At 60.0% G+C, this 57671-nt stretch carries 53 protein-coding genes (2 of these 53 only partly in view); 29 read left to right on the top strand and 24 right to left on the bottom strand.

Annotation, left to right across the window (positions count from 1 at the left end):
- Positions 1-827: the end of a monovalent cation:proton antiporter-2 (CPA2) family protein gene (locus tag JZY08_RS01940; RefSeq protein ID WP_137037170.1), read on the top strand. 994 nt of this gene lie to the left of the window's left edge; 827 of the gene's 1821 nt are visible here — the last part of the coding sequence; the start codon falls outside the window, past its left edge; its stop codon occupies positions 825-827.
- A 177-nt stretch (positions 828-1004) separates the two neighbouring features.
- Here the strand turns inward: JZY08_RS01940 and JZY08_RS01935 are convergent, their stop codons facing one another.
- From JZY08_RS01935 to JZY08_RS01925, 3 genes are all read right to left on the bottom strand, one after another.
- Positions 1005-1931: a patatin-like phospholipase family protein gene (locus JZY08_RS01935; RefSeq protein ID WP_216330797.1), complete on the bottom strand. Its 927-nt coding sequence runs from the start codon at positions 1929-1931 to the stop codon at positions 1005-1007.
- 147 nt (positions 1932-2078) lie between these two features.
- Positions 2079-2636, bottom strand: a complete 558-nt coding sequence (gene rsmD, locus JZY08_RS01930) for a 16S rRNA (guanine(966)-N(2))-methyltransferase RsmD (RefSeq protein ID WP_035218695.1) — start codon at positions 2634-2636, stop codon at positions 2079-2081.
- Positions 2617-4596, bottom strand: coding sequence for a pseudouridine synthase (locus JZY08_RS01925; protein ID WP_216330795.1), 1980 nt, complete (start codon positions 4594-4596; stop codon positions 2617-2619). Before JZY08_RS01925 ends, rsmD begins: the two co-directional genes overlap by 20 nt.
- Positions 4597-4667: 71 nt before the next feature.
- Between JZY08_RS01925 and JZY08_RS01920 the strand changes: the two genes are divergently transcribed.
- On the top strand, positions 4668-5126 hold the full coding sequence (locus tag JZY08_RS01920; protein WP_020010537.1) for a nucleoside deaminase: 459 nt from the start codon (positions 4668-4670) through the stop codon (positions 5124-5126).
- Positions 5127-5178: 52 nt separating this feature from the next.
- Here JZY08_RS01920 and JZY08_RS01915 read toward each other — a convergent pair whose 3' ends face one another.
- The 4 genes from JZY08_RS01915 to JZY08_RS01900 all read right to left on the bottom strand — a co-directional run bounded on the left by JZY08_RS01915 (position 5179) and on the right by JZY08_RS01900 (position 11030).
- Positions 5179-5817 (bottom strand): hypothetical protein, encoded by a 639-nt coding sequence (locus tag JZY08_RS01915; protein ID WP_035218698.1) that lies wholly within the window; start codon positions 5815-5817, stop codon positions 5179-5181.
- A gap of 142 nt (positions 5818-5959) precedes the next feature.
- Positions 5960-8863, bottom strand: coding sequence for an isoleucine--tRNA ligase (gene ileS / locus JZY08_RS01910; RefSeq protein WP_216330794.1), 2904 nt, complete (start codon positions 8861-8863; stop codon positions 5960-5962).
- A 280-nt stretch (positions 8864-9143) separates the two neighbouring features.
- Positions 9144-10124, bottom strand: coding sequence for a bifunctional riboflavin kinase/FAD synthetase (locus JZY08_RS01905; protein WP_137037167.1), 981 nt, complete (start codon positions 10122-10124; stop codon positions 9144-9146).
- 57 nt (positions 10125-10181) lie between these two features.
- A complete protein-coding gene (locus tag JZY08_RS01900) occupies positions 10182-11030 on the bottom strand; it encodes a TIGR01459 family HAD-type hydrolase (RefSeq protein ID WP_003494082.1) in 849 nt (282 codons plus the stop codon).
- 370 nt (positions 11031-11400) lie between these two features.
- Between JZY08_RS01900 and groES the strand changes: the two genes are divergently transcribed.
- The 4 genes from groES to JZY08_RS01880 all read left to right on the top strand — a co-directional run bounded on the left by groES (position 11401) and on the right by JZY08_RS01880 (position 15185).
- On the top strand, positions 11401-11697 hold the full coding sequence (gene groES / locus JZY08_RS01895; protein WP_003494080.1) for a co-chaperone GroES: 297 nt from the start codon (positions 11401-11403) through the stop codon (positions 11695-11697).
- Positions 11698-11771: 74 nt separating this feature from the next.
- Entirely contained in the window at positions 11772-13406 is a 1635-nt protein-coding gene (gene groL / locus JZY08_RS01890; protein WP_003494079.1) for a chaperonin GroEL, read from the top strand.
- Positions 13407-14147: 741 nt separating this feature from the next.
- Positions 14148-14582, top strand: coding sequence for a hypothetical protein (locus JZY08_RS01885; RefSeq protein ID WP_035242017.1), 435 nt, complete (start codon positions 14148-14150; stop codon positions 14580-14582).
- 156 nt (positions 14583-14738) lie between these two features.
- The gene (locus tag JZY08_RS01880) at positions 14739-15185 is read left to right on the top strand and encodes a DoxX family protein (protein WP_216330792.1); all 447 of its coding nucleotides are present in this window, start codon (positions 14739-14741) and stop codon (positions 15183-15185) included.
- A 64-nt stretch (positions 15186-15249) separates the two neighbouring features.
- On the opposite strand, the gene hisG is transcribed toward JZY08_RS01880, so the two are convergent.
- From hisG to hisS, 4 genes are read right to left on the bottom strand one after another with little or no spacing between them, the layout of a single operon-like run.
- Positions 15250-15942, bottom strand: coding sequence for an ATP phosphoribosyltransferase (gene hisG / locus JZY08_RS01875; RefSeq protein WP_003494071.1), 693 nt, complete (start codon positions 15940-15942; stop codon positions 15250-15252).
- Positions 15939-17066, bottom strand: a complete 1128-nt coding sequence (locus tag JZY08_RS01870; RefSeq protein WP_137038579.1) for an ATP phosphoribosyltransferase regulatory subunit — start codon at positions 17064-17066, stop codon at positions 15939-15941. Before JZY08_RS01870 ends, hisG begins: the two co-directional genes overlap by 4 nt.
- A 17-nt stretch (positions 17067-17083) precedes the next feature.
- Positions 17084-17452, bottom strand: a complete 369-nt coding sequence (locus JZY08_RS01865; RefSeq protein WP_003494067.1) for a VOC family protein — start codon at positions 17450-17452, stop codon at positions 17084-17086.
- Positions 17453-17456: 4 nt separating this feature from the next.
- Positions 17457-18980: a histidine--tRNA ligase gene (gene hisS, locus JZY08_RS01860; RefSeq protein ID WP_216330790.1), complete on the bottom strand. Its 1524-nt coding sequence runs from the start codon at positions 18978-18980 to the stop codon at positions 17457-17459.
- A gap of 156 nt (positions 18981-19136) precedes the next feature.
- On the opposite strand from hisS, the gene JZY08_RS01855 reads away from it, so the two are divergent.
- Genes JZY08_RS01855 through JZY08_RS01835 form a run of 5 tightly spaced genes read left to right on the top strand, consistent with a single transcriptional unit; the run spans position 19137 to position 21261 of the window.
- Positions 19137-19364 (top strand): DUF6290 family protein, encoded by a 228-nt coding sequence (locus JZY08_RS01855; protein ID WP_003494062.1) that lies wholly within the window; start codon positions 19137-19139, stop codon positions 19362-19364.
- Positions 19348-19617 (top strand): type II toxin-antitoxin system RelE/ParE family toxin, encoded by a 270-nt coding sequence (locus JZY08_RS01850; protein ID WP_035241660.1) that lies wholly within the window; start codon positions 19348-19350, stop codon positions 19615-19617. The genes JZY08_RS01855 and JZY08_RS01850 overlap by 17 nt, the downstream gene beginning before the upstream one ends.
- Positions 19618-19623: 6 nt before the next feature.
- Positions 19624-20388 carry a hypothetical protein gene (locus JZY08_RS01845; protein WP_216330788.1) on the top strand — a complete coding sequence of 255 codons (765 nt, stop codon included), beginning with the start codon at positions 19624-19626 and terminating at the stop codon, positions 20386-20388.
- A 41-nt stretch (positions 20389-20429) separates the two neighbouring features.
- Positions 20430-20828, top strand: coding sequence for a hypothetical protein (locus tag JZY08_RS01840; protein WP_253204039.1), 399 nt, complete (start codon positions 20430-20432; stop codon positions 20826-20828).
- A 58-nt stretch (positions 20829-20886) separates the two neighbouring features.
- Complete coding sequence (locus tag JZY08_RS01835) at positions 20887-21261, top strand: DUF305 domain-containing protein (protein WP_003494050.1); 375 nt, start codon at positions 20887-20889, stop codon at positions 21259-21261.
- 217 nt (positions 21262-21478) lie between these two features.
- On the opposite strand, the gene JZY08_RS01830 is transcribed toward JZY08_RS01835, so the two are convergent.
- Complete coding sequence (locus JZY08_RS01830) at positions 21479-22396, bottom strand: LysR substrate-binding domain-containing protein (RefSeq protein ID WP_003494048.1); 918 nt, start codon at positions 22394-22396, stop codon at positions 21479-21481.
- Positions 22397-22477: 81 nt separating this feature from the next.
- Between JZY08_RS01830 and JZY08_RS01825 the strand changes: the two genes are divergently transcribed.
- Positions 22478-23521, top strand: coding sequence for a YeiH family protein (locus JZY08_RS01825; protein ID WP_216330786.1), 1044 nt, complete (start codon positions 22478-22480; stop codon positions 23519-23521).
- Positions 23522-23533: 12 nt separating this feature from the next.
- Here JZY08_RS01825 and JZY08_RS01820 read toward each other — a convergent pair whose 3' ends face one another.
- Both JZY08_RS01820 and JZY08_RS01815 read right to left on the bottom strand, forming a co-directional pair.
- A complete protein-coding gene (locus tag JZY08_RS01820) occupies positions 23534-23977 on the bottom strand; it encodes a hypothetical protein (RefSeq protein ID WP_216330784.1) in 444 nt (147 codons plus the stop codon).
- Complete coding sequence (locus JZY08_RS01815) at positions 23974-24603, bottom strand: DNA-3-methyladenine glycosylase I (protein ID WP_003494042.1); 630 nt, start codon at positions 24601-24603, stop codon at positions 23974-23976. The genes JZY08_RS01820 and JZY08_RS01815 overlap by 4 nt, the downstream gene beginning before the upstream one ends.
- Before the next feature lie 237 nt (positions 24604-24840).
- On the opposite strand from JZY08_RS01815, the gene JZY08_RS01810 reads away from it, so the two are divergent.
- Positions 24841-25617, top strand: a complete 777-nt coding sequence (locus tag JZY08_RS01810) for a L,D-transpeptidase (RefSeq protein WP_003494039.1) — start codon at positions 24841-24843, stop codon at positions 25615-25617.
- A 263-nt stretch (positions 25618-25880) separates the two neighbouring features.
- Positions 25881-26540: an outer membrane beta-barrel protein gene (locus tag JZY08_RS01805; RefSeq protein ID WP_216330782.1), complete on the top strand. Its 660-nt coding sequence runs from the start codon at positions 25881-25883 to the stop codon at positions 26538-26540.
- Positions 26541-26724: 184 nt separating this feature from the next.
- Here JZY08_RS01805 and glcF read toward each other — a convergent pair whose 3' ends face one another.
- The 3 genes from glcF to JZY08_RS01790 all read right to left on the bottom strand — a co-directional run bounded on the left by glcF (position 26725) and on the right by JZY08_RS01790 (position 30919).
- A complete protein-coding gene (gene glcF, locus JZY08_RS01800; protein ID WP_216330780.1) occupies positions 26725-28026 on the bottom strand; it encodes a glycolate oxidase subunit GlcF in 1302 nt (433 codons plus the stop codon).
- Positions 28027-28029: 3 nt separating this feature from the next.
- Positions 28030-29244, bottom strand: a complete 1215-nt coding sequence (gene glcE / locus JZY08_RS01795) for a glycolate oxidase subunit GlcE (protein WP_216330779.1) — start codon at positions 29242-29244, stop codon at positions 28030-28032.
- Positions 29245-29485: 241 nt separating this feature from the next.
- The gene (locus JZY08_RS01790) at positions 29486-30919 is read right to left on the bottom strand and encodes an FAD-binding oxidoreductase (protein WP_003494031.1); all 1434 of its coding nucleotides are present in this window, start codon (positions 30917-30919) and stop codon (positions 29486-29488) included.
- A 112-nt stretch (positions 30920-31031) separates the two neighbouring features.
- Here JZY08_RS01790 and JZY08_RS01785 point away from each other — a divergent pair, with 112 nt between their 5' ends.
- Positions 31032-31931 (top strand): LysR family transcriptional regulator, encoded by a 900-nt coding sequence (locus JZY08_RS01785; protein WP_082184598.1) that lies wholly within the window; start codon positions 31032-31034, stop codon positions 31929-31931.
- A gap of 168 nt (positions 31932-32099) precedes the next feature.
- On the opposite strand, the gene JZY08_RS01780 is transcribed toward JZY08_RS01785, so the two are convergent.
- On the bottom strand, positions 32100-33374 hold the full coding sequence (locus JZY08_RS01780; RefSeq protein ID WP_003494027.1) for a DUF3422 family protein: 1275 nt from the start codon (positions 33372-33374) through the stop codon (positions 32100-32102).
- Between the two features lie 312 nt (positions 33375-33686).
- Between JZY08_RS01780 and JZY08_RS01775 the strand changes: the two genes are divergently transcribed.
- From JZY08_RS01775 to JZY08_RS01735, 9 genes are all read left to right on the top strand, one after another.
- Positions 33687-34460: a FadR/GntR family transcriptional regulator gene (locus JZY08_RS01775; protein WP_216330777.1), complete on the top strand. Its 774-nt coding sequence runs from the start codon at positions 33687-33689 to the stop codon at positions 34458-34460.
- Between the two features lie 103 nt (positions 34461-34563).
- Entirely contained in the window at positions 34564-35910 is a 1347-nt protein-coding gene (locus JZY08_RS01770; RefSeq protein WP_164056236.1) for a glycosyltransferase family 1 protein, read from the top strand.
- Complete coding sequence (locus tag JZY08_RS01765) at positions 35907-36677, top strand: HAD family hydrolase (RefSeq protein ID WP_216330775.1); 771 nt, start codon at positions 35907-35909, stop codon at positions 36675-36677. The genes JZY08_RS01770 and JZY08_RS01765 overlap by 4 nt, the downstream gene beginning before the upstream one ends.
- 268 nt (positions 36678-36945) lie before the next feature.
- On the top strand, positions 36946-37386 hold the full coding sequence (locus tag JZY08_RS01760; RefSeq protein WP_035241653.1) for an NUDIX hydrolase: 441 nt from the start codon (positions 36946-36948) through the stop codon (positions 37384-37386).
- Between the two features lie 161 nt (positions 37387-37547).
- Positions 37548-39053: an inorganic phosphate transporter gene (locus tag JZY08_RS01755; RefSeq protein ID WP_216330773.1), complete on the top strand. Its 1506-nt coding sequence runs from the start codon at positions 37548-37550 to the stop codon at positions 39051-39053.
- Positions 39054-39073: 20 nt separating this feature from the next.
- Entirely contained in the window at positions 39074-39811 is a 738-nt protein-coding gene (locus tag JZY08_RS01750; RefSeq protein ID WP_216330771.1) for a 16S rRNA (uracil(1498)-N(3))-methyltransferase, read from the top strand.
- 173 nt (positions 39812-39984) lie between these two features.
- Positions 39985-41358 (top strand): glutamate--cysteine ligase, encoded by a 1374-nt coding sequence (locus JZY08_RS01745; RefSeq protein ID WP_216330769.1) that lies wholly within the window; start codon positions 39985-39987, stop codon positions 41356-41358.
- A gap of 491 nt (positions 41359-41849) precedes the next feature.
- Positions 41850-42656: a hypothetical protein gene (locus JZY08_RS27730; RefSeq protein WP_216330767.1), complete on the top strand. Its 807-nt coding sequence runs from the start codon at positions 41850-41852 to the stop codon at positions 42654-42656.
- Positions 42657-42988: 332 nt separating this feature from the next.
- On the top strand, positions 42989-43672 hold the full coding sequence (locus JZY08_RS01735) for a transglutaminase-like cysteine peptidase (protein ID WP_253204037.1): 684 nt from the start codon (positions 42989-42991) through the stop codon (positions 43670-43672).
- A 165-nt stretch (positions 43673-43837) separates the two neighbouring features.
- Here JZY08_RS01735 and JZY08_RS01730 read toward each other — a convergent pair whose 3' ends face one another.
- The gene (locus tag JZY08_RS01730; RefSeq protein ID WP_035241650.1) at positions 43838-44131 is read right to left on the bottom strand and encodes a DUF1127 domain-containing protein; all 294 of its coding nucleotides are present in this window, start codon (positions 44129-44131) and stop codon (positions 43838-43840) included.
- Between the two features lie 203 nt (positions 44132-44334).
- Here JZY08_RS01730 and JZY08_RS01725 point away from each other — a divergent pair, with 203 nt between their 5' ends.
- A complete protein-coding gene (locus tag JZY08_RS01725) occupies positions 44335-45285 on the top strand; it encodes a LysR substrate-binding domain-containing protein (protein WP_003494010.1) in 951 nt (316 codons plus the stop codon).
- A 183-nt stretch (positions 45286-45468) separates the two neighbouring features.
- Here JZY08_RS01725 and JZY08_RS01720 read toward each other — a convergent pair whose 3' ends face one another.
- Positions 45469-47907, bottom strand: coding sequence for a DUF1217 domain-containing protein (locus tag JZY08_RS01720; protein ID WP_216330766.1), 2439 nt, complete (start codon positions 47905-47907; stop codon positions 45469-45471).
- A gap of 369 nt (positions 47908-48276) precedes the next feature.
- On the opposite strand from JZY08_RS01720, the gene JZY08_RS01715 reads away from it, so the two are divergent.
- A complete protein-coding gene (locus JZY08_RS01715; protein ID WP_003494008.1) occupies positions 48277-48843 on the top strand; it encodes a DUF6101 family protein in 567 nt (188 codons plus the stop codon).
- A gap of 78 nt (positions 48844-48921) precedes the next feature.
- Here the strand turns inward: JZY08_RS01715 and ubiA are convergent, their stop codons facing one another.
- The 4 genes from ubiA to JZY08_RS01695 all read right to left on the bottom strand — a co-directional run bounded on the left by ubiA (position 48922) and on the right by JZY08_RS01695 (position 54997).
- Positions 48922-49875, bottom strand: coding sequence for a 4-hydroxybenzoate octaprenyltransferase (gene ubiA / locus JZY08_RS01710; RefSeq protein ID WP_216330765.1), 954 nt, complete (start codon positions 49873-49875; stop codon positions 48922-48924).
- A gap of 268 nt (positions 49876-50143) precedes the next feature.
- The gene (locus JZY08_RS01705; RefSeq protein WP_035242009.1) at positions 50144-50944 is read right to left on the bottom strand and encodes a MipA/OmpV family protein; all 801 of its coding nucleotides are present in this window, start codon (positions 50942-50944) and stop codon (positions 50144-50146) included.
- Positions 50945-51247: 303 nt separating this feature from the next.
- Complete coding sequence (locus JZY08_RS01700) at positions 51248-52504, bottom strand: cyclopropane-fatty-acyl-phospholipid synthase family protein (RefSeq protein ID WP_216330764.1); 1257 nt, start codon at positions 52502-52504, stop codon at positions 51248-51250.
- A gap of 168 nt (positions 52505-52672) precedes the next feature.
- On the bottom strand, positions 52673-54997 hold the full coding sequence (locus JZY08_RS01695) for a Tex family protein (protein WP_216330763.1): 2325 nt from the start codon (positions 54995-54997) through the stop codon (positions 52673-52675).
- A 201-nt stretch (positions 54998-55198) separates the two neighbouring features.
- Between JZY08_RS01695 and purD the strand changes: the two genes are divergently transcribed.
- The 3 genes from purD to JZY08_RS01680 form a co-directional block, all read left to right on the top strand.
- Positions 55199-56470 carry a phosphoribosylamine--glycine ligase gene (purD, locus tag JZY08_RS01690; protein ID WP_216330762.1) on the top strand — a complete coding sequence of 424 codons (1272 nt, stop codon included), beginning with the start codon at positions 55199-55201 and terminating at the stop codon, positions 56468-56470.
- A 159-nt stretch (positions 56471-56629) separates the two neighbouring features.
- On the top strand, positions 56630-57142 hold the full coding sequence (locus tag JZY08_RS01685) for a plant virulence effector HPE1-like domain-containing protein (RefSeq protein WP_216330761.1): 513 nt from the start codon (positions 56630-56632) through the stop codon (positions 57140-57142).
- 333 nt (positions 57143-57475) lie between these two features.
- A protein-coding gene (locus JZY08_RS01680) for a methyl-accepting chemotaxis protein (protein ID WP_216330760.1) crosses the window boundary here: on the top strand, positions 57476-57671 show its 5' end (the start). Its footprint extends 1628 nt past the window's final position; only the first 196 of its 1824 coding nucleotides appear in the window; it begins with the start codon at positions 57476-57478; its stop codon lies off the right edge, out of view.

Below are 57671 nucleotides of genomic sequence, written 5' to 3'. Positions count from 1 at the left end.
TTCTGGCGCAGGGCGGTGAATTCGGTTTCGTGCTGTTCACGACGGCCGCTGCCTCCGGACTGTTTCCGCAGGCAACCGCCTCGATCCTCGTTGCCGTGGTGACGCTTTCCATGGCGCTGACGCCGCTACTGGCCGTGATTTCGCGCCGGCTGACGGCGGAGGATGCCGAGGAAGACACTCTGGACGAGGATTTCGACGGGGCGGGCGCGGATGTGCTGATGATCGGCTTTTCGCGCTTCGGCCAGATCGCCTCGCAAATCCTTCTGGCGGGCGGGCGGGATGTGACTGTCATCGACAGTTCGGCCGATCGCGTGCGTCAGGCCGCACGGTTCGGTTTCCGCATCTTTTTCGGCGATGGCACCCGCAAGGATGTGCTGATCGCGGCCGGCATCGAACGGGCCGATCTGGTGGCGGTCTGCACCCATAAGAAGGAAGTCACCGACCGCATCATCGACATGATCCAGTCGGAATTTCCAAGCGTGCGCATCTATGCCCGCTCCTATGACCGCGTGCATTCTCTCGATCTCAGGAAAAAGGGCGTGGAATATGAAATCCGCGAGACGCTGGAATCGGGTCTGCTCTTCGGCAGACGCATTCTGGAAGGGCTGGACATGGACGGCGAAAGGGCGCTGGCGATCTCCGACGACATACGCGAGCGCGATGAGGAGAGATTGCAGCTGCAGGCGGTCGAAGGCCTCGCCGCCGGCAGGCAGATGCTGCATAACAAGCCGGTGCGTGAAGTGAAGCCTGAGCCGCTGATGAAGCCGAAGAATAAGGCGGAGAAGCGCGAGGAAGAGGAAGACGGGGAAACGGAAGTTTCGTTGTAGGTGACGAGGCAGGCATTAGCGCAGGGAGCGCGCTGCTTAAAGGGCCAGATGAGGGGGCAAGCTCTCCGTATATCGCTACCGTCGCCCCCTCATCCCGCTGCCGCGACCTTCTCCCCGGCGGGGAGAAGAAGCGAGTGGCACCCGCTCGCTCGATAGTGAATATTCAGGGAGTAGCGCTCAAGCCTCCACGCCTTGCCCGCGATGAAACAGCTCCACCTGCATGTCGATCTGCCGCTTCAGATCGTCCTTGATGCCGGCGGATGCGTTCAGCACCTCCTCGGACTTCAGGAAATCCAGCACTCCGAAACGGTGCACCGGCGGGCGCAGGAAGATGTGCGGCGGACGTAACCTCAGTTTCAGGGCAATTGCCGCCTGCATCATTAGCTGGCTGGCGCCGAACAGGCTGTCCAGCCGGTTCGGCATGGTGGTGCCGTCGCCTTCGGGACCGCCGACCACATCAACGCCGATGACGATATCGGCCTGGTCCAGCAGATGCTCGTAGGGCACGGGATTGAAGATGCCGCCATCGATCATGATGCGGCCATCGATACGAACAGGCATGAACAGGGCCGGAATGGCGGCAGATGCCGCCAGCGCCTGGATGATCTCGCCGCTCTCCACCACCACTTCGGTCTGGGCATAATAATCGGTGGTTATCACCTTGAGCGGAATGGCAAGCTCGGAAAAGTCCTTCGGTAAGGCTTGCGGCATCAAAGCGTGCAGAATGAGCTCGAGATTGAATTGCCCGAGACGAAAACCGTCCACCGCATGGCGCATCGATGCCGGGCCGAGGCTCCAGAGCCGGTTGGCCACCGAACCCTTCCGCCCCATGAGTTCGAGCGTATATTCACGGATTTCCCGGCCCGTCATGCCGGCCGCCATGCCTGCACCGATGATGGAACCGATCGATGAACCTGATAGCGCCACCGGCCGGATACCGAGTTCGTCCAGCGCCTCGATGACGTTGATGTGGCAGATGCCGCGCGCACCGCCGCCGCCGAGCGCCACGCCGAATGTCGGCTCGTGGCCACCCGTGCCGCCGCCTTCGAGAACATCTTCTCCGGTGCGGACGATCGTGACGCTCTCGTTTACACCCTGCTCCATGCGAATACCCAAAACTCTTTCCCCGCACAGGTCCTGTCTGCCGGCATAGCCTATCGCGACACTGGCCTGACAGTATCGGGCGACAGGACGCAGGCTCTGCCTATTCGGCAAACAAGACAAGACCGTGGCGTGACGGGAAGGTTCCCGTCAGGGCTCGTAACGGTAGAAATGCATTTTCGTGTCGCCGAAGATACGGCTTTCAAGCAGCTTGAACGCTGGATCGACATTAACCGCAACATCACCGCGCTCTTCCAGAATGGCAAGCGCGCCGGGTGTGAGCCAGCCGCCGCCATGTGCTGCCGCGAACGCCTTTTCCCCATGGCCATGGCCATAGGGTGGATCGGCAAACAGAAGATCGAAAGGCTCGATATTGTTGACACCGCCAAGCTTGGTGGCGTCACGCCGCAGGATGCGGGCGCGGCCATGCAGGCCGAGCGCATCGATATTTTCCCAGAGCAGCCCCCTGCCCTCAACGCCGTTTTCGACGAAGAGCGCCACGCGACAGCCGCGCGAAAGAGCCTCCAGCCCAACCGCACCGGTTCCGGCGAAAACGTCCAGAACGCGCGTACCGTCAAGACTTTCCGGATAGGCGTGGCTCAGGATATTGAAGAGGCTTTCCCGTGTCCTGTCGATGGTCGGACGAATGGAATTCGATTTCGGCGCGGCCAGTGTCCGGCCGCGGAACTCACCGCCTACGATCCGCATTACGTGTCATTCCCCTGCCTCCAGAAGGTTTGCCACCCGGGCCTTTGCCACCCGGCTTGCCGCCGCCGGGGCCATTGCCGCCGGGGCCTTTACCCTTGCCCGAAAAACCCGAACGTTCGCCACGCTCGCCCGGTTTTCCAAAGGATGGCTTGCCCGATGCGGGTCTGCCACCCGGTTTTGCGCCCCGGGGCTTATCCCCGAAAGGTCGCTCGCCACGCGGACGATCGCTGCGTGGGCGATCACCCTCTTCACGCGGCTTGTCACGGAACGGCCGGTCACCGAAAGGTTTTTCGCCACGGGCGGTGCGATCGCCGAAGCTCTTTTCGCCGCGCGGACGGTCGCTGCGCGGGCGATCACCATCCTCACGCGGCTTGTCGCGGAACGGCCGGTCGCCGAAGGGCTTTCCGCCACGCGCGGTGCGGTCGCCGAAGCTCTTCTCGCCACGGGGGCGGTCGCTGCGCGGGCGGTCACCATCCTCACGCGGCTTATCGCGGAATGGCCTGTCGCCAAAAGTCTTTTCACCGCGCGGCGCGCGATCGCCAAAGCTCTTGCCGCCACGCGGACGGTCGCCGCGTCCGCGACCACCTTCCTCTTCGCGGGGGGAATCCGAACGGATCCACTCGCCCTCGGCATCGGCATGCCTGACGACGTTGCGGCGCGCTTCCGCCTGGGCGGATGGCTTCTTGAACAGGCTTTCCGCTTCCGCACGGGCGGAAGACTTGCGTTCCTTGCCGTCACGGGTCGGCCTTGCGCCGGGCGCCATCCACACATTGGCGGTGCGGTTGGTGCCGGCGGGCTGGCGGGGGCTGCGGCGCTCTTCGCCATCGTCCTCGCTGCGGCCCTTTGCGCCGAACTTCCCGGCGGGCTTGGAGCCGAACTTGCCGGCAGGCTTGTCACCGCGCTTGGTATCGAGACGGCCGAGCGCCTTTTCGCGACGGTCTTCCGGTCTACCGGCGGATTTTTCGAAACGAGGCTTGCCTTCCGGCGCGTCGCCCTTGGCCCATTCGGGCTTGGCGCGTTTGGCCGGGGCCTCTTCCTCATCGTCGCCGGATGTATTGTAGATCGGCGCGTCGAAATTGGCGCCTGCCTCTTCGATCAGACGCGGTCCGAGCTGATCGCGCAGCATGCGGCCGCGCACTTCAAGCACCTTGCCCTCGGCAAGATCGCCGAGCTGGAACGGACCGTAGGAGATACGGATCAGGCGGTTGACCTCAAGGCCGAGCGCGCCGAGCACATTCTTGATCTCGCGGTTCTTGCCTTCGCGCAGACCCATGGTGATCCAGACATTATGGCCCTGGGTACGGTCGAGCGTGGCATCGATTGCGCCATACAGCACACCGTCGACGGCGATGCCGTCCTTCAGCTTGTCGAGTGCGGCCTGATCGACCTCACCATGGGCGCGCACGCGGTAGCGGCGCAGCCAGCCGGTGGTCGGCAGTTCCAGCACACGGGACAGGCCGCCATCATTGGTGAGCAGCAACAGGCCTTCGGTATTGATATCGAGACGGCCGATGGAGAGCACGCGCGGCAGTTCCCCCGGCAGATTGTCGAAAACGGTCGGGCGGCCTTCCGGGTCGGAATTGGTCGTCACCAGACCGGCGGGCTTGTGGTAAAGCCACAGGCGCGTGCGCTCGGCACCGCGAATCGGCATGCCGTCCACTTCGATCTTGTCGGAAAGCGTGGCGTTCACGACCGGGCTATCCAGCTTGACGCCGTTCAGCGACACGCGGCCTTCCATGATCATCCGCTCCACATCGCGGCGCGACGCGACACCGGCGCGGGCCATGATCTTGGAAATGCGTTCGGGCTTGGTGCCGACCACGGTTTCGGGCGCCGGGGCTGCCTTTGCTTCGGCCGGTTTCTTCTCACGCTCCGAGGCCGGCTTGCCGGGGCCTTTCGGCTTCTTGTCGCGGCTAAATGTCTTGCCGCCGTCACGCTTCGGCTTGTCTTTAAAAGTCATTTGCTGTTTGCCTGTTGTTTGGGCTGTCCTATCAGGTCCAAGCACAAGGGTTAAGAGGAAATTGAAACACAATGGCCGAAAGGACGCATTTCATGGAACTGGCGCTGGCGGAAGCCCGCGCCGCCGGCGAACGCCAGGAGGTTCCTATCGGCGCGGTGCTGGTTCTGGATGGCCGCGTCATTGCCCGCTCCGGCAATCGCACCCGTGAATTGAACGATGTGACGGCGCATGCCGAAATCGCCGTCATCCGCATGGCCTGCGAGGCGCTGGGGCAGGAACGGCTGCCCGGCGCCGATCTCTATGTAACCCTTGAGCCCTGCACCATGTGCGCGGCGGCGATCTCATTCGCCCGTATCCGCCGCCTTTATTACGGCGCGGAAGACCCCAAAGGCGGCGCGGTGCATAGTGGTGTGCGCTTCTTCAGCCAGCCGACATGCCACCATGCGCCGGATGTTTATTCGGGACTGGCGGAAAGCGAAAGTGCGGAAATCCTGCGGCAATTTTTCCGCGAGAAACGTCTCGACGATTGAGCGGCCGACGGGAGAAACCTCTCCCGCAGGCCACCATCAGCCCGTCATTTTATCAGAAGGGGTTCCACCAGCTCTTGCCGGTGTTGGCGACAGCCGCTTCTTTCTTGCGGCGCTTTTCCTTCTTCTGTTCCGGCTCACCGAGGTCGGTCAGCTGATCCTGCGGCACGCTGCGATATTCGGCTGGCGGATCGGTAAGGAACCGGCGCTGGGCGTTGACGACGGAGCCGCCCTGGGCTTCGGCCTTCGCCTTGCGGAAGGCTTCCCATTTCTGGCTTTCGGTCATCTGGCCGGCGGTGCCGTTACCGGCAAGCAGCGGCGAGCGGTAATGCGGGTTGTTCTTGTTGGCATCCGCCTCGTCGCGAAGACGTTCGCGGGTCTCTTCCGGCGATTCAACCCATTGCGGGTTGTTTTCGCGGTTCGCCATATTCTGCTGCGGCGCGGCCAATTGTTCGGCACGGGACTGGGCAGGAACGACAAGACCGGGGCGCGGGCTGTATTTCAGGTTGCGCTTGCTCTGGTCACCGGTGATCGAGGTTGCGTTGCCGAGATCGTCGACAAGCTGTTCCGCCGCCGTCTTGCCCGTACCGTAGGTCGGGCTCGTGCAAGCGCCCAGCAGCACGCCTATGGCCGTGATGCCTGCAACCGTGCGAAACATGCCCAAACCCTGCGCATTACCCTGCATCGTCTTCATTGAAACCCTTCCAGCCGTCCGTCCCACTTCGCCAGACATCGTCTTTCGGCAGGCGGCAGCCCGCATTGCCGTGCAAATCCGGCCATTTTCAGGCAGGTGTACCGGATGAAGACGCAAAGCGCAATTCATCCGGCCATTTTCCTTATCCGCGCGCGGCAAGCTCCCGCAGCGCCGCCGCATCGCGGGCCGAAACCTCCGGATAGTCGGGGTCGGAACCGACATCGGTGGTGATGCGCCAGGAACGGGCGCATTTTGCACCTTCCGCCAGCTTCTGCTCGACCACGACCTTTGCAACTTCCGGCAGGCGGAAGCCATCGGCCGGGCCTTCATCACCCACCACCGAAATGGCCGAAGTGATGCAGATTTCGGCGAAATCCTGCCCCTTCAACGCCGCCAGCAGGTCGGCGTCGGCAATGTGCACGACAGGGGCTGCCTCAAGCGAGGAGCCGATGCGCTTTTCGCGGCGCTCGACTTCCAGCGCGCCCGTCACGACGGTGCGAACCTTGCGGATCTTCTCCCACTTCGCTTCCAGTGCATCGTTCTTCCACTCCGCCGGGATTTCCGGGAACTGGACGAGATGCACCGATTCCGCATCCGGATAACGCGAAAGCCACGCTTCTTCCGTGGTGAAGGGCAGCATGGGCGCGAGCCACGAGACGAGGCAATCGAACAGCTTTGCGATGACCGACAGGGCCGCCCGGCGCTTCAGCGACGACGGCGCGTCGCAATAAAGCGTGTCCTTGCGGATGTCGAAATAGAAGGCCGAGAGCTCGACATTGGCGAAATCCACCAGCGCGCGGGCGATCTTCTTGAACTCGAAGCCGTCATAACCTTCGCGAACGACGCCATCCAGTTCGGACAGGCGGTGCAGCACCAGCTTTTCCAGTTCCGGCAGATCGGCATAGGCGATCTCCTCGCCCTCATAATGGGCAAGGGTGCCGAGCATCCAGCGGATGGTGTTGCGCAGTTTGCGATAGGCATCGACATTGGTCTGGATGATGGCCTTGCCGAGGCGCTGGTCTTCCCAATAATCCGTGGTCATGACCCACAGGCGCAGGATATCGGCGCCGGCGTCCTTCATGACTTCCTGCGGCGAAACCACGTTGCCCTTGGACTTGGACATCTTCTCGCCCTTCTCATCCATGGTGAAACCATGGGTGACAACGGCGTTGTAAGGCGCACGGCCACGCGTCGCGCAGCTTTCGAGCAGCGACGAATGGAACCAGCCGCGATGCTGGTCGGACCCTTCCAGATAGACATCCGCCGGCCACTTCATGTCCGGGCGGTCTTCCAGCGTGAAGGTGTGGGTGCAGCCGCTGTCGAACCAGACGTCGAGAATGTCCATGACCTGCTGCCAACGGGCATGATCGTGGTCATTGCCGAGGAAACGCTCCTTGGCGCCTTCGGCGAACCAGGCATCCGCACCTTCGGCCTCGAAGGCCTCGAGGATGCGGGCGTTGACGGCCTCATCGATCAGGACTTCGCCCTTCTCATCGGCGAAGACGGCGATCGGCACGCCCCAGCTGCGCTGGCGCGACAGAACCCAGTCGGGCCGGCCTTCGATCATGGCGCGCAGGCGGTTCTGGCCGGAGGCAGGGACGAAGCGGGTGTCGTCGATGGCGCTCAGCGAGCGCGAACGCAGCGTCGTGCCGTCGCCCAGTTCCTTGTCCATATAGACGAACCATTGCGGCGTGTTGCGGAAGATGACCGGCTTCTTGGAGCGCCAGCTATGCGGATAGCTGTGCTTCAGACGGCCGCGGGCAAACAAATTGTTTTCCGCAATCAGCGCCTTGATGACGCGGTCATTGGCATCGCCCTTCTTGCCGTTATCGTCCATGACGCGGGCAGCGCCGCCTTCGGCAGACGGGCCGAAACCGGGGGCGTCTTCGGTATAGAAACCGTCATCGCCAACCGGGAACGGGATGGCCGACGAAACGCCGCGCGCTTCCAGCTCACGCTGATGCGCGGTCCAGACGTCAAAGTCCTCGCGGCCGTGGCTCGGCGCGGTGTGCACGAAGCCCGTACCGGCATCGTCGGTGACGTGATCGCCTTCGAGAAGCGGAACCGGGAAATCATAACCGAGCGATGCCAGCGGATGCGCGCAGATGATGGCGGCCAGTTCTTCGGTTTTCACGTCGCGAACGAGCTTGAAGGTCAGCTTTGCCTTGGCTGCGGCCTCGTCGGCAAGCTTCTTGGCGAAGATCAGCTTTTCGCCCGGCTGCGGACCGAAATCGTTCTGGGCGCTTTCGACTTCGTAGAGCCCATATTCGACCCGCGACGAAAACGCGATGGCGCGGTTGCCGGGGATGGTCCACGGTGTGGTCGTCCAGATGACGACTGAAGTACCAGAAAGAACAGGAGCGGCCTGCACAACCGGGAACTTCACCCAGATCATGTCGCTCTCGACATCGGCATATTCGACTTCGGCTTCCGCCAGCGCCGTGCGCTCGACCACGGACCACATGATCGGCTTGGAGCCACGATAGAGCTGGCCGGTGCGGGCGATCTTCAGGAGTTCGCCGGCGATGCGGGCTTCGGCGTGGAAGTTCATCGTCGTATAGGGGTTTTCAAAGTCGCCCTCGATGCCGAGGCGCTTGAACTCCTCCGACTGGACCTTGATCCAGCCAGCCGCAAAGTCACGGCATTCCTTGCGGAATTCGTTGACCGGAACCTCGTCCTTGTTCTTGCCCTTGGCGCGATAGGCTTCCTCGATCTTCCATTCGATCGGCAGGCCGTGGCAATCCCAGCCCGGCACGTAGTTGGCGTCGTAGCCGCGCATCTGGAACGAGCGGGTGATGACGTCCTTCAGGATCTTGTTGAGCGCATGGCCGATATGGATATTGCCGTTGGCATAGGGCGGGCCGTCATGCAGCACGAATTTTTCGCGGCCGGCGGCGGAGGCGCGCAGGCGTCTGTAGAGGCCCATCTCCTGCCAGCGCTTGACCGTTTCCGGTTCCTTCTGCGGCAGGCCGGCGCGCATCGGAAAATCCGTCTGCGGCAGATAGAGGGTGGCGGAATAGTCGAATTTTTCTGCGGTGTCGCTCATAATTGTACCGTTGTTGCGCGCCGTATCGGTCGCGCCGTCTCAATTTCAAAGAGGGCAAATTCGGAAAGCACCGTCACAAATGCCATGACAAGCGCCAAAATCCCGGACCTTCCGGCTCTTCAGAGCGGGCGGAAGGCCGGGCCAATAATTCGGCCAATCTGATTTTTAAACATCAACCGGTATTGGGACATGGCCGGTTGTTTATGCGGTTTTCCAGCAAAAAGGAAGAGAAAAGCGACAGCAATATGGGCCGGACTACGGGCTGACCGGCCCTGCCCGCTCAAAACGCGATCTTCTCATCAACTTCGCTTAGCGGCCGCACGCCTGAGAGCATCGCCCTCGCCTCTTCCTCATCGCGCCTGATCTGCGCGACCAGCGGTTCCAGGCCGTCGAATTTCAGCTCGTCACGCAAGTGTCCGAAGAAGGACACCGAACATACTTCGCCGTAGAGATCGCCGGAGAAATCGAAGACATAGGTTTCGAGCAGCGCCGCGCCGTTTTCGGTCACCGTCGGGCGGTAACCGAAACTTGCAACGCCATCGCGGATCGAGCCGTCGGGACGGCGGAACCGTACGGCATAGATGCCCGCCTTTAGTTCCGTTTCAGGTGCCAGCGCCATGTTGGCTGTCGGATAACCCAGCGTGCGCCCAAGCTTCTGGCCGCCGATGACTTCGCTTTCCACCGTGAAGCGGTAACCCAGCAATCCGGCCGCACCCGCCACATCGCCTTCGCACAAATGCGAGCGGATGCGGCTGGAGGAAACGACATCCGAGCCCTCGTCGCGGAAGGCATCCACCAGCGTCACATCGAAACCGTGGCGCTTGCCGGCCGCCATCAGAAATGCCGGGCCGCCTTCGCGACCTTTACCGAAGTGAAAATCAAAGCCGGTGACGACGGCGCTGGCGCCCAGCCAGTCGACCAGAATGGACTTGACGAATTCTTCCGCCGAACGCTGCGAGAATTCCCTGTCGAAGGGGTATTCGATGACGGAGCGGAAACCGATGGCTTCAAGAATGCGCGCCTTCAACGGTGCAGGGGTGAGGCGGAAGACCGGCGTTTCGGGGCGGAACACGGAACGGGGATGCGGCTCGAAGGTCAGAACCAGCGCCGGCACGCCACGCGCCTCGGCCAGTTCCAGCGCGCGGTCCAGAACGGCGCGGTGGCCGCGATGCACACCATCGAAATTGCCGATCGCGATCACGCCGCCTCGAAGAGCTTCCGGCAGTGGCTCTTTTTTTTCGTTGCGATGAAAGACGGTCATGGCAGTCGATCCATTTTTTACGTCAGCTCAGGCCAGATGTTCTCGGGCCAGACGTTCTCAGGCAAGGCGTGGCATCCACCAGCCGGGAGCAGCACCCTGCCCCTTCAGATAGGCGTTCAGAAGCGCCTCGTCCGTGTGGCCGTTCAGCGTATATTCGGCGGCGTGAATGCCGCCGCTGATATAAAGAAGGTTGAGGCCGCTCGCAATCGCGCCCTTCACATCCGTCGGCATGCCATCGCCAATGGCGAGCACGCGATCCTTCGGGAAGGAACCGCGCACTTCTTTGGCCGCCGCAAGGCAGGCTTCATAGATCGGCGCATGCGGCTTGCCGGCAATGCGGACTTCGCCGCCGAGCTGTTCATAATAGGCGGCCATGGCACCGGCGCAGGGAATGATGCGCTCGCCGCGCTCCACCACCAGATCGGGATTGGCGCAGATCATCGGCGCGCCGCGGGCGATGAAGCCCTTGAGCATCTCGGTATAATCCTCGGGGGTTTCCGTCTCGTCGTCGAAGAAACCGGTGCAGACGACGGATTGCGCTTCCGCCTCGCCCACCCGTTCGACATCGAGACCTTCGAGCAGCGGCATGTCCCGCTCCGGGCCAAGCAGGAAGACTTTCTTCGGACCTTCGGCGATCAGGCCGCGGGTAACGTCGCCGGAAGTGATGATGCGGTCATAAGCCTCATCCGGCACGCCGAGCACGCGAAGCTGGGCAATGACACCGGGGGCTGGACGCGGCGAATTGGTGATGAGCACCACCGTCTTGCCGGCCTTGCGCGCTTCGTGCAGTGCAACCGCCGCATGGGGAAAAGCGCTGACGCCATTGTGCAGCACGCCCCAGACATCCGAAAGAATAACGTCGAACCCATCAGTGATTTCGCCGAGGGTGAGAATGCGATGGGCCATGATATGCTTTCCGGATGCGAGAAAAGGGTGTGCGTCACATCGCAAAGCAAAGGGCCGATGGCAAGGAAAAAAGCGGCGCTGAAGCCGCCCTGCGAAGCACACGCCACTGTGCGAACATAAAACCCCGCTAAGCCGGATAACGATGGCGGGTCGCAAAAGGGTGATTTATCCCTGTCGACAGCTCCGTGGAAATTTCTGTCATGGAACGCTGATAACCATAGCGCATAAAATTTTTCCGACGGCGCGTTCTTGACTCAGGTAGAACGCCTCCTTATCTCGGTTTCGCTGGCACTCCAACAAGGGGAGTGCTAACACCCATCACGTGAACCTCCAAAAGGTTCCTGAAGTCATTTGATCGAGGGATTAGGCAATGACAAGCACCAATTTCCGCCCGCTTCATGATCGCGTCGTCGTTCGTCGCGTTGAATCCGAAGCAAAGACCAAGGGCGGCATCATCATTCCCGATACCGCCAAGGAAAAGCCGCAGGAAGGCGAAATCGTCGCCGTCGGTTCCGGCGCACGTGACGAGGCCGGCAAGGTCGTCGCTCTCGACGTCAAGGTTGGCGATCGCGTCCTGTTCGGCAAGTGGTCGGGCACTGAAGTCAAGCTCGACGGCGAAGACCTTCTGATCATGAAGGAAGCCGACATCATGGGTATCATCGGCTGATTTCGCCGGACCCATCGTTTCCGTAAATTTCAAGCCGGACCCGGTCCGGCCGTTCGAAACCAGGAGTTTTGAAAATGGCAGCCAAAGAAGTCAAATTCGGCCGCACAGCGCGCGAAAAGATGCTCAAGGGCGTCGACATTCTCGCTGATGCAGTGAAGGTCACCCTCGGCCCGAAGGGTCGTAACGTCGTAATCGACAAGTCCTTCGGCGCTCCGCGCATCACCAAGGACGGCGTTTCGGTCGCCAAGGAAATCGAACTGGAAGACAAGTTCGAGAACATGGGCGCACAGCTCGTTCGCGAAGTCGCTTCCAAGACCAACGACATCGCCGGTGACGGCACCACCACCGCAACGGTTCTGGCCCAGGCCATCGTTCGCGAAGGTGCAAAGGCAGTTGCTGCCGGCATGAACCCGATGGACCTGAAGCGCGGCATCGATCTGGCCGTTGCAGAAGTCGTCAAGGACCTTCAGGCCAAGGCCAAGAAGATCAACACTTCGGAAGAAGTTGCTCAGGTCGGCACGATCTCCGCAAACGGCGAACGTCAGATCGGCCTCGACATTGCTGAAGCAATGCAGCGCGTCGGCAACGAAGGCGTCATCACCGTTGAAGAAGCCAAGACCGCTGAAACCGAACTCGAAGTCGTCGAAGGCATGCAGTTCGACCGCGGCTACCTGTCGCCCTACTTCGTGACCAACCCGGAAAAGATGGTTGCGGACCTCGAGGACGCCTACATCCTTCTGCACGAAAAGAAGCTTTCGAACCTCCAGGCCATGCTGCCTGTTCTCGAAGCTGTCGTTCAGACCGGCAAGCCGCTCGTCATCATCGCTGAAGACGTCGAAGGCGAAGCTCTTGCAACGCTCGTCGTCAACAAGCTGCGTGGCGGCCTCAAGATCGCTGCCGTCAAGGCTCCTGGCTTCGGCGACCGCCGCAAGGCCATGCTGGAAGACATCGCCATCCTGACCGGTGGTACCGTCATCTCCGAAGACCTCGGCATCAAGCTCGAAAGCGTTACCCTCGACATGCTCGGCAAGTCGAAGAAGGTTTCGATCTCCAAGGAAAACACCACGATCGTTGACGGTGCCGGCCAGAAGTCGGACATCGAAGGCCGCGTTGCCCAGATCAAGGCGCAGATCGAAGAAACCACTTCCGACTACGACCGCGAAAAGCTGCAGGAACGTCTTGCCAAGCTCGCTGGCGGCGTTGCCGTTATCCGCGTTGGCGGTTCGACGGAAGTTGAAGTGAAGGAAAAGAAGGACCGCATCGACGACGCTCTCAACGCGACGCGCGCTGCTGTTCAGGAAGGCATCGTACCGGGCGGCGGCGTTGCCCTGCTGCGTTCTTCCACGAAGATCACCGCCAAGGGTGCAAACGACGACCAGGAAGCTGGCATCAACATCGTTCGCAAGGCTCTGCAGGCTCTGGTTCGCCAGATCGCAGAAAACGCTGGTGACGAAGCTTCCATCGTTGTTGGCAAGATCCTCGAAAAGAACGAAGACAACTACGGCTACAACGCCCAGACCGGCGAATATGGCGACCTGATCCAGCTCGGCATCGTCGACCCGGTCAAGGTTGTTCGCACGGCTCTGCAGAACGCAGCTTCGGTTGCTTCGCTGCTGATCACCACCGAAGCCATGATCGCCGAACTTCCGAAGAAGGAATCGGCAATGCCCCAGATGCCTGGCGGCGGCATGGGCGGCATGGACTTCTAATCAGTCCTGTCTCTGGAATAAGAAAGGGCGGTCTTCGGATCGCCCTTTTTCTTTGCCGCCAATGCCATCTTGGTGGTCTGGCGTCGCAAGCGCACCAGACGGGCGGCATGGACTTCCAATCAGTCCTGTCTCTGGAATAAGAAAGGGCGGTCTTCGGATCGCCCTTTTTTCTTTGCCGCCAATGCCATCTTGGTGGTCTGGCGTCGCAAGCGCACCAGACGGGCGGCATGGACTTCCAATCAGTCCTGTCTCTGGAATAAGAAAGGGCGGTCTTCGGATCGCCCTTTTTCTTTGCCGCGGGGGGAAACCGGCGACGCCAAATCCGCAAGATATTGCAACCTGGCCGATGCGGGCTAAAAATATTGTCTCTTTTTGGGACAGGATCGACCTTAGCCGGCTTGTTTTTGGAAGTGCATGCAATAATAGGACAGCCCAAAGAGCGAATCGCAATCGCATGTGGGGCGGAGTTTCGCCCTCGCCGGCTTATAAGTTCGACACATAGTTGTCTTTTTTCATATATTTCGCGATTGCGATGAAGGAATACATAATATTTTTGATTTTCTCTCTGACAGGTTGTTGTGGGTAAGAGAAAATAAACTATAAGTCAGCCCCCGTAAGGGTGCCGCGACGGAACGCAAGCATTGAAGGGGTTCGATGCCTGGCTAACACGTTCGACTGCGGGTGGCGGTGGAAGTTCAACTTGGCAGCGACGCTTGAAATTGCGGTGCTGGTACGATGTTCATGCGGGGGCGCGATTTGTTCGAAATATCAAGACGCAACGATGCTCTGCCTGCGGCCGTGACGACCACGCCCGATCCCCGAACCCTGTCCAATTTCTTCATTTCGGAGGAGTGGAGCAGCGATCTTTCAAGCGGTGTCATCCGGCTCGGCGAACAGGCCTCCTTCATGCACGGTCTGCCGCCCGGCGAATGCGGTCTGCTCAGCCTTGTCCGCTGTTACGATCGCAGCGACCATGCCCGCGTGCTGGAGCTTTTCGAGCAGGCCTCCACTGCGCCTTCACGATTCTGCTTTTCCACCAACCTCTTCATCCTGCCGGCGATGCGACAGCCCGTCATCTGCATGGGTGAATCCGCCGGTTTCGAGGACGACCGGCAAGGGCGGATTTCCGGGCTCTTCCTGTTTCCGCGTTTCGAAGATATTCGCTTCGCCGCCTAGACATCATCGGCTCGCGGCCGACGATCGTTCACAAAATGACGACAATTCGTCTCCTCTTGTTCATCTTTATGAGCGAGTAATTTTCGGCCATTGATATCTCCAGACATTGCCCTGCAGCTTAACCGGCGACACGCCGATCACTTACCGGAGATTTCCATGTCCAGCAGCCAGAACGTTCTCGTTCTCATCGCCCGCATTCTGCTTTCCTTCATCTTCATCTCTTCAGGCTTCAGCAAGCTTGTCGATCCAGCCGGTACGGCCGGCATGATCACGGGCGCCGGCCTGCCCGCCGCAACCGCGCTTGCCTATGTTGCAGGCCTGTTCGAACTCGTTGCCGGCCTTGCCATTCTCACTGGTTTCCAGACCAGGATCGCCGCCTGGGCGCTTGCCGTCTTCTGCGTCTTCACCGGTCTGGTGTTCCACAGCGGCACCGTTGCCGTTCCCGGCTGGCCTGAGCCGGCTCTTGGCTGGATCAACACGCTGAACGGCATCATGATGGTGAAGAACATCACCCTTGCCGGCGCCTACATCCTGCTTGCCGCCTTCGGCCCCGGCGCCTACTCCGTCGACGCAAGACGCGGCGCGGCTGTGGCCCACGCATAAGCCAAATGGATCGACCAATAAAAAAGCCGCCGGATCGCTCCGGCGGCTTTTTTGTTTTACGTCGTCAAACCGCAGCCCTGATGCGCGAGGCGATCTCCTGAACCGCCGCATCGCCCTCATGGTCCGCCTTGCGGGCGCGTACGAAGCAGGCTTCCGAACGGACGATGATGCCGTCGGAGAGGATTTTCAGGTGGTTGGCCTTCAGCGTCGAGCCGGTGGAGGTGATATCGACGATGATATCCGCCTGCCCTGCCGCCGGCGCACCTTCAGTCGCGCCCAGGCTTTCGACGATGCGATAAAGCTGAATGCCGTGCTGGCGCGAAAAGAACTGCTGCGTCAGCCGCCAGTATTTGGTGGCGATGGCGAGCCTTCGTCCGTGACGTGCGCGGAATTCAGATGCGACGTCGCCGAGATCAGCCATGCTGTCCACATCCAGCCAGATTTCCGGCACGGCGACAACGACGTCCGCATGGCCGAAACCGAGGCGGGCGCAGAATTCCACCTGCGCATCGGCGTTGGTCAGCCCCTCGCGCACGAGGTCCTCCCCCGTCACGCCGAAATCCACCGTACCAGCGCCGATCTCGCGGGCAATCTCGGAGGCTGACAGATAAGCGATCTCGATATCATCACGCCCTTCGATGCGGCCGCGATAGGAACGGTCGTTGCCGACAGCCGCGACTTTCAACCCGGCGCGCTCCAGAACGGCGGAGGCGTCTTCCTTCATCCGGCCCTTGGAGGGCAATGCGATGGTGATCATGGCTTGTCGCTCCCCCGCACCGCTTCGATGCGATCCAGCCAGAGCGAAAAGCCCACGGCGGGTATTTTTTCCTGTGCGCCGAGCAGGGTCAGCAGCCGGTCGAAACGGCCGCCACCCGCCAGAACGCTGTCTCCGCCCGCTTCCACCACCTCGAAAACAAGGCCGGTATAATAATCGAGCGGACGACCGAAGGCTGCGCCATAGGTAACCGTTTCCAGATCGACGCCAGCATTGGCAAGTGCTGCGACACGTTTATCGAAAGCGGAAAGCGCGCCATCCAGTTTCAGTTTCGCCTTTGCAGCGAAGTCAGCCAGAATTTGCGATGCCTGCGGCAAGGGCGCCTGCAGGGCCAGGAACTGCTTGAGCAGCTCGAAGCTCTCATCCGGCAGGCGCGTGGCGGCAAGCGCCAGCTTTTCCCGCAGGCGGCGGGCAATTTCCTGCGGTGAGCGGCTGGCATTGGTGGAATAGCCGGTTTCCTGCATCACCGTGTCGAGATAATCGACCAGCACCGCCTCTTCGCCTGTGGCCAGAAGGCCGGCGACCCGCGCGTCGAGGCCGGTCATGGGTTTGGGATGCACGAGGCTTTCCAGCAACGCGTCCAGCTGCGCCATATCGCCAAAGGCCTGCACCAGCCGCTTCTGCCAGCCGAGCGGCAGGCCGAGAGCTGCGACGACCGCTTCGAACACCTGCTGGTCTCCCAGCGTGACGGAGAGTGAACGGCCGGGCAGCAGCCGCTTGAGGATGGCGGTTGCGTCTATCACGGCGCGGGCATCGGCAGCGGCAATATCGGTGTCGCCAAGATCCTCGATGCCAGCCTGATAAAATTCGTTCGCACCTTCACGGCGCTGGCGGAAGACCTCGCCCAGATAGGAATAACGCTTCGGCGTACCGGTCGCCGTCTCGATATGGCGCAGGCAGACGGGAATGGTGAATTCCGGGCGCAGGCACAGGCTCTCGCCCGTCTCGCTCTCCGTCATGAAAATACGGCGTCGCAAATCTTCGCCCGCCATATCCAGAAAGGGTTCGGCGGGCTGGATGACCGGCGTGTTCACACGGCTCGTGCGGCGCGCGGCGAATTCTTCCAGTAGCTCTCCGGAAAATTCCGGCATGTCGATCAGGGGCATGGAAACGGTACTTTTCGTCACGGTTCGAGCGGCTGCATCATTTCGATGCGGTTTCCGAAGGGATCATGGACATAAAACCGGTGATATCCTTCAAGCGGCTCATCCTCAACCACATGGCAGCCTGCTGTTTCAAGTGTTTTTCGCAAGGTTGCCATATCATCGACCAGAAAGGCCGGATGGGCTTTCTTCGCCGGGCGGAAATCCTGCTCGACGCCGAGATGCAGTTTTATCGAACCCCGGCTGAACCAGCACCCGCCGCGCGCGGCGAGATTAGTGGGCTTGGCCTGCTCCGCAAAGCCGAGCAGGCCGCCATAAAAAGCGCGCGCCTCATCCTCACGGCCCGCCGGCATAGCCAGTTGAACATGGTCGAGCGCGAGGATCGCCATGACCTTAACGCCCTTCGGCGGCGCGGCGAACGTCCTCTGCCTGATGCTCCAGAATCTCGCGGACCTTCGCCACCAGATCCGCCTCCAGTACGGTGACCTGCGCCACACGCGCCTCGCGCCAGCTGGCATTGTCCTCGATCTCGCCGGAGAGACGCTTGCCTTCGATCAGATCCTTGATCTGCACCACACCTTCGGCGCGCTCATCACCGCCCTGAATGATGGCGATGGGGGAACCGAGGCGGTCGGCATATTTCAGCTGGTTGCCGAATTTCTTCCAGTTGCCCTGATACATTTCAGCGCGGATGCCCTCATTGCGCAGCGCCTGCGTGAATATCTGGTAGCGGGCCATGCTCTGCACATCGCCATCCATGACGGTGATCAGGACGGGCGCGAGCGGCTTGACCTGACCGAGCTTGCCGAGGTTTTTGAGGGCGGTCATCAGGCGCGAAACGCCGATGGAGAAGCCCGTTGCCGGAACCGGCTGGCCCATGAAGCGCGAGACGAGGCCATCATAACGCCCGCCGCCGCCAACGGACCCGAACACGACCTTTTCACCCTTTTCATTGGTGACGTCGAAGCTCAGCTCGGCTTCATAGACGGGGCCGGTATAATATTCGAGGCCGCGAACGACCGAGGGGTCGATCTTGATGCGCGTCGCATCGTAACCGGCACTGGTGACCAGAGCGCCAATGATGTTCAGCTCCTCAACGCCTTCCTCGCCTTTCGAGGTGCCCGCAACCAGTTTCGCCAGATCATCGGCGCTTGCCGCATAATCCTTGATACCGACGAAAAACAGCACCTTTTCGATCTGTTCTTCGCCAAGACCAGCGCCCTTGGTGAAATCGCCGGATTCATCCTTGCGGCCTGGACCGAGCAACAGCTTCACACCTTCAGGACCGAACTTGTCGAGCTTGTCGATGGCGCGCAGCACGTTGAGGCGACGACCGGCATTGTCCTCGCCGCCGAGGCCGATGGCTTCCATCACACCATCAAGCACCTTGCGATTGTTGACGCGGATGACATAGTCGCCGCGTTGAATGCCCAGCGCTTCCAGTGTATCGGCCATCATCATGCACATTTCGGCATCGGCCTGCACGCCGGCGGCGCCCACCGTATCGGCATCGAACTGCATGAACTGCCGGAAGCGGCCGGGGCCGGGCTTTTCATTGCGGAAGACATAACCGGCGCGATAGGTGCGGTATGGCAGCTGGATTTCGTTAAAGTTTTCCGCGACATGGCGGGCGAGCGGCGCGGTGAGATCGTAGCGCAGGCTCATCCATTGGTCGTCATCGTCCTGCAGCGAAAACACGCCTTCGTTCGGACGGTCGCTATCGGGCAGGAATTTGCCGAGCGCATCGGTATATTCGAACAGCGGGGTTTCCACCGGATCGAAGCCGTAAAGCTCGTAGACCCTGCGGATCTTCTCGATCATCTCATTCACGGCATGAATATCGGCAACCGAGCGATCCACGAAGCCGCGCGGCAGGCGGGCTTTCAGTTTCTGAGGCTTTTTTGCTTTTTCGCTCATGATGCCGATCCGATATTTTCCTGAAATTATGCCGGTGTATTAGAGGATGAAGCCCTGTGCGGCAAGCTGCAAAGGCTCAGTTCTGCTGGCCGGCGCAGCCAAGCGGTGCTATATGGGATACATGTATCCCAATTCGGATCGGGAAGGACGCGACCCATGAGCAAACAGACGGCCATTCGCCTGCCTGATGAGACCTATGAACGGCTGAAAGCGCTGTCCGCGCGCACCGGCCGCACATCCGCTTTTTACATCCGCGAGGCGATCGAGAAACATATCGAGGATATGGAAGATCTCTATCTCGCCGAAGAGGCAGTGCGACAAATCCAGCGTGGCGAAGCAAAGGTGATAAGCGCCGAGGAGTTCTGGCGTGATCTGGACAATTGAGTACCACACACTTGTCCAGAAAGAGATGCGCAAGTTAAATCCGGAAATACGCCGGAGAATCCGCGCCTTTCTCCACGAAAGATTGGCGGTGCTCGACGATCCCCGTCAGACAGGTTCCGCCCTGCAAGGCTCCGAACTCGGAAATTTCTGGCGCTACCGGGTGGGCGATTACCGCATCATCTGCGATATACAGGATCACAAGCTTGTCGTGCTGGTGGTCGAAATCGGCCATCGCCGCGAAATTTACCGTTAGGCATTCATGATCCTCGAAGCCCTGCAATATGCCGCCACGCGCGCGGTCACGCCGAAAGAATTTCGGCCGCATATCCGCTATTCCGTCAACCTCTGGGCGCGCGCCAATCGCTGTGCCAGGGCATGGGCGGAGCATGAAAACAACAGCCGGCAATTCGTGCTGCAATCGGCGAGAAAGCTGAAACAGAGGCGAACGGCCGTGGTGCTCGGCTCGGGCCTGCTGCGCGACGTGCCCTATGATGCGCTGGTGGCAATGTTCGACACCGTCGTCCTGGTCGATCTGGTACATCTCGCCAGCGTGCAGGCGAAGCTGCGCCTCAATGCCAAAAAGAATGTCCGTATCGCCAACCGCGATCTTTCCGGTTTTGACGATGTTCTTGCCGGCCGGCCGGCCGAACCGCTCGATTTCCTGCGGCGGGTGCCCTATCTCGATCTCGTGGTATCGGCCAATCTCCTGTCACAGATCGGCACCGGCGCACGCCACCGGCTGGAGCAGGAAAAGATCGCAAATGCCCCGGACGGTCTTCTGCCGAAGCTCATTCACACCCATCTGGAAGCGCTGGCTGGCCTGCCCTGCAAGGCCTGCCTGATAACGGACACCTCCTTCGACATCATCAGCAAAGACGGCAACCTGCACCAGCACGAAGACCTGCTGCATGGCATCGCTCCTCCTGCCCCCGCCGCCGCATGGGAATGGCCGCTCGCCCCGTTTGGCGAGGAAAGCAGGGATTACCGCATCGTGCATCACGTCATCGCGCGTGAACTAACCTGATGGCCATGCTTATTCCATAATTCCAGCGGTAAATTCACGCCATGTCCCAGGTGGTCCGTACATTGATGTTTCTTGCCTGCCTGCTATACGGCGCAATGCCGGTGCAGATGGCGATGAGCATGCCGATGGCCACGGGCATGGCATCGTCCTCACAGGTGCCGATCAAACATGACGATGCCCATTCGCATCGAATCGCGGATCGGGACCAAGGGTCTCCCGCGCACGCGGAGAATGGGGCTCATGGAGCGGGAGCGGGCGGTTGCTGCCCGCATGGTGACGATGCCGCACATCCCGGTTCCTGCGCCGCCTGCCTGATCGTGGTTCCGCGAACGATCTTCGCCGATAGCGGCCGGATGACATTCGCCTATCCGAAGCCACAACGCGGTACTCTCTTCAACGGCGAGGCTTTCGCGCCGCCGCTGCCGCCTCCCCGCGCCTGACACCATATTTTTCCAGACAATCCATCGAAAAATACGTCGGACACAGGAAGGATAATCCATGTCTATCAAAACCATCACGCTCGCCGCCGCTTTCACCACCGTCTTCGCCATGCCCCTTTTCGCACAGGAAGCGGGCGGCCATGCCGGACACGACATGTCAAAAAGCGCAGCAGGCGAAACCGCGTCCACCAAGGCCTTCATGGAAGCCAGCAAGAAGATGCATGGCGATATGGCGATCGACTATAGCGGCGATGCCGATGTCGATTTCGTGCGCGGCATGATCCCGCATCATCAGGGCGCAATCGATATGGCAAAGGTTCAGCTGGAATACGGCAAGGACCCGGAAATCCGCAAACTGGCCGAAGAGGTGATCAAGGCGCAGGAGGGCGAAATCGCCATGATGAAGGCCTGGCTGAAATCCAAGGGCAAGTGATTGCTGTTGCTGAAGGAGGGGCGCTGGCGACGGCGCTCCTGACGTTATTTATCAGGGACTTCAACCCTCTCATCCAGTCATCCTCGAGCTTGACCTGGGGATACACAAGCCGCGACGCCATGGGATCCTCGCCTCAAGGGCGAGGATGACGCTGAAGAGGGGGGAAGCTTGCCTAACACGCTCGCAAAGGCCAATCGTGCCGCCCCCCTTCGCACCGCTATACCCCGGCGAGACCAGCCTTGTAGTCCTCCGACGCCGCACGGCTCAGTCGTTCCAGTTCCATTGCCGCACGGCTGGTGTGGCGTTCCTTGTGGCGTAACAGGGCGAAGTTGCGGGCGGGCAGATCGATGCCCGAACGGACCAGCAATCCCTGCCGCAGGAAAAGGGAAGCGACGGATGCAGAAACCGCCGTCGCCGCGCCGCCGGAGCGCGCTGCCATCACCACCGCCTCGTTGGACGGCAGTTCGAGCATGACAGACAGTTCAGCCGGGTCCACGCCCATCTGCCGCACCGCCGCCTCAAAGGCGGAGCGGGTTCCGGAGCCCTGCTCGCGCAGCACCCAGGATGTTCCGTAGAGCATATCGAGAGCGGTGAGATATCGACCGTCAGCGAAGGGGTGGGCCGAGCCGGTCACCACCAGCAGCTTGTCGGATACCACGGGCTGCACCACCAATGCTGGCTCGTCGATCCTGCCCTCGATGAAACCGACCTCCGCCAGACCGTCGAGCACGGCCTGCGTAACCGTTTTCGTATTGCCGATATCGAGTTTCAGCGTGACACCCGGATAAAGCTTCTTGAACTGCATGAGGATTGGCGGCAGCCAGTAGCTTGCAATTGTCTGGCTGGCGCAAACGGTGATTTCGCCACGTGTCAGGCCGCCCATTTCGGAAAGGATCAGTTCGGCGTTGCGGACACGCGCCAGCGTCGCCCTGGCCTCACCCAGAAACACCCGGCCGCTTTCGGTCAGCTCGATATTGCGGCCGACGCGATGAAACAGTTCGACATTATAAAAGGCTTCCAGATTCTTGATGGAGGAACTGACGGCGGAGGCGGTCAAACCGATGGCTTCGGCAGCCCTTGTCAGGTGCTCGCGCTCAGCGACGGCGATGAAAATGCGGAGTTGCTCGAAGGTCATGGCTCTTCATTCGATTTTACCGAATAATATATGCCATATTATTTGATAGAATAAAACAGGCCGCTACGGCATTGTCTGGCCATGGCACAGCATCGCACCCTCACTCATCCTTTTCAGTTCTCCCTTCGCTGGTTGACCCCGCTTCTGCCGGGAATTCTGCTCTGCGCGGCAGTCAGCTGCGCGGCTATTCTCGCGGAGCGTTTTCAGGTGCGTCTTGCCGGCCACGCATGGCTGGGCGATCTTGTGCTTGCCATTCTGATCGGCACGCTTTTACGCTCGCTGGTGTCGCTGCCGGCGGTTGCTGCGGCCGGGATCAAGTTCAGCGCCAAGACCCTGCTCGAAATCGCCGTGGCGCTTCTTGGCGCGTCGCTCAGCCTCGCCATTCTCAAGGGCGCCGGCGGCCTGCTGATTGGCGGTATTGCGGTGATTGTCGCCCTGTCACTGGTCGTCAGCTATGCCGCCGGGCGAATGCTGGGGCTGCCGCCGAAACTGGCGACACTGATTGCCTGCGGCAACTCCATCTGCGGCAATTCCGCCATCGCGGCGGCCGCGCCCGCCATTGGCGCGAAGCCGGAAGATGTTGCTGCCTCGATTGCCTTCACCGCGGTCCTCGGCGTCGCCGCCGTTCTGCTGATGCCGTTCCTGCCGCAGCTTCTCGGTCTCGACGCCACCCAATACGGTATCTTTGCGGGCCTGACGGTCTATGCCGTGCCGCAGGTTCTGGCGGCCACCGCACCGCTCGGCGCCGTCGCCGTGCAGACAGGCACCATCGTCAAGCTCATCCGCGTGCTGATGCTCGGACCGGTCATCGCCGCCCTTTCCGTCATCCACGGCCAGTCCGGCACGGGACGGCTGAAATTGCAGCAGATGGTTCCGTGGTTCATCATCTGCTTCGTGCTGATGATCATGGCCAGATCCTTCGGCCTTATTCCCGAGGGTCTGCTCGGCCCCCTCGCCTCGCTCTCCAACATCCTCACCATCATGTCTATGGCGGCACTGGGCCTGTCCGTCGATATTCGCAGCCTTCGCCATGCCGGCGGCAAGGTCATCGTCGCCGCCAGCCTCTCGCTCGTCCTGCTTGGAATTCTGAGTTTCGGCCTGATCATGCTGACGCAAGCGGGCTGAAGGGAACCACCGTTACTTTTCGATACTGACCGTCAGCGTATAATGTGCGCCGAGACCGCGACGGGGTAACCCCAGGATAAGCGTCGGGCGGATCAGCCATTCCGTATCCGCCTTCGGCGTCAGCGTCGCCGTTTTACCTTCGGAATCGCTGAAGAAGATCGCATCCTCGTCCGGCGTCGAAAAATCGAAGATCGCCATCAGGACGAATTCGCTGGAGGAGGCAAGCTCCACCTTCACCGTCTGCCCGGCCTTGACTTTCAAACGGTAGACATCGCCGCGCCCGCGCCGCGTCCAGCCATCGAGCTTCAGCGGCCCGGTCGGCGGCATCGCCACTTCCTTCAGCCTTTCTCCATCATCCAGCCAGATGCCATCGACATTGCGGCTTTCAGCGAAGGACTGATGCGGCACGGCCGCCATCGCCATGGTGAGCGCCAGAAGAAGGGAGGTTACCTTCATGGACGTACAAACTCCCGCCGCATGACCTCGATCGGCTCGCGGCAATGACAACCTTCGATATGATCGTTGACCATACCCATGGCCTGCATGAATGCATAGACTGTCGTCGGACCGACGAAACTCCAGCCGCGTTTCTTCAAGTCCTTGGAAAGACGAATGGACGCGGCACTGGTGGGGTTGGCCCTTAACGTCGCATAGTCCAGCTTTTGCGGCCTTTCTGCGGCGGCGGGCTCGAAACTCCAGAAATAACGGGCAAGAGAACCGAATTCGTCGCGCAATTCCAGGGCGCGGCGGGCGTTGTTGATCGTTGAGACGATCTTGCCGCGATGGCGGATAATGCCCTTGTCCGCAAGGCAGCGCTCTATCTCGGCTTCACCGAATTCCGCCACTTTTTCGAACTCGAAATTGGCGAAGGCAAGACGGAAAGCCTCGCGTTTGCGCAGAACCGTCAGCCAGGAGAGCCCGGACTGAAATCCTTCCAGGCAGATCTTCTCGAACAGGCGACGGTCATCGGTAACGGGGTAGCCCCATTCCTCATCGTGGTAACGGCTGTAATCCTCCAGCCCCTGCTGCCAGAAACACCGCACACGGCCATCCGCACCGGTTTCAAGTCCCGCCTCATCCATTCCGCAACAACCCTTTTCCGCTCCCGCAAATCACCTGCGGGACATGCGCACTTACCACTCATTCACCACGTTTCAAAACCCGGTGCTAACCCTAAATACAGGTTGCACTAATGAAGCGCTTTTTAATGAACAGCCATTTACGATTCACTTGCGTCAAGGTGCGAACGTGTCCGGCAATGCGGGCGAATAAACCCGCGATTTCCATTGTTGCGATATCCCGCAGAGAGAGTCCACCCGATGACGATGAAGTCCGTTTTTCTGGCGCTGAGCCTCGTTTCCACCTTCACGGCGCCAGCCGCCATGGCCAATGAGCGTTATCGCGAGCGGCCGCCCGTCATCGTCAGCCCGGACCTGTCCGCGCCCTGGGTAACGCAGCTCGGGCGTGGCAATGTGCGCCCCGTGGTTTATCCGCGCGCACCGGCCGCACGCCAGCCGCTCTTCCAGCAGCGTCAGGCCGCAGCCATGCCCCAGCGCCCAAGCTCGGGCGTCACATCACAACGCCCGGCACGGGTGCAGAACGCCGCCGTGCGCCCGAACGCGCCGGTGCGCACGCAGATCGCCCCGCAGTTCCTGCCGCAGATCGTGAGCTACCAGACCACCCAGAAGCCCGGCACGATCGTCATCGATACGCCGAACCGCTTCCTCTATCTCGTCATGGCCGATGGCAAGGCGCGCCGCTACGGCGTCGGCGTCGGCAAGCCCGGTTTTGAATGGGCCGGAACGCACAAGGTGACCCGCAAGGCGGAATGGCCGAGCTGGACCCCGCCGAAGGAGATGATTACCCGCGAAGCGGCGAAGGGACACTACCTGCCGGCCTTCATGGAAGGCGGCCCGGCCAATCCGATGGGCGCGCGCGCCATGTATCTCGGCTCAACCCTTTACCGGATCCACGGCACCAACCAGCCCTGGACGATCGGCAGCAACAATTCGTCCGGCTGCATCCGCATGCGCAACGAGGATGTCACCGATCTTTATGAACGCGTCAACGTCGGAACCACCGTCATTGTGATATGACGGCAACGGGTTCCCCTATTCCGGGTGATATCGGACCACATCGCGGCGTATGCGCTTGTATTGCCGCTTTGCGGCGGTACACTCCGGGCAAATCTGATTGATCGAGACTTGGCGGGGGACGCCAGGCGCCGGACCTCTCTCAGGGGGATGATGGAACGGCCTTAAAACGGGTGGTCAGCTGACCGCCCGTTTTTCGTTTCTGTCATTTAAATGTTACCAAAAAACGCTTTGGTGCATTTCTGATATCAATCTGGATTCTCTTCATGCCGCGCCACGCTTCTTTTGTCTGCGCCCTGTTGTTCAGCGGCGTTTCCTTCTCCGCAGCAAGGGCGGGGGAATTTGAAATTTCCGGTTACGGCGGCTGGCAGAGCGCCCCGCACAGCGACGTGAAAGTGTCCGACGGACCGGACTTCCGGGCTGGATGGGAAGGCAAGTCGTTTTCAAGCCCACCCTATTGGGGCGTGCGCGGCACCTACTGGTTCGACGAGGGCCGGCTCAACAATTTCGGTATCTCGCTCGATTTCACGCATGACAAGGTCTATGCCGATGACCAGACCCTTGCCCGCTCCGGCTGGTCGCATTTCGAATTCACCGACGGCCTGAACCTGTTGACGCTGAATGCGCTCTACCGCTTTCCGCTGGAGAACCTGCCGCTGACACCCTATGTCGGCGCGGGCGTCGGCATCAACGTGCCGCATGTGGAGGTCACACGCGGTTCCGGTCGCACCTTCGAATACCAGTTCGGCGGCGCAACCCTGCAGGCACAGGCCGGTCTCAGCTACCGCATCACCGACAACTGGTCGACCTTCGTGGAATATAAAGGCACCTATTCCTTTATCGACGTGGATATCGACAATGGCGGCAAGCTCAAGACCGATATCATGACCAATGCGGTGAACTTCGGCGTCGCCTACAAGTTCTAGCGTTGGGCTGGAAAATCGGGCGACAGGGCACCCCCTGAACCTCATTCCCGTGCTTGTCACAGGAATCCAGTCGGCGCGCGTCTGCGCGGCGAAGGGAGCCCTTTCAGCCCAAGGACTTGGGCTGGCTGGATTCCTGTGACAAGCACAGGAATGAGGGACGAGTGCGCACCACAGGCATTGCGCTCTAAGCGGAAAGCCTCGCCGGTTTCGGCCCGCCATAGGCCCAGTCCAGCAGCTCGACAGTGTGCAGGATCGGCATTTGCGTGCCGGTGGCGATCTGCGTGATGCAGCCGATATTGCCGGTGGCGATGACATCCGCCTTCGTTGCCTCGATGTTCTTCACCTTGCGTGCCTTCAGCTTTCCGGAAATCTCGGGCTGCATGATGTTGTAGGTTCCGGCCGAACCGCAGCAGAGGTGCCCTTCCGCCGGATCGCGCACAGTAAAACCGGCAGCTTTCAGCAATTGCTTCGGCGCCATCGTGATCTTCTGGCCATGCTGCATGGAGCAGGCCGAATGATAGGCGACCGTCAGGCCCTGGCTCTCCTTTTGCGGCAGGTCGAGGGTGGCAAGATATTCGGTAATGTCCTTCGCGAGCGCCGATACCCGCGCGGCCTTGTCCGAATAAGCCGGATCGAGCCGCAGCATATGGCCGTAATCCTTGATGGTCGTGCCGCAGCCGGATGCGGTGATGATGACGGCGTCGAGCCCGTCATTCTCCATCTCCCGCGTCCAGACATCGACATTGCGGCGGGCGGCGGCCAGCGCCTCGGCCTCTCGCCCCATATGATGCACCAGCGACCCGCAGCAGCCTTCTCCCCTGGGAACCACGACCTCGACGCCGAGCCGCGCCAGCAGGCGCAGCGTCGCTTCGTTGATACCGGGATCGAGCACCGGCTGGGCGCAGCCGGTGAGGATGGCGACGCGACCGCGCTTCTCGCCTTCCGCCGCCCGTTCACCCGGCCGGGCGGAAGCGGAAACGGCGGGGATGGAGGCGGGAGCAAGATCGAGCATGGATTGCAATGGCTTCAGTGCCGGAAACTTCGCGAGCAGCCCGGCAAAGGGTCGCGCGACCCTTGCCAGATGCAGGGCCAGGCGGAAGCGACCGGGATAGGGCAGAACCGCAGCCAGAAGATTGCGGGTCAGGCGATCCATGAAGGGGCGTTTATAGGTCTGTTCGATATGGGCGCGGGCATGATCGACAAGATGCATGTAGTCCACGCCGGAGGGACAGGTGGTGGTGCAGGCAAGGCACGAGAGGCAGCGGTCGATATGGGTAACGACCTCCCGGTCGGCCGGGCGGCTGTTTTCCAGCATGTCCTTGATGAGGTAGATGCGGCCGCGCGGACTATCCAGCTCGTTGCCGAGCGTGACATAGGTGGGACAGGTGGCGGTGCAGAAGCCGCAATGCACACATTTGCGCAGGATCTTTTCGGATTCCGCCACATGCGGATCGGCCAGCTGCTCAGGCGTGAAGGATGTTTGCATGGTTCAGACGGCCCTTTCCATCGTTACAGCCATCTTGCCGGGATTGAAGATGCCCACTGGGTCGAGCTTTTCCCTGATGCGTTCAGACAGCATGGCTTCCGCCGCCGGGCGTGGTTCGAATGCCGGCACGGTGGCGCGTATCGCATCATTTGCCCGCATCAAGGTGGCATGCCCGCCGCCAAGCGCGCGAATGGCGCCGCGCAGCAGCTCCGCCTCCGGGTCTGCTTCCATCTGCATCCAGACGAGACCGCCTTGCCAGTCGTAAAAGGCATCGATGCCGGCTTCCATGCGCAGGGCGGCCACCAGCCGGTGGCCTTGCGCCGGCGCGACCGAGACTTTCCAGAGCGGTTTAGCGTTTTCCCCGGCATAGGGCGCGACATCCCGCACCTGACGCCACAAAACCGTGCTTTCCTCGCCTTCCAGCAGCGCCCATGGGCCAACCCTGTCCATGACGGAGAGGAGTTTGGCCGCGCGCGCCTCCACCGACGCCGCGAGACCTTCCAGCCTGAGGATCGTCGCCGGACCTTCCGGCAGGGCGCCATCGATGAAACGGGAGCGTACGCTTTCCGGCAGATGGGCCGCACCGGAGACCTCGACGCTCATCGCCATGGCCGCCGCCATAATCCGCGTCGCTGCCTCATCATCCAGACCGGACACGACAACCGTTTTTTCGCAAGGCGGTTTCGGCAGCACGCGGAAGGTGACCTCTGTCAGAAAACCGAGCGTGCCGTGCGATCCCGCCAGAAGCTTTGAAAGGTCCAGGCCCGTGACATTCTTCATCACCCGGCCACCGGCCTTGATGGCTTCCGCCCGGCCATTGACGAACCGGATGCCGAGCAGGCTGTCGCGAGCAGCACCCGCCACATAGCGGCGCGGGCCGGAGACATTGGCGGCGAAAACGCCGCCAATGGTCGGCTCGCCTGTGGTTCCCATGATCGGGCGGTGATCCATCGGCTCGAAGGCCATCATCTGACGGTTTTCGGCAAGGGCGGCCTCGATGGTGGCGAGCGGCGTTCCGGCCTTGGCGGTCATGACCATTTCGGCGGGGACGTAGGAGACTATACCATTCATGGCACGGGAGGAGAGCGCATTATTTGCCGGGACGGCGTTGCCGAAACCGGAACGGGTGTTGCCGCCGATGATTTTCAGCGGGCTTTTACGCGCGGCGTGGTCGCGGATGATGTCGGCGGCCTGGGTTTCTGCGTAGGGGGTCAACATGGGGTGGCGGGCTCCGGGCATGGGATAGCGACGTTTGCGCGAGGGATACCCCCCTCTGCCCTGCCGGGCATCTCCCCCTCAAGGGGGGAGATCGGCAAGAGGCTGGCACATCGTTTCAATCCCGCCGTTCGAGAATTGAGCGGGAGGTCGCCGCTTGTCGATCTCCCCCCTTGAGGGGGAGATGCCCGGCAGGGCAGAGGGGGGTAAGCCACACTCTCCAAGGTAAGAAAGCTAAAGCACATCAATTCCGTCCCTCCAGCGGAAACACCTTGGATGGGTTCATCAACCAGCCCTCGTCAAAAGCCCCGCGCACCGCCATCTGCTGGGCCAGATCGGCCTCGCCATATTGGTGGCGCATGAGATCGCGTTTTTCGATGCCGACACCATGCTCGCCGGTCAGGCAACCACCGGCATCGACGCAGAGCTTCAATATCTCATTGCCCGCCTCTTCGGCCCGGGCGGCATCATCAGGGTCATTGGCGTTGAACAGGATGAGCGGGTGCATGTTGCCATCGCCCGCATGGAAGACATTGGCAACGCGAAGGCCGAGCCGGTCGGTGATTTCACTCGTCTTTTTCAGCACGTAAGAAAGTTGGGAAAGCGGCACCGTGCCATCCATGCAGATATAATCCGCGATGCGGCCCGTTGCGCCGAAGGCGGATTTGCGGCCTTTCCAGATCGCTGCCGCCTCCATGGCCGACTGGCATTCCTTCACCGTCTTCACGCCGTGTGTTCTGGCAATGGTAACGATATCCGCCAGCATGGCGTCCATTTCCGCCTCGGAGCCTTCGACCTCGACGATCAGAAGCGCGCCGACATCCAGCGGATATCCCGCCTTGGCGAAGGCCTCGCAGATCTCGATTGCCGGCTTGTCCATGAATTCGATGGCGACCGGGATGATGCCCGCGCCGATAATATCGGCGACGCAGGAGCCCGCTTCTTCGGAGGTTTCGAAACCGAACAGCACGGGCCGCGCACCCTCGGGCTTGGCGATCAGCCGCACCGTCGCTTCCGTAACAATGCCAAGCTGGCCTTCCGAGCCGCAGACGAGGGCGAGCAGATCATAACCGGCGGCATCGAGGTGCTTGCCGCCCAGCTCCAGCACCGTGCCATCGACGAGCACCATTTTCACGCCGAGCAGATTATTGGTGGTGACGCCATATTTCAGGCAATGCGCGCCGCCGGAATTCATGCCGATATTGCCGCCGATAGTGCAGGCAAGCTGCGAGCTTGGGTCCGGCGCATAAAAGAAGCCTTCCGCACCCGCCGCATCGGAAATGGAAAGATTGGTGACACCCGCCTGGACCTGCGCCGTGCGATTGTAGAAATCCAGTTCGAGGATCGAGGACATCTTCGAAAGACCGATCACCACCGCATCCTCCTGCGGGATCGCGCCGCCGGAGAGCGAGGTGCCGGCACCGCGCGGTACGACCGGAATGCCATAACGGTTACAATATTTCAGCACCGCTGCGACCTGCTCGGTCGTCTTCGGCAGCGCAACGGCCAGCGGAAGGCGGCGGTAGGAAACGAAGGCATCCGTCTCGAAAGGCACGAGCTCACGCGGCTCATGCACAAGACAGTCCTCGGCGAGGATATCCTTCAGATCGGATATGATGCGGTCACGACTCGCCACGACCTTTGCCCGCGGCTCCAGAAACTTGATCGGCTGCGTCACCGCCCCTCCTCCATGCACGTCTTGCCAAGTGGTATTCTTTCTTTACCACTTTGAAAGAGCGCAATCAAATGTTATGGATTTTTTCCATTACGGAAACAATCAGAGGTCAACTGTGACAAATCTGGGCGATCTGGAAGTCTTCGCAACCGTTGCCGCCTCCGGCAGCATGTCGCTTGCCGCCAAGGAGCTTGGCTATTCCCCAGCCGTCATTTCCAAGCGCATCAAGCGGCTGGAAGAGAAACTCGGCGCACGGCTGTTCCAGCGCACCACAAGGCAGATTTCGCTGACCGAAGCGGGTCAGGGTTTTTACGAGCGGGTGCTTGCCGTGCTGGAAGGGCTGGAGGATGCGGAAGATTTCGTGTCCGGCCGGGCGAATACCGTCAACGGCACGCTGAAAATCTCCGCCCCCACCTCTTTCGGGCGCATGCATATCGCGCCGCATCTGCGGATTTTCATGGAGCGGCACCCGGACCTGTCGGTTAATCTGGTCTTGAGCGACGAATTCATCGATATCATCGAAGGCGGCTACGATCTGGCGATCCGCATTGCCGATCTCAATTCCTCCAGCCTCGTAGCCCGCCGTCTGGCGCCCGTGCGCCGCGTGCTCTGCGCCTCGGCGGACTATGTGGCCACCCACGGCATGCCGGAAACGATCGAAGATCTGAAGAAGCACCGCTGCCTGCCTGCCCACAACAACGATATCTGGCGGCTGGAAGGACCGGGCGGCGCGCTCAGCATCCGCCCGGAAGGCATGCTGGTCACCAATTCGAGCGAGGTGATCCGCGAGGCGGTGATTTCCGGACTCGGCATTGCGCTGCGCTCCACCTGGGATATCGGCCATGAACTGCGCGCCGGTAAACTGGTGCAGGTTCTTCCCGCCTATGAGGGGTCGCGAAACGTCACGCTGTCGGCGGTTTATCCGAGTCGGCAGTTCCTGCCCGCGAAAGTGCGGCTGTTCATTGACTATCTGGCCGGGCTTTATGGGCCGTCGCCCTATTGGGAGCAGGGCTAGAACGGCGGAGGCGCTGGCCATGCCACTTGTTCTGCCCTCGTCCCTGTGCTCGTCACAGGGATCCAGCCAGCCCAAGTCCTTGGGCTGAAAGAACTCTATTCGCCGCGCAGACGCGCGTCGGCTAGATTCCTGTGACAGGCACAGGAATGAGGGAAGCGCGAGTGTGCCTTAATGCCCACCCTCGGCATGGGAGCGACGGACGCGGCGCACCACCCACCAGACGCCCAGCACGGCAAAGGGGACGGAAAGACCCGTAACCACGGTGGGGTCGACCGGCAAAACGTCGTGGCTGATGGCCTTGGTGAGATAACCGATCAACCCGACGACATAATAGGAGATGGCGGCGACCGAGAGGCCTTCCACCGTCTGCTGCAGGCGAAGCTGCATGGCGGCGCGCTTGTTCATGGTGTTGAGCAGCACCGTGTTCTGCCGCTCCAGTTCCACGTCGATCCAGCTTCTGACGAGAGCCGTGGCGCGATAGAGCTTGCGTGACAGGTTGGCCTGCCTTTCCTCGACCGACTGGCAGGTGCGCATGGCGGGGGCGAGCCGTCTTTCCAGAAAGCTGCCCATGGTCTCGTGCCCCTGAACCGGCGTTTCCGCAAGCGCGCGAATACGTTCGCGCACAATGCCGTCATAGGCGCGGCTGGCGCCGAAACGATAAAGACTGAGCGCGGCATTGGCTTCGAGTTCCGCCGCAAGCCGGGTCATCTCCGCCAGAAGCGCATCGGCCTCATCGCGCGCGCCGTTCTTCATGCGCTGGGTGATGCCCGTCAGGCCATCCTCGATGCGGCGGATTTCCGGCGAGAGTGTCTGCGCCATCGGCAGGCCGAGCATGGCAAGCGTGCGATAGGTCTCGATATCCAGCAGCCGCTGCACCAGCGCGCCGCGGCTGTAATCGCTCAAGCCCCGGTCTATCACCAGGATCTGCGTCAGCCCATCGCGATCCTGGCGGAAATCGGTAAGGATCGCCGCCTGACCGTCGCGCACGTCGCTGTGACAGAGGCTTGTCGGTTCGAACAGCGTCTCTGCTTGCGAGGCGAGCTTATTGTCGTTGCGAATTTCCAGCCGCACGCCTGATATCAGCGAGCCGGGCGGCGAAAAACCATCCCCGAAAGGGTCGCCGGCAATATCGCCGCCGAATTTTTCCGGTGCGGGGCCATCCCAGAACCATGTCGAGAATTCGGTATGCCGCTCCCACCGCAGTGTGCCCTGCCCCCAGGGCATGGCGTGATGGCGGGCGTCGCGTTCCGGCGGCGCAACACCCCGGCTGCGCGACATTTCCGCGATGACCGAATGATGCACGGCCGAGCCGCCATCCATCATGAAGGCAAGCTGGACGATGATGCGCGACGGAGCCAGCAGCACTGTTGGCCGCGCATGAACTTCCCCGAGCGCCAGCGACCTTTCCGGCGCGCTTGCGAAAGCAAATCTACCCTTGGCCATTGCGATACCGTCCCCGCCTGTTCCGCCGGTTTTCTAAAGCATCAATGGCGATGACGACACCGCAATCGAGGCCGATGTAATTGTTTTGATGCACCTGGCGGAGAAAACCCGCCATCATCACCCTGTCCGGGCACAGCTTTAACAAAAGCCAAGTTAAATAGGCAGATGCCGTGTTGACGCAGGGCAGCGGCTTCAAGTGAAAGGCATGAACTGGACAGAATATTTGACCAGTACGATATTCCGCTGATAATTTGCGTTCCATTGCACCTATGGGCACACACAGAGGGCGTATTTTTACCGGAGAATGCTGCGATGGATGAAACGCTGTTCGCACGGATAGAGCACAGCCGCACAGCGCAGGAGGTGATATTACGTTTCGAGGAACTGATCCTCGACGGCATATTGCGTGACGGCGACCGGTTGCCTGGCGAGCGGGAACTGGCGCAACGGCTCGATGTCTCGCGGCCGATCCTGCGGGAAGCGCTGAAGGAACTCGAAACGCGCGGCCTTCTTACCAGCAGGCACGGCGGCGGCACCTATGTCGCCGATATTGTCGGGCCGGTCTTTTCCGACCCCTTGAGTGCGCTGATTACCCGGCACAGCCGGGCGACACGGGATTTCCTCGAATATCGCCGCTATATTGAAGGCATGACCGCCGAACTTGCAGCGAAACGCGCGACGGAGCCGGACAGGCGTAACCTTGCGGCCGTCGTCGAAAAGATGCGGGAGGCCCATGAGGCTGGCCGTTTCGATGACGAGTTGACGGGGGACGTGGAGTTTCACAATGCCATCGGTGAAGCGGCACATAATATCGTGCTGATGCACACATTGCGGTCCTGCTACCGGCTCCTGAGCGACGACATCTTTTATAACCGCCATCTCATCTTCACCGTGGCCGGTGCGCATGACGAGGTGCTGCGACAGCATATCGCCATCCACGATGCCATCACACGCAGCGATCCGGCGGCGGCGAGGGCTGCGGCGGAGGCCCATATCGACTTCATCGTGGATACGACATCGAAGGCGCATCAAGCGCGGGAATGGGACCGGATTTCGCGCCTCAGGCAACAGCAGCGCGACGCCTGAAAACGGCGAAAAACGAAATACGGCAGCTCTTTTATTCAGGTTTTTATGGAACCTTTTGTCCTCTTTGGTCTTTTTCTCCAGTTAATTGGAAAAATTTACCAAGATGGGACCCATGACAACCACGAGCGAAACTGAACGCTATCCGAGGATAGCTCTCATATCGACGCATGGCTATGTCGCCGCGCACCCGCCACTGGGCGCCGCAGACACCGGGGGACAGGTGGTTTATGTGCTTGAGCTTGCACGCAAACTCGGCCAACTCGGTTACACTGTCGATCTTTATACCCGCCGCTTCGAAGACCAGCCGGAATTTGACGAGGTGGACGAGCGCGTCCGCGTGGTTCGCATTCCCTGCGGCGGCCGCGATTTCATTCCCAAGGAATATCTGCACCGCCACCTGATGGAATGGTGCGAAAACGCGCTGCGCTTCATCAAGAAAAACGACCTCAACTACTCTTTCGTCAACAGCCACTATTGGGATGCGGGCGTGGCCGGACAGCGGCTGTCCGAAGCGCTGAAAATTCCGCATCTGCACACGCCACATTCGCTCGGTCTCTGGAAAAAGCGCCAGATGGAAACCGACTATCCGGAAAAGGCCGATACGTTCGAACTGGAGTTCAACTTCAGGGAACGCATCCAGCACGAACTCATCATCTATCGCAGCTGCGACATGGTGATCGCGACGACGCCGGTGCAGCTCGACGTGCTGATCGAGGACTACGGCCTGAAGCGCAAGCATATCCACATGATCCCGCCGGGTTATGACGATAACCGCTTCTTCCCCGTCTCGGATGCGACGCGCCAGATGATCCGGCAGCGTTTCGGCTTCGAGGGAAAGACGGTGCTGGCGCTCGGACGTCTCGCCACCAACAAGGGTTACGACCTCTTGATCGACGGCTTTTCGGTGCTGGCGCAGCGTGAGCCGGAAGCGCGCCTGCATCTCGCCGTCGGCGGCGAAAACATGGACGAGCAGGAAACCACCATCCTCAACCAGCTGAAAGACCGGGTGAAATCGCTCGGGCTGGAGGACAAGGTGGCGTTTTCCGGTTACGTGGCGGATGAGGATCTGCCGGATGTTTACCGGGCGGCGGACCTGTTCGTTCTGTCCAGCCGTTACGAGCCCTTCGGCATGACTGCCATTGAGGCCATGGCCAGCGGGACGCCAACTGTCGTGACCATTCACGGCGGGTTGTTCCGGGCGATCAGCTATGGCCGCCACGCTTTGTTCGCAGATCCCTTCGACAAGGAAGACCTTGGCATCACCATGATGAAGCCGTTCAAACATGAGCGGCTTTACGGGCGACTTTCCCGCATGGGTGCGCACAAGGCGCGCAGTCTGTTCACCTGGACGGGCATCGCGCAGCAATTGCTGGCGCTTGTGGAAGGCCGGACCATGATGCCGGTTCTGGAAGAAGCGGATTGGGCCGAACCATGGAACGATGGCGATTGAAACCGCTTCGCCTTTTTTCCACCGATCTCGACGGAACCGTCGTCGGCGATAACGACGCCACGCGCCGGTTCCGCGATTTCTGGCAATCGCTGCCGGACGATCTCCGCCCGGTTCTCGTCTTCAACAGCGGCAGGCTGGTCGATGATCAGCTTGCGCTCATCGAAGACACCCCCTTGCCCAAACCCGACTACATCATTGGCGGTGTGGGCACCATGCTGCACGCCAGGGAGCGGAGCGAGCTGGAAAGCGCCTATACCCATTCGCTCGGCACGGGTTTCGACCGGCAAAAGATCACCGCTGTCATGGCGGGCCTTCCGGGCGTGGCCATGCAGGCGGAACGCTATCAGCATGGCCTCAAGTCCAGCTGGTTCCTGCATGACGCTGATGAAAGGGCGCTTGGCGATGTCGAAGCCGCGCTCCTCGCGGCGGGTATCGATGCGCGCATCGTTTATTCCAGCAATCGTGACCTCGACATATTGCCGAAGGCCGCCGACAAGGGCGCGGCATTGGCATGGTTATGTGGACAACTGCGCATCGGCCTCGACGAATCAGTCGTGGCGGGCGATACTGGCAATGATCGGGCGATGTTCGAATTGAACGGCGTTCGCGGCGTGATCGTGGGTAATGCCCTGCCGGAGCTTGTCTCGCTGGCAGATCAAGACAGCCGTTTTTTCCTCTCCAGTGCGACGGAAGCAAACGGTGTGATCGAAGGTCTCCGGCATTGGGGACTGCACCCCGGTCAACGCAATTCCGGCGCCAACTCATAGCAGCGTGCCGAATGGCCTGAAAACAGACAGATACGGTATTACCGCAATCGGCTGATTGCCCGGAAAGCACCGGGCAAAACCCCTGTTCGCAAACCTGCTGCATCGATTTTGCCCAAAGGCTTCATCAGCGTGAAGACAGTAGTGGGTTAAGGATGATGGGGGATTGGCGGCGCATGCGGGATATCTATATTAGCAACTATGACCGACGAAAAATAAGGACTTATTCGGATTGAAGATTTTGAATCGATTGGCGACAGATGTTGGCTTGATGTTGCGCAGACCGCCGCGACAGCAATATGCGGCGCTGTGCTATCGATTGTCCAAAAAAAATCCGGAGCCTGAAGTACTGCTGCTCACCAGCCGGGATACGGGCCGGTGGGTCATTCCGAAAGGCTGGCCGATGGGCGGCAAGAAGGCCCATGCGGTTGCCGAGCAGGAAGCCTATGAGGAAGCCGGTGTCAAAGGCACGGTCGAGAAAGCCCCCTTCGGTTTTTATGAATATGAGAAAAAGCTGAACAGCGGCATCAATGTGCTGTGCAGGGTTCAGGTGCATCTTCTCGAAGTATCGGAGCTTCAGGACAGCTTTCCTGAGAAAGACTCCCGGCGTCTGGAATGGGTCAGCCCGCAGGAGGCGGCCAAACGGGTCAATGAGCCGGAACTGAAAGCTCTGATGCTCACTTTCGACAAGCGAATGGCGCTTTCGAAATAGCGCGCCCGCGCGAATAGTGGCAATTTGCAGTTTGTTTTTCCAACATGGCTTTTACCGTCTTTCATTTTGGAAAGATGTGCGAGATGTAACAGTCTTTCTGTAAATTGCCTTCAGCCCGCGAGACTGCCGGACGAAAAGGAATGCTGGCAAACGAGGTCTGAATGGCAATGAAGCCGCCACCCAATATGAAGCCCACGCTCGACAAGGATCTCGACAAGATCACCCGTGTCGAGGAGGCGACGCTGCACGTCACGCAGCAGCTTGCCGGCCTTGGCGCGGGGTTCATGTTCGTTGTCCTGGCGGCCATATTTGCCGGCGTCTTCGTCACCGGCACCTCGGGCGCCGTCATCATCATCGCGGCCGTCGCCATCGGCGCCTATATGGCGATCAACATTGGCGCGAATGACGTGACGAATAACGTCGGCCCGGCGGTCGGCGCCAAGGCGATGCCGCTTGCGGCGGCGCTCATCATTGCCGCCATCTGCGAGATTGCGGGTGCCTTGATCACCGGCGGCAATGTCGTCGAGACCATTTCCAGCGGCATCATCAATATCCAAACCATCCCGGACCGGACCGCGTTTTCCTGGGCGATGTTGTCGGCGCTTCTTGCCGCCGGCCTCCTCGTCAATATCTCGACCTGGACGAAAGCGCCGATTTCCACCACCCACACGGTGGTCGGTGGCGTTGCCGGCGCGGGCATGGCAGCCTATGGCATCGGGGCGGTCGACTGGCTGTCGCTCGGCAGTATCGCTTTCGCGTGGGTTCTGGCGCCTTTCATCAGTGCCGCCATCGCCATCGCCATCCTTGCCTTCATCAAGGAATTCATCATCTACCGCGAGGACAAGATTGAATCCGCGCGGCTTTGGGTGCCTGTCCTCATCGGCTTGATGGCCGGGGTTTTCGCCGCCTATCTCATCTGGGTCGGGTTGCGGCAGCTCATGCATGTGTCGCTTGGCCATGCCAGCGTCATAGGCCTCGTTATTGGGCTCATCGCCTGGCGGCTCTGCGTGCCGATCATCCGCAAACAATCGGAAGGATTGGAGAACCGCAACCAGTCGCTTCGCATCCTGTTCCAGTGGCCGCTCGTTCTTGCCGCCGGATTGATGTCCTTCGCACACGGGGCAAATGACGTTTCGAACGCCATCGGCCCGGTGGTGGCGATTGTTCGGGCATTGCATGACGAGGCGGTGCAGACCTCCGCCCGCGCACCTCTATGGGTGATGTTGGTCGGTGCTTTCGGGCTTTCCTGCGGTATTCTGCTTTATGGCCCGCGTCTCATCCGCCTCGTGGGTGAGCAGATCACCAAGCTCAATCCCATGCGAGCGTTTTGCGTTTCCGTAGCGACAGCGCTTACCGTTCTTGTGGCCTCGCGCTTCGGCCTGCCGGTCAGCACCACCCATACGGCGATCGGCGCGGTGTTCGGCGTCGGCTTCTTCCGTGAATGGTACACGCAGGCATCGCGACGGCGGCAGGAACTCGTGCAGGCGGGTGACGGCGCAATCCGCCGGGCTGACAGGTATGCGGAGAACCCCTCCGAGGTGCGCCGCCGTTATCTCGTCCGGCGCTCCCACTTCATGACAATCATCGCCGCCTGGCTGGTAACCGTTCCCGCGAGTGCTACGCTTGCGGCGCTGCTCTATTGGCTGATGTCCTTCCTCTTTCTCTGACGCTGAAACCGAAAAGTCCCATGCGCGCAAATTTCCGGATGCAACGCCTGTTCGTCGAAACCCCGCTTGAAGTGGGGGTGACACAGGAAGCGACGACCGAACAGTTCAACTATCTCGCCAATGTGCTGCGCATGAGCGACGGCGCGGAAATCCTGCTGTTCAACGGCCGAGACGGCGAATGGAAGGCCAGGCTCTCCTTCCCGAGCCGCAAGAAGATCACCCTCATTCCCGTAGAGCAGACGCGGCCGCAACCGCCGGCAGCGGATCTGCACTATCTGTTTGCGCCACTGAAAGTCGGGCGGATGGATTATCTGGTGCAGAAAGCGGTCGAGATGGGCGCCGGTCTCTTGCAGCCGGTGATGACGCAGCATGTGCAGGGCAAGATCCACAATACCGAAAAGCTGCGCGCCAACGCCATCGAGGCCGCCGAGCAATGCGGCATCCTTTCCCTGCCCGATGTCGCCGAGCCGGTGAAACTGAAGGATATGCTCGAGACCTGGCCCCATGACCGGCGCATCATCTATTGCGACGAGGGCGATGCGGGGCAAAATCCGTTGCCCGTTCTGCAATCAGTCAGGGAACGCAAGCTCGCCCTGCTGGTCGGTCCGGAAGGCGGGTTTTCCGAAGAGGAAAGGGAGCTCCTGCGCAGCCTCGCCTTCGTCACCCCCATCCCGCTCGGCCCGCGTATTCTGAGGGCCGATACGGCCGCCGTTGCGGCACTTGCGGTCATTCAGGCATCGATCGGCGACTGGAACTGACCTCTTTGGCGCATGTCTTTATCGCAAAACCGCTGCACAGTTTTGCGCTACATGCGCTGGACCATTGCGCTTCATGCATCTTTAAAAGAAATTCATTTGCCTCCGGATGCGATCCGGCTCTATCTGCCAAACATATGCCTCGCCGCAACAGAGACGTCATAACAAGGTAAGCCATGGCACGCGACACGACCGACCAGACCCCCCTCTCCTCCGTCACGGAGCTTACAGATTATCTGGCGGGCGGTTGCAAAGCTGAAACCGATTTCCGCATCGGCACCGAACACGAAAAATTCGCGTTTTTCCGAGATGGCAACCGGCCGGTTCCCTATTTCGGCGAAGCCAGCATTTCCGCCCTTCTGAAGGGCATGCAGGCAAAGCTCGGCTGGGAGCCGATCATGGATGGCGAAAACATCATCGGGCTTGGTGAGCAGCACGGCATGGGCGCCATCTCCATCGAGCCCGGCGGCCAGTTCGAACTATCAGGCGCGCCGCTTGAGAACCTGCATCAGACCTGCAAGGAATCCAACCAGCATCTCGCGACGCTGCGCGAAGTGGCCGAGCCGATGGGCATCCGTTTTCTCGGCATCGGCGGCAGCCCGCTGTGGAGCTATGACGAAACGCCGCATATGCCGAAATCGCGCTATGCGATCATGACGCGTTATATGCCGAAGGTTGGGACCAAGGGTCTCGACATGATGTACCGCACCTGTACGATCCAGGTTAATCTCGACTTCTCCTCGGAAGCGGATATGCGCCAGAAGATGCGCGTTTCCATGAAGCTGCAGTCGCTGGCAACCGCGCTGTTCGCCTCCTCGCCCTTTACCGAGGGAAAGCCGAACGGCCTTCTGTCCTGGCGCGGCGATATCTGGCGCGACACCGACAATAACCGCTCCGGCGTGCTTCCCTTCACATTCAATGATGATTTCGGCTTCAAGGACTACGTCGAATGGGCGCTTGATGTGCCGATGTATTTCATCGTGCGCGACGGCAAATATCATGATTGTACGCATGTCACCTTCCGCCAGTTCATGAACGGCGCGCTGAAGGGCGAAATCGCCGCATGGGAACCGACCATGGGTGACTGGACGAACCATCTCTCCACATTGTTTCCGGATGTGCGCCTCAAGCGTTTTCTGGAAATGCGCGGTGCGGATGGCGGTCCGTGGCGGCGCATCTGCGCCCTGCCCGCCTTCTGGGTCGGCCTTCTTTATGATCAGGAAGCGCTTGATGCCGCCGATGCATTGACGGCCGGCTGGAGTTTCGACGAGGTGATCGCGCTCCGCGATGCCGTGCCGGCCAGGGGGCTCGGCGCGGAGATTGCCGGCAAGCCGCTTCTCGGCCTTGCCCGCGAGGTGCTCGACATTTCCCGCACCGGTCTCAAAAACCGCAACCGGCTGAATGGCGACGGCCAGGACGAGACAGTGTTCCTGTCATCGCTGGACGAGGTGCTTGCCAAGAAGACAACGCTCGCCGACGACCTGCTCTCGCTCTATAACGGCCGCTGGGGTGGATCGGTGCTGCCGGTGTTCGAGGAATATCAGTACTAGGGCCGAGCCCCCAGCGCCCACCAGGGTGTAAACGCTGCGATTTGACATTGCCGCGACATCGGTCCCGAGCTTGTCATCTCGGCTGGCAACACCTGCCAGTCCGTGAGGCGGCCGGCATAGGTTCAATGATATTTCTACGTTTGCGTCCCGGGATCGCGTGGGTGAGCGCTTGCGTGATGGATTGTTTGGGGATGACCCGCATATCACAGGGCCCATGAGAAGGGTGTGCAAGGCTGATTGGTCTGAAGCAGAGATACGGGGACTTCCATTCCTCACCATCCAGTGCGATTTTGCCGCCATCGTCAAAGCCACCCTCGCTCGACGGACTGAATGTAATTTATAATCAAAGGGTTGTTTAAGTTTCGCCTCCTCGGCCCCTGAGGAAAACACCGGCCATAAAATATGAAAACTGGCGGCCTTCCGACCGCCAGTGTGTGATTGGGTCTCGGCAATCAGACCTGCTAATTACCGTTATTATTTTCGTGATTGTGATGACCATCGTGATCGCCACCGCGGCCATGGTCGCCACCGCCGTCGTGATCGCCACCGCGGCCATGATCGCCACCGCCGTCGTGATCGCCACCGCGGCCATGATCGCCACCGCCATCATGATCGCCTCCGCGGCCATGATCGCCACCGCCATCATGGTTGCCACCACCGCCATGGTCGCCGCCACCGCCATGGTCACCACCACCGCCATGGTCGCCGCCACCGCCATGATCGCCACCGCCGCCGTGGTCGCCACCGCCGCCGTGGTCACCACCACCGCCATGGTCACCACCGCCGCCATGGTCACCACCACCGCCATGATCGCCACCGCCGCCGTGGTCACCACCACCGCCATGATCGCCACCGCCGCCGTGGTCACCGCCACCGCCATGGTGACCGCCGCCACCGCCGTGGTCACCGCCACCGCCATGGTGACCGCCGCCACCGTGGTCGCCACCGCCACCGTGGTCACCGCCGCCACCGCCGGGGTTGTTACCTCCGCCGCCACCGCCGGGATCACTCGGTCCGTTGCTGCTGCCAGGATTAGACGGCCCGCTGCCTGGATTGCTCGCTCCTACAACATTGTTGTCGCCGTGGTCGTTTTCATCAACGCCGGGAATGGAAGCAGTCGCCCTACAGAGCGCAGCCTCAAGAGTTCCGGGCCTTACGAATTCACATCGCTGCAAACGCGTCTGCGCGGTTCCCAGTGTCGTACTGGACAGCAAGATTGCAATACACGAGAACACAGTTGTTACCTTACTGCGCATGGGTTTTCCTCCCTTATCGGCAGTTATAACTGCATTCTCTAATTTATATTAATGCAACCACATTCGCAACATACTGAAATATACTAACTATTTTGCATTAATACTTCAGATGTAATCAATTCAAGCTATAAGAAAAATCACATTTATCGAAAGTACTATTACACTTAAGATTTTCTAAGCTTGAAAATATTATTATTCAGATCGCCGAGTTCATCTCCAGCTGCCCCCGGAATATTTTGCTGGCTAAGCGTTCTTTTCCGATTTGGCACACATCCCAACAGGCGATGTTAATTTTTTTTTGAAATTTTGGGCTAATCATGCAATGAGGTGAGCTTTAGCGCGTTTTGGATGTGTTTTTTTAGTTCGAGCATGGCGTGGGATCTGGTGATCTTCAGTCAATGTTTAACTTCTGTGAGATCGGGCGGCATGAAGCCAGCATCACGATCATCAGCTACCTCGAAGGAACTGATATAATCATGAAGATTTATGTTCTTGCATTCGCTCTGCTGGGCGCGATGACGCTTGGCACAAAGGTTTCTGCCAGCGAACTTTCTGCCACTCGCTCAATTGCCGCGCCGGTCGGCTTTTCCTCCGCCTGTCAGCGTTACAGCTGGCTATGTTCCTCCAAGGGGGGCGCGAAAATGGGTGATGATCAGACGCGCGAACTGCTTTCTGAGGTCAACCGCAAGGTCAACAGCTCCATCAGGCCAGTGGAAGATACCGTCGTTTATGGTCGCAGCAACTACTGGGCCTTGCCGAAAGACGGGCGCGGCGATTGCGAGGATTATGCCATCGCGAAGACCAAGGCTTTGCTGGACGCCGGTCTGCCCTCCAATAAAATGTCCATTTCCGTCGTGCTGGATCGCAGCGGCAACAATCACGCCGTGCTGCTGGTTCGCCTGTCTGACGGGGAGTATGTTCTCGATAATCTGAGTGGCTCGATCAAGCCGTGGGACCGCACCGGTTATACTTTTCTTGCACGCCAGAAATACGCCAACAAATCCGCTTGGGAAGTCGTTCTGGCTGGTCCTCGCGCCGGACAGTTCAGAGAAATGTGAGCCACGGTGGCCACCCAGGCTACACGCAGGTAAAAAAAGCCCGATGCGGCCGAGGGGCCGGACACCGGGCAAAGGCAGGGCTATTGGCAAATCACCCTGCGGGGAAAACCTGTCCGTCAGAAATAATTCCGGCAGCTGGAGGTCTGCTGGAATTGTGTAGACGGTCTAGAGCGTTTCGAACCGCTTGACGGCACGAAGCCGTGCGGCGCGACTCAGATGGGTGGTCGGATCCTCGAGCAGGCCGGTATTGAGCGCGCTCGTCACATCCGATCGCGCCAGCCCGACATCGGCGAGCAGGCGGTCGTCGAGCTCCATGAGATCATTGGCGACGATACGATTGTAAATGCGCTGCACAAACGTTTTCACGGTGGAAGCAACGACAATGACCACGCGGCGCAGGGTATCGCCCTGCCGGCCGGTTGCAAGTTCCAGTTCCATTCTCCGTTCTGCCGTGCGCATGACACATACCCTTTCGTAACGGCACGATGCGGCACCGCCCCGGCGCACCATGCGCTAGAAGCTGCCTTGGGTTGGGGGCCTGACGCGATGTCCGCCCCGGGGTTGAGATTGATTTGCTGGATGTCAAAATGTCGCAAGACTATTGATCAGTCCAACGAATGTTTCTAATGTAAGACATCAATCATTCTGATGGATGACCATCCATGTCCGCACCTCTCGACATAGACCAGCTGCACACCTTCATCGCCATCGTCGATACGGGTAGTTTTACCAAGGCCGCAGACCGCGTTTTCAAGACGCAATCCGCCGTTTCCATGCAGATGCGGCGGCTTGAAGAGCGCATCGGTAAACAGCTTTTCGCCAAGGACGGACGTGGCAACCGCCTGACGGCGGAGGGCGAAAAACTGATGAATTACGCCCGCCGCATCATTCGCCTCAACAACGAGGCGATCGCCGCCTTTGACGACAACAGGCTCGAGGGCACGTTGCGCATCGGCACGCCTGACGACTATGCCGACCGTTACATGCCGGAGATAATCGGGCGTTTTGCCAAAACCCACCCAAATGTCGAGCTTTACATCGTCTGCGAACCATCGGTGGGGCTTGCCGAAAAAATGGCGCGGGGCGAACTGGATATCGCGCTCGTCACCCATAATCCCCGCGCCCGCTCCTCGGATGTCGTGCGCACAGAGCCGCTCTGCTGGGTCGCCTCCGCCAACCATCCGCTGAAGGACGATGCGCCCGTGCCGTTGGCGGTCGGGCGACGCGATTGTCACTGGCGCCAGCTTGCCTGCTCGGCGCTTGATGCCGACGGCCGGGATTATCAGGTTCTGTTCACAAGCTGGTCTTCCACCGTGGTCGCCGCCGCCGTGCTGGCGGGCATGGCTGTCTCCGTACTGCCGGAATCGGCGCTGCGCACCGGCATGAAGGTTCTGACCGCCGCGGACGGCTTCCCGCCCCTGCCACCGGTGCAGATCGGCCTGATGAAACGGCCCGGCCTGTCGCCCTCGCTGGTGAACGCCATCACCGACCACATCACCGCCTGCCTCGACAATATCTCACCGATGAGCGTGACCGACGAGCTGGACAATGATGTGAAGACCTACCCGAAGATGCCACGCCTGCGCGCCGGGCATATGCTGCCGGGCTGGTAGGCGGATGCGTTAGCCGGAGCAGGTTTCGGCTAATGACTAAAGATACACTAAACTCGGCATCATCCTCGGGCTTGACCCGAGGATCCATTCTCTCCACGGCTTGTGGATCCTCGGGCCCTGCCCGAGGATGACGGCATGGAAACCTCAGCGATTTATATCGCGGAACATCCCCGGTTTCCCCGCCTACCGCGCGCGCAGTGACGCAACCGCCAGCAGCGTGTCGCCGCTGATGCCGACCGACCCGCTGCCATTGAACAGCATCATGATCGGATCCGTGGTGTTCTGGGAGTTATCATACATGATGGTGAAACGGGCGATCAGCTTCTTGACCTTTTCCGGGTCTTGAAAATCCTTGATGTCGAAATATTTTTTCATCATCGTCACCTGCGTATCAACCCCGGCATTGCCGAGCTCGTCAGGAATACCGAAAGTGGTCTTGATGAAATTCTGGATCGCGGTGTCGGCCAGAATGGAATAATAGGATGTCGTTCCCGCCGCCATGCGCTGGAAATAAAGCGCCAGTCGCACACCGGCATTTTCTTCGCCTGCCTGCGTCTCCAGCGTCTGCGTCAGATAGTTGTCGAGCGTCTCGTAAAGACCGCGCCGCGTCTGGATCAAACTCCGGTCCTCGCGCAGGATATTGCCGTCCGTATCAAAGTTGAACGCGGTGACGAGGCGGCGGAAGACCGGGTCCATCTCCTTGTTGAGGTAGCTTCCGCTGTCGTCGAGCTTGGAACTGAAAATCTTTTCCAGCTGTTCTTTCGTCACGCTCTCGGGATCGATGCCGAGTGATTCCATCGCGAATTTCGTCAGGCGATCATTGGCCAGGAACTCCTTGAGCGTCTTGATCTTCTGCATCTCGTCCGTGAAGTATTCCGCTTCCTTCTTGGCCGCTTCCTTGTCCTTTTCCGTGCCGAAAGCCGATTTTTTCTTGATGTAGTCGGCCGACATGGTCTGCATCTCGATTTCCGACTGCGCAAGAACCGGAGAGCCCACGGCGCCGTCGGACGAGAAGTTGAACAGCTCCGCCAGCTTGACGTATCGCTCGTCTTTCAGCGTATAGACGTAGCTTTTCTTGTCCTGAAGGTCGCTGGTGAGGACCTTGCGAATATCGGCGGCGTTTACCTTGGCAGGATCGAGACCAACCGCCTTCAGCGCATAATTATAGACGGCGCTGCTCTCGAGGAAATCCTTCACGGAGGTGACACTTTTGATGTCGCTCTTGAACAGTTGGATCGCCTTTTCGTCGGCGGCATCATCCTTGTCGTTGTAATGGATCATATAGCCGCTGGTGGTGGCTGCCGTCTGTGTCGTTGTCTGGGGTGTCGTGCCGGCGGCGAGCGTTCCATCCGCCTGAAAATTGAACGCATTTCGCATGGCGAGGTAGCGCTTGTCGTTCTTGCCGAAGGTCGCGATGTAATTGTTCGGATCGTTCAGATCGCTTTTCAGGATGTTCTCGATCGTCGCCTTTACAACCGTCACATCATTCAGGTCGAAGGCGACCTTGAGGTAATTGAGAAGCCGCGTATCGGACGTCAGTTCAGTTACGGTCTTGATCGAGCCGATCTTCGATTCGAAATAATCCCTGTTCAGGGTGGCGACGGTCGGCGTGACGCGCGGCGCGCTGCTGATATAGGCATCCGTCATTATCTTGACATTGTCGGCCTTCTGGGCGCCGCCGGCCTCCACTGTGCCGTCGCTCTTGAATTCGAAGGCGGCGGCAATGTATGACATGGTATTATATTGCGTGACGGTATTCGACAGCTTCGTCTGCTCCGCCTTGATCGCGGCGAGCTTTGTTTCCCACTCGGCCTTTGGCGGCAGCACGGCTTCAAGCTGTGTCAACTGATCCTGCCGGGTGACCTTTTCCGCCTCGAGTTTTGTGCGCTCCTCGTCGCTCAAACCAGTCCCGGCAAGCGCGGTGTCAATCGCCGTAATCCGGCTAGTAACCTGGGCATGCATTTCGATATTGCCCTTCATCGCCAGTTTTTCGACGGCATCATTATAGGCAGCGCCGTATTTCTGGTTGATGTAGCTATCGGGATCGGAAACATCACTCGTCATCAAACCCTTGATATGGGCGTAAGAATAGGTCTTCTCATCGACGCCGAAGACCTGAAAAATATAGGCGCGGGTGCGGTCGTTGCGCAGCAGCTGGTCCACATTGGTCACCGTGCCGATGATCGCCTTGTAATAGCGCGTCTCTTCCGCAAGGCTGTCATTCATGTCGGTGATCGACGTGCCGTAGAGCCCGATCATCTTGTCGAGCTGGGCTTCCGTCTGCACTGTCTTCGTCGACGAGGTGAAATTGAAGGCGGCGGCGAACTCGCGATAACGCTCGTCGGTCAGCTTGTTGGCGAAGCTGTTCTGGTCGTTCAGGTCGCTATCCAGCACCTTTTTCATGAAGGCCTTGGCATAAGTCATCTCGCCGAGACCGAAGGCATCCATGGCGTAGGAATAGAGCTGGTAGTTATTGAGGAATTCGTCGACGCTTTTCACATCGCCGATGTTCTCCTTGTAATATTTCGTCTGCCGCTCGATCATTCCCTGCTGCGACACGCGCGAAATGCTTGCCTTCATATCACGGTTGATGAGGTCGTAGCTGAGATAAGTCGATACCATCCGAATGCCCCCCTGGAGCGCCGCGCATCCCCTGGGACGCCGAAAGCTCCGGTTTTTAAATCCATACATCGCGCCTCCATCCGGAGGCACGGCAAGCCTTGGCGGGACTATGCATGAAGCGCCTTGCCCGGAGCTTGAAAGAGCACAGTTTCGGTCGCGATAAAAATCGCATTGTCCCAATCTGCTTTACCTAAGCGAAACCATGCCACAGTGGGTTTTGCTAACCATTTGGGAATGCAAAGTTTTCTTAACCGCGATTTTTAAGCTGTCTCGAAGATACGGCGGATATTCTCCCTGACATCAGAGGACGAAAAGTCCCGATGAGAAGACCGGAAACCGGCTCTCAGGTAAAACAAGGGTAGAATAAACATGACCAAGACCGTTCTGAAGCCCGACTGGGCCGTCGCCACACTCAGACTCGACCCGGCACGTTTTCCGCAACAGGTCACCTACGGCAAAGGCAACGGCGCGACCGACATCGCCGTGACGCTCGACGAACGGGGCGCCGTTCTGCGAAAGGTCCTTTCCTCTTCCGGCCTGCCTTTGTCCTTCGCTTTGCCAGCCCGCGCCTTCAAGGGCGTTGCCGCCCGCGCCATCGACCATGGTGACGGACAGGTAACGGTGACGCTGGAGCTGCACCATGATGATCCGGATCTGTGTGTTCCGCTTCTGGTCGCCCATGATCTCTGCGATATCGCCGCCGACTGGCGCAGCTGGTCCGAGGCCTACCGCATTCCCATGCTGATGGTGGAAGCCGATGGCGTCGCCCGCCCGCTGGAAGAACATCTCGGCAAGGTGCGCACGAAGAATAGCCGCCCGCGCCGCCGCCATTCCTATTTCGCGGATCGCCGCCCACGCTTCCTCGTTCGCCGCTCCACCGGTTCTCTCGGCATGAGCATGAAGATCGAGGGCAAGGAAATCATCGCCCGCAGCTGATAATCTTCAGCAGAAACAAACAAAAGCCCGGCGCGCACCATGCGGCCGGGCTTTTTTGTATCCTGCGTTGCCGCAGCCTCACGCCAAGAGAAGCGGCAGAATGAGGCCCGCGAAAATCAGCACGCCGACACGGTTGTTGGATTTGAACAGCACGAGGCATTGCGCCACGTCATCGATATCGAGCACCCATACCTGCCGGAACAGCATGATGGCGGCAGCAGCAAGGCCGCTATAGGCGATGACGTTAACACTTGCCCCCCAGAAGGACAGGGCGATCATGACAAGGGCTGTGCCATAAAGAAAAACCAGCCAGCGATGTGTATTCTCTCCAAACAGCAATGCGGTCGAACCGATGCCGACCGCAGTGTCGTCTTCCTTGTCCTGATGGGCGTAGATTGTATCATAACCGATCGTCCAGGCGATGGAGCCGACATAAAGCAGGACAGCCGGCCAGGCGATCGATCCGAACTGCCCGGCCCACCCCATCAGTGCACCCCAGGAAAAGGCAAGGCCGAGGAAAAATTGCGGCCAGTTGGTGAAGCGCTTGGCGAAAGGATAAATCGCCACGAAGATCAGCGAGAATATGCCGGTGGCAATCGCAAAACCGTTGAACTGCAGAAGCACCACCAGACCGGCAAGCGCCTGTAGCACGATAAACACCTTTGCCTGCAACCGGGTCACGCGGCCGGACGGCAGGGGACGGGATCGGGTGCGCGCCACGGCCATGTCGATCTTGTGGTCGGCGAGATCATTATAGGTGCAGCCTGCGCCGCGCATCGCCACCGATCCGATGAAAAACAACGCCAGATGCCAGATGAGCGTGCCCCAGGAAAAGCCACCAGTGGCCGCGGCGGCATTGGCCGCAAGTGCCGCGGACCAGAAACAGGGCCACATCAGCAATTGCCAGCCGATGGGGCGATCCCACCGGGCCAGCTGCGCATAGGGCCAGAGGGGCCTCGGCAAAATCCGATAGACCCAGTTATTGGATGGCGCGTCCGAAACGCGGTCTGACAAATCGCTGTGGTGAACCATGCGGATGTTCTACAACATCGGCGGGCAAATCGGAACGGTTTTCAAAGTGCAAAGATGTGCGGTTTTTGGCGGATTGCAACACGCCACCGGCAAAGCGCCTTACCTCTCCACCGTCACCCTCGGGCTTGACCCGAGGATCCGCAACCCGTTGAAATCAATGGATCCTCGGGTCAAGCCCGAGGATAACGTCGAACGCGGATTAGCTGAAACATCAAGGCCCGCAACGGTTTCCTGCGGGCCATCAACCTCAGACATTCGGTTTATTGTCTCAGGGAAGCGAGAAATTGAATTTGTAGCTTGCCTGAACACCGATGATGAACTGGTTCTTCGAACCACGCTCGCGCACCAGCGAGCTGTCGGCGGCATCGCCCGTCAGGCGGCGATATTCCGCAAACGAGCCGACTTCGGCGTTTTCCGTGACTTTCCAGGTGATGGCTGCGCCGACACCCGCGGAATGCAGGCCACCGCCGGGGCTATAGGGCGATGGTGCGCCGGCGGCCGTCTGTGCGGCGCTTACGCCGTAATAACGCTCGTTATATTTGCTGCTTACCCATGTGGCGCGCGGGCCGGCGGAAATCTGGATGCCGGGGGCGATATCGGTGAAGGCATCAACGGCGACATCGCCGACAACGCCGCTATGGCTGCGGATGCCCTGACGAACTTCACCGCGAACACGCAGCCAGTCGGTCGGATAGGCCTCGGCGAAACCGCCAAGTTCGCCGCCGCGCTTGATGCGCGTCATGCCCTTCAGATCGGAGGAATCACCGTCATCACGCGGGGATACCAGCTTGCCGGCCAGACCCATGCTGATCGGGCCATTGTCCAGAAGCGAGATCGAGGCGCTGTCATTGCGCGAGGTGAAACGTGCGCCCTGCCCCTGACGGCCGAGTGAAATGATGGGCGAAAAGCCGAATTCGTTCTTGTTGTCACCCTGATATTTCGGCGCGGTGAAACCGGCGCCGCCGAGCTTCAGATACCAGTCGCCGGAAAACCAGCCCTCGGCATGGGCATTGCCGACGGCAAAAAGCGATAAGACACAAGCGGCAACCGCCGCTGACGGCTTGAACATGAAAGAACCCCAGAAACGCAATACAGACAGGTGCCCGTAGAATTAGAGGGATTGTCTTTCCATTCCATTAACCAGCGTGAGAAGAAATGCGGCGACAACGTCCATCTTCACTCCGGCGCTGAGACACTGCCGTCCAGTTTAAATCAGGATGTTAATCGGAGCGCGAAAACCTCTCGTTTCCGTCATTCCGGCCTTGAGCCGGAATCCAGCCGACGCGCGTCTGCGCGGCGAGAAGAGTCTTTTCAGCCCAATGACTTGGGCTGGCTGGATACCGGCTCAAGGCCGGTATGACGGAGGAATGCCTCAGAACGCCACCTTCTCCAACGGCGGCCGTGTCTTTTCGAACTCCAGGAGCCTCTCCTCGTTGCGGGCGATGTAGTCGCGATTATGCGGAACGGCATCGCGGTCCTTGGCGAGCTGGATCTGGAAAATATGGAAGTTTTCGTGGGTAAAGGCCATTTCCGACCCCGCCAGATAGAACTCCCACATGCGGAAGAAACGCTCATCGTAAAGTGCGATCGCTTCGGCCTTGCGTGCCACGAAACGTTCACGCCAGTGCCTGAGCGTATGGGCATAGTGCATGGGCAGGATTTCGATATCCTTCACCAGCAGCCCGGACTTCTGGATCGCCGGCAGAACCTCGGCAAGCGAGGGTATATAGCCACCGGGGAAAATATATTTTTCGATGAAGGGATTGGTCGCCAGTGCCGGATAGGGCTGACCGATGGAGTGGAGCACCATCACACCCTTGTCATCCAGCACCTCCGCCACCTTGTCGAAATAATCGCGATAATGGGTGGGCCCGACATGTTCGAACATGCCGACCGAGACGATGCGGTCGAATTTCCTTGAGGCCGGCAGGTAACGGTAATCCTGCAATTCGAAACGGACATTGCCGGCAAGCCCGCGTTTTGCCGCCCGATCGCGGGAAACGCGCAACTGCTCTTCGCTAAGCGTGATGCCGGTCACATCGGCACCCGCACTTTCGGCGATATACATCGCCATGCCGCCCCAGCCGGAGCCGATCTCCAGCACGCTCTGGCCCGGCTCAGTCATCAGCTTGGCAGCGATGTGACGTTTCTTGGCGACCTGCGCTTGATAGAGGCTGATACCCGGCGGATTGAAATAGGCGCAGGAATATTGCCAGTCCTCATCGAGGAAGAGGTCGAACAGCTTGGCGCTCAAATCGTAGTGGTGGGCGACGTTGCTCTTGTTGTGATTGACCGGCAGATGCATCCTGATGCGGGCGGCGATGATGCGCGCCATGCCGCGCCAGATCATGCCGAAAGACAGCGCCTCGCTCAGCGTGTTGCTTTTGACGAGTGCCAGAAAGTCGTAGATATCGCCCTCGACGACCTTCATACGGCCTTCCATATAAATCTCGGCGAGTTTGAGTGCAGGATCGGCAGCGATCTCCTGCATGGCGGCTTCGTCTGTGAAATTCAGAACCACCTTTTTTCCCGTGCCGTCGCCAAATATGCGGCTACCACCCGGGCTGTTGACGGTGAGATCACCGACCTTGATTATCTTTTCGAGAAGAACATGCAGAGACGACGCCATGGCACCCCCAATTGCTAAGTCTCACTTATCAATTTTGCTGACCGTATTCCTTTCGGCACAAGTTTCAAGATAGTCTTATTTCAAAAAAATTGAACGATTTCATCAAGCAAAAAGCCCCACCGCGTGTCACGATGAGGCTTTTTGGTAAAAAAACATTTCAACCCAGGGTCAGCGCCGCTTCATCGCTTCAGCCAGAGCAGCGGCAAGCGCACCACCTGTTTGCGACCCTTCGTTGCGATCTTTCGGTTTGGATGTCGCGTGCCGCATGGCGCCAGCATTGCCCTTTTCGCGCATTGACTGGGGCGCGGCCTCCCCGCCGTCCTTGCGCATGGTGAGGCCGATTCGCTTGCGCTTCACGTCCACCTCCACAACCCGCACCTTGACGACATCGCCCGCCTTGACCACCTCATGCGCATCTTTCACGAAACGGTCGGCCAGCTGCGACACATGCACGAGCCCGTCCTGATGCACGCCGATATCCACGAAAGCACCAAAGGCGGCGACGTTGGTGACTGTACCTTCCAGCAGCATGCCCGGTTTCAGATCGGTGATCTCGTCCACGCCATCGGCAAATGTCGCCGTCTTGAAGCTCGGGCGCGGGTCGCGGCCGGGCTTTTCCAGTTCGGCGATGATGTCCTTGACGGTCGGCAGACCGAACTGCTCGTCGATGAACCGTTTCGGGTCCAGCGCCTTCAGCGTGGCGCTGTCGCCCATCAGCGTGCGCAGGTCGCGGCCGCAGGCGGCGACGATCTTTTTCGCCACGCCGTAGGCTTCCGGGTGGACCGAGGAAGAATCCAGCGGCTCCTTGCCGTTCGGGATGCGCAGGAAGCCCGCGCATTGCTCGAAGGTGCGCTGGCCGAGGCGCGGCACCTTCAGCAAATCCTTGCGGCTGGCAAAGGGGCCGGTCTGGTCACGATGCGCAACGATGGCATCGGCAATCGAGGTGCCGAGGCCGGAAACCCGCGCCAGCAGCGGCGAAGACGCCGTATTGAGATCGACACCCACGGCATTCACCGCATCTTCCACGACAGCATCGAGCGAGCGGCTGAGACGGCCCTGATCGACATCGTGCTGATATTGCCCGACGCCGATGGATTTCGGCTCGATCTTCACCAGTTCCGCCAGCGGATCCTGGAGGCGCCGCGCGATGGACACCGCCCCGCGCAGGGACACGTCGAGATTGGGGAACTCCGCTGCCGCCCGTTCCGACGCGGAATAGACCGATGCGCCAGCTTCCGAAACGATGACCTTGGTGGGCTTTGCGCCGGAAGCCGAAGCGGGCATCTGCGCCAGAAGGTCCGCGACAAGCTTTTCCGTCTCGCGGCTACCCGTGCCGTTGCCGATGGCGATGAGTTCGACATTGTGCTTGCGGATGAGCAAGGCGAGTTCCGCCTGCGCACCGCGCACATCGTTCCTCGGCTGGAAAGGATAAACGGTTGTGGTATCCAGGAGCTTGCCGGTGCCATCCACCACGGCCACCTTGACGCCGGTGCGGATGCCCGGATCGAGCCCCATGGTGGCGCGGGAGCCCGCCGGTGCGGCCAACAGCAGATCCTTGAGATTGCGGGCGAAAACATTGATCGCCTCTTCTTCCGCACGCTCGCGCAATTCGCGCATGAGATCGAGCGACAGCGACATGGAGAGCTTCACCCGCCAGGTCCAGCCCGCCACCTCCATCAGCCATTGATCGGCGGGGCCGGCATTGCGGATATCGAAGGCGGCCGCGATGGTGCGCTGCGCGGGCTTGACCGGCGAGGGATCATCCGCATCGACATCGATGGTCAATGTCAGCACTTCCTCGTTCCAGCCGCGCAGCATGGCCAGCGCCCGGTGGCCCGGCACCGTTGACCAGCGCTCGAAATGATCGAAATAGTCGGAGAATTTCTCACCCGCCGCCTGCTTGCCGTCCACCACCTTGGCGCGGAAGGTGGCGTTCTGGCGCATGTAATCGCGCAGGCGTCCGAGAAGATCGGCGTTTTCCGTCATCGTCTCGGCCACGATGTCGCGCGCGCCTTCAAGCGCCGCCTTAACATCGGCGACTTCGCCCTTGACATAGGCTTCTGCAAGTTTTGCCGGATCGGCGGTGCGGTTTTCCCAGATGGCTTCGGCCAGCGGGCCGAGACCGCGCTCGCGGGCGATTTCCGCGCGGGTGCGGCGCTTCGGTTTGTAGGGCAGATAGAGGTCTTCCAGCTCCGCCTTGGTGCCCGCCTGCATGATCGTGACCATCAGGGCGTCCGTCATCTTGCCCTGACCGTTGATGGTATCGACGATGGAGGCGCGGCGCGCATTGAGTTCGCGCAGATAAACGAGGCGTTCCGCCAGCGTTCGGAGCTGGGTGTCATCGAGGCCGCCGGTCACTTCCTTGCGGTAGCGGGCGATGAAGGGCACGGTCGCTCCCTCGTCCAGCAATGCCACCGCCGCCTTTACCTGATCGGCGCGGGCGTTGATTTCGGAGGCGATGAGCGTGGCGAGGCGGGCATTATCTGCGGTCATGAGGTTCTCTGATGTCACATCTGGAGCGGCGAACATAATGTCTGATTGTGGCGTGACAACAAGAGGCGACAACGATTCCACAGGAAAGGCTGCGTTCAAGGGAAAGACGGGCATTTACGGCGCTTTCTCCTTGACCTTTCGCCCCCCTGCCCTTAACGCCGCTCAAACAAGGTTACTGGCGAATTTGCAGGGGTATTGACCATGAAAGTTCTGTTGATCGGTTCCGGCGGACGCGAACATGCGCTGGCATGGAAAATCGCCCAGTCTCCCCTGCTTGAAGAGTTTTACGCCGCACCCGGCAATCCCGGCATCGCCGACCACGCGACACTCGTTTCGCTTGACGTGGAAGACCACGCCGCCGTCATCGCCTTTACCAAGGAAAAATCGATCGATTTCGTCATCATCGGACCGGAGGCGCCGCTGGTTGCGGGTCTGGCGGATGATCTGCGTGCAGCTGGTATCGCCACCTTCGGCCCTTCGAAGGCAGCCGCCCAGCTTGAGGGTTCCAAGGGGTTCACCAAGGATCTCTGCGCCCGCTACGATATTCCGACCGGCGCTTACCAGCGTTTCAAGGCGGCCGAGCCAGCCAGACAGTATGTCCATGAACAGGGTGCCCCCATCGTCATCAAGGCGGACGGTCTTGCCGCCGGCAAGGGCGTGACCGTTGCGATGACCGAGGCCGAAGCGCTTGCCGCCATCGACGACTGTTTCGACGGCGCTTTCGGCGCGGCCGGAGCGGAAGTGGTGGTGGAAGCCTTTCTCGATGGCGAGGAAGCCAGCTTCTTCTGCCTTTCGGATGGCAAAACGGCGTTGGCGCTCGCCACCGCGCAGGACCACAAGCGTGTGGGCGATGGAGACACCGGCCCGAACACCGGTGGCATGGGCGCCTATTCCCCCGCCCCTGTCATGACGCCGGCCATGGTGGAACGCACCATGAAGGAGATCATCGAACCGACGATTTCAGGCATGGCCAAGGACGGCAATCCCTTTTCCGGCGTGTTTTTCGCCGGCCTGATGATCACCGCGAAAGGCCCCGAGCTGATCGAATACAATGTGCGTTTCGGCGATCCTGAATGCCAGGTGCTGATGATGCGCCTGAAAAGCGATCTGCTGCCGATCCTCTATGCCACCGCCACCGGCACGCTGGACAAGGTGGAAGCGGAATGGCGCGACGATGCAGCGCTGACTGTCGTTCTCGCCTCGAAGGGTTATCCCGGCGCCTATGACAAGAACACACCGATTGCCCATATTCCCGATGCCAGCGAAGAGGCAAAGGTGTTCCATGCAGGGACGGCGCTGAAGGACGGCAAGCTGGTGGCGACGGGCGGACGCGTGCTGAACGTCACCGCCTTCGGAAAGAACGTGACCGAAGCGCAGGCGCGCGCCTACGCTCTCACCGACAAGGTAGAATGGGAAAACGGCTTCTGCCGACGCGATATCGGCTGGCAGGCCGTGGCCCGTGAAAAGGCCTGAGGTCTGAAGCAGACAGAGTAGTCGGCGGGAATATTTCGTTCAATTTTTACCAAGTTTGCTGACCTGATGGAAAGGAAAGATTGGTAATACTTGCCCCAACATTGAATGGTGCATTGTGCCTCTAACAAGAGGCAGCACTGTTATTTCGGGGGTTTTTCGATGCGTCGTCTTCTTCTCACAGCGATTGTGGCGCTGGCCAGCGGCTCGGCGATGGCGTCTTCCGTCGAATATATCAATGGCGTGCATGTCGCCAATGGCAGTTTCGTGCGTCTGGATTGCGGTGGTTGCCAGCCCCTGAAGGGCAAGACCGTGGCGCAGGGTTACGCCATTCCCTCCATCGAGCCCGGCACGCAGCATATGGAAATGCGCGAAATCGATGGCAAACGCACGCTGGTGCGTACCGAAGCCTGGCTGGGCGGTGCTCCCGTCACCTTCGTCAGCACCAACCCCGCATGGATGCCTGGCGAGAGCCCGGACGCCGCAATCGCGACCTATGAGGATGCCGAACCCGCCGCGCATCCTGCCGAAACGGCATCGACACCCGCCGGCATCGACGTGACGACGACCACCGCGGCCGTCAAGGAAATTTCGGTAGATAGCGCGCAAGCACCTGCAAACGCGGCAGTCATTGCTGCACCCACATTCCCGGATTTTCAATTGCGCGGTAATTGACGGGCGGGCGGCAACGGCACTTTTTCATGACAAATATCAAATAATCGCGTCATCGCTGCATTCGTCACAATTCACGGCAACCATTCGGGGAATAATAAATTCTTCGACCGCTATTCTGCCGATCGAGCTGATAAAGCTCTGTCTAATTAAATATTTATTCAAATTTTTGGCCGCTAAGTGATTTCATAGTGCGATGCAGCACGACATCAGGCCTGTGGCGGACGCTCGCTTTTCAGGCTGTTCCCCGCGCATCAGGCGCCATTCCCATTTCCGAAACTTCGGCAGCGCGCGGCTTTTTTTAAGGCGCGCGAAGCCAAACGCTTGTGAGCGCCCATGAAGAACCTTTCCATTTCCCGTCAGTTGATCGTTCTCGTCGTGGCCCTGATGGCCGCCTTCTCCGTTGCGACGTTTTACCAGCTGAAATCCGCCACCGACGCGATCTATGAGGAACGCTACGGCATGTTGCGGACGCAGGTGCAATCAGCCATTTCCATTCTGCAATCCTTCCACGACAAGGAAAAGGCCGGGA

The sequence above is a fragment of the Rhizobium sp. X9 genome (assembly GCF_018873185.1).
GTDB classification, from domain to species: Bacteria; Pseudomonadota; Alphaproteobacteria; order Rhizobiales; family Rhizobiaceae; genus Agrobacterium; species Agrobacterium oryzihabitans.
The sequence above is the reverse complement of the archived record's forward strand: the minus strand, read 5'-3'. Positions and strand labels throughout refer to the sequence as shown.

Coding starts and splice junctions, on each gene's coding strand:
- rsmD (WP_035218695.1), bottom strand. CDS start 2,636: ATGCGGATCGTAGGCGGTGAGTTCCGCGGCCGGACACTGGCCGCGCCG.
- JZY08_RS01840 (WP_253204039.1), top strand. CDS start 20,430: ATGTCCCAGGTGGTCCGTACATTGATGTTTCTTGCCTGCCTGCTATAC.
- JZY08_RS01925 (WP_216330795.1), bottom strand. CDS start 4,596: ATGACTTTTAAAGACAAGCCGAAGCGTGACGGCGGCAAGACATTTAGC.
- JZY08_RS01805 (WP_216330782.1), top strand. CDS start 25,881: ATGCCGCGCCACGCTTCTTTTGTCTGCGCCCTGTTGTTCAGCGGCGTT.
- JZY08_RS01780 (WP_003494027.1), bottom strand. CDS start 33,374: ATGGCCAAGGGTAGATTTGCTTTCGCAAGCGCGCCGGAAAGGTCGCTG.
- JZY08_RS01855 (WP_003494062.1), top strand. CDS start 19,137: ATGAGCAAACAGACGGCCATTCGCCTGCCTGATGAGACCTATGAACGG.
- JZY08_RS01845 (WP_216330788.1), top strand. CDS start 19,624: ATGATCCTCGAAGCCCTGCAATATGCCGCCACGCGCGCGGTCACGCCG.
- JZY08_RS01810 (WP_003494039.1), top strand. CDS start 24,841: ATGACGATGAAGTCCGTTTTTCTGGCGCTGAGCCTCGTTTCCACCTTC.
- JZY08_RS01830 (WP_003494048.1), bottom strand. CDS start 22,396: ATGACCTTCGAGCAACTCCGCATTTTCATCGCCGTCGCTGAGCGCGAG.
- JZY08_RS01730 (WP_035241650.1), bottom strand. CDS start 44,131: ATGCGCACGGCAGAACGGAGAATGGAACTGGAACTTGCAACCGGCCGG.
- JZY08_RS01815 (WP_003494042.1), bottom strand. CDS start 24,603: ATGGATGAGGCGGGACTTGAAACCGGTGCGGATGGCCGTGTGCGGTGT.
- hisG (WP_003494071.1), bottom strand. CDS start 15,942: ATGATCACCATCGCATTGCCCTCCAAGGGCCGGATGAAGGAAGACGCC.
- JZY08_RS01720 (WP_216330766.1), bottom strand. CDS start 47,907: ATGGTATCGACTTATCTCAGCTACGACCTCATCAACCGTGATATGAAG.
- JZY08_RS01915 (WP_035218698.1), bottom strand. CDS start 5,817: ATGAAGACGATGCAGGGTAATGCGCAGGGTTTGGGCATGTTTCGCACG.
- groES (WP_003494080.1), top strand. CDS start 11,401: ATGACAAGCACCAATTTCCGCCCGCTTCATGATCGCGTCGTCGTTCGT.
- JZY08_RS01700 (WP_216330764.1), bottom strand. CDS start 52,504: ATGGCGTCGTCTCTGCATGTTCTTCTCGAAAAGATAATCAAGGTCGGT.
- JZY08_RS01685 (WP_216330761.1), top strand. CDS start 56,630: ATGCGTCGTCTTCTTCTCACAGCGATTGTGGCGCTGGCCAGCGGCTCG.
- JZY08_RS01825 (WP_216330786.1), top strand. CDS start 22,478: ATGGCACAGCATCGCACCCTCACTCATCCTTTTCAGTTCTCCCTTCGC.
- JZY08_RS01935 (WP_216330797.1), bottom strand. CDS start 1,931: ATGGAGCAGGGTGTAAACGAGAGCGTCACGATCGTCCGCACCGGAGAA.
- JZY08_RS01920 (WP_020010537.1), top strand. CDS start 4,668: ATGGCCGAAAGGACGCATTTCATGGAACTGGCGCTGGCGGAAGCCCGC.
- JZY08_RS01755 (WP_216330773.1), top strand. CDS start 37,548: ATGGCAATGAAGCCGCCACCCAATATGAAGCCCACGCTCGACAAGGAT.
- JZY08_RS01820 (WP_216330784.1), bottom strand. CDS start 23,977: ATGAAGGTAACCTCCCTTCTTCTGGCGCTCACCATGGCGATGGCGGCC.
- JZY08_RS01900 (WP_003494082.1), bottom strand. CDS start 11,030: ATGGCCCATCGCATTCTCACCCTCGGCGAAATCACTGATGGGTTCGAC.
- JZY08_RS01905 (WP_137037167.1), bottom strand. CDS start 10,124: ATGACCGTCTTTCATCGCAACGAAAAAAAAGAGCCACTGCCGGAAGCT.
- purD (WP_216330762.1), top strand. CDS start 55,199: ATGAAAGTTCTGTTGATCGGTTCCGGCGGACGCGAACATGCGCTGGCA.
- glcF (WP_216330780.1), bottom strand. CDS start 28,026: ATGCAAACATCCTTCACGCCTGAGCAGCTGGCCGATCCGCATGTGGCG.
- JZY08_RS01835 (WP_003494050.1), top strand. CDS start 20,887: ATGTCTATCAAAACCATCACGCTCGCCGCCGCTTTCACCACCGTCTTC.
- glcE (WP_216330779.1), bottom strand. CDS start 29,244: ATGTTGACCCCCTACGCAGAAACCCAGGCCGCCGACATCATCCGCGAC.
- ubiA (WP_216330765.1), bottom strand. CDS start 49,875: ATGGTTCACCACAGCGATTTGTCAGACCGCGTTTCGGACGCGCCATCC.
- JZY08_RS01760 (WP_035241653.1), top strand. CDS start 36,946: ATGTTGCGCAGACCGCCGCGACAGCAATATGCGGCGCTGTGCTATCGA.
- JZY08_RS01745 (WP_216330769.1), top strand. CDS start 39,985: ATGGCACGCGACACGACCGACCAGACCCCCCTCTCCTCCGTCACGGAG.
- hisS (WP_216330790.1), bottom strand. CDS start 18,980: ATGAGCGAAAAAGCAAAAAAGCCTCAGAAACTGAAAGCCCGCCTGCCG.
- JZY08_RS01880 (WP_216330792.1), top strand. CDS start 14,739: ATGTCCAGCAGCCAGAACGTTCTCGTTCTCATCGCCCGCATTCTGCTT.
- JZY08_RS01770 (WP_164056236.1), top strand. CDS start 34,564: ATGGGACCCATGACAACCACGAGCGAAACTGAACGCTATCCGAGGATA.
- ileS (WP_216330794.1), bottom strand. CDS start 8,863: ATGAGCGACACCGCAGAAAAATTCGACTATTCCGCCACCCTCTATCTG.
- JZY08_RS01695 (WP_216330763.1), bottom strand. CDS start 54,997: ATGACCGCAGATAATGCCCGCCTCGCCACGCTCATCGCCTCCGAAATC.
- JZY08_RS01705 (WP_035242009.1), bottom strand. CDS start 50,944: ATGTTCAAGCCGTCAGCGGCGGTTGCCGCTTGTGTCTTATCGCTTTTT.
- JZY08_RS01775 (WP_216330777.1), top strand. CDS start 33,687: ATGGATGAAACGCTGTTCGCACGGATAGAGCACAGCCGCACAGCGCAG.
- groL (WP_003494079.1), top strand. CDS start 11,772: ATGGCAGCCAAAGAAGTCAAATTCGGCCGCACAGCGCGCGAAAAGATG.
- JZY08_RS01715 (WP_003494008.1), top strand. CDS start 48,277: ATGACCAAGACCGTTCTGAAGCCCGACTGGGCCGTCGCCACACTCAGA.
- JZY08_RS01750 (WP_216330771.1), top strand. CDS start 39,074: ATGCGCGCAAATTTCCGGATGCAACGCCTGTTCGTCGAAACCCCGCTT.
- JZY08_RS01885 (WP_035242017.1), top strand. CDS start 14,148: ATGCGGGGGCGCGATTTGTTCGAAATATCAAGACGCAACGATGCTCTG.
- JZY08_RS27730 (WP_216330767.1), top strand. CDS start 41,850: ATGACCATCGTGATCGCCACCGCGGCCATGGTCGCCACCGCCGTCGTG.
- JZY08_RS01865 (WP_003494067.1), bottom strand. CDS start 17,452: ATGGCGATCCTCGCGCTCGACCATGTTCAACTGGCTATGCCGGCGGGC.
- JZY08_RS01725 (WP_003494010.1), top strand. CDS start 44,335: ATGTCCGCACCTCTCGACATAGACCAGCTGCACACCTTCATCGCCATC.
- JZY08_RS01870 (WP_137038579.1), bottom strand. CDS start 17,066: ATGCCCCTGATCGACATGCCGGAATTTTCCGGAGAGCTACTGGAAGAA.